General features: G+C 69.8%; 47 protein-coding genes and 1 pseudogene. 12 read left to right on the plus strand and 36 right to left on the minus strand.

The window, feature by feature from the left end; all coding sequences use genetic code 11:
- Positions 1-295: 295 nt before the first annotated feature.
- Positions 296-1,873: a DHA2 family efflux MFS transporter permease subunit gene (locus MSPGM_RS20690; RefSeq protein ID WP_003606640.1), complete on the minus strand. Its 1,578-nt coding sequence runs from the start codon at positions 1,871-1,873 to the stop codon at positions 296-298.
- A gap of 211 nt (positions 1,874-2,084) precedes the next feature.
- A complete protein-coding gene (locus MSPGM_RS20695) occupies positions 2,085-3,290 on the minus strand; it encodes an HlyD family secretion protein (protein ID WP_015857391.1) in 1,206 nt (401 codons plus the stop codon).
- Between the two features lie 140 nt (positions 3,291-3,430).
- Here MSPGM_RS20695 and MSPGM_RS20700 point away from each other — a divergent pair, with 140 nt between their 5' ends.
- Positions 3,431-4,093 carry a TetR/AcrR family transcriptional regulator gene (locus tag MSPGM_RS20700; protein WP_003604649.1) on the plus strand — a complete coding sequence of 221 codons (663 nt, stop codon included), beginning with the start codon at positions 3,431-3,433 and terminating at the stop codon, positions 4,091-4,093.
- A 6-nt stretch (positions 4,094-4,099) separates the two neighbouring features.
- Here MSPGM_RS20700 and MSPGM_RS20705 read toward each other — a convergent pair whose 3' ends face one another.
- Positions 4,100-5,863: an acyl-CoA dehydrogenase gene (locus MSPGM_RS20705; protein ID WP_003604650.1), complete on the minus strand. Its 1,764-nt coding sequence runs from the start codon at positions 5,861-5,863 to the stop codon at positions 4,100-4,102.
- 109 nt (positions 5,864-5,972) lie between these two features.
- Between MSPGM_RS20705 and MSPGM_RS20710 the strand changes: the two genes are divergently transcribed.
- Positions 5,973-6,962, plus strand: a complete 990-nt coding sequence (locus MSPGM_RS20710; protein ID WP_003604651.1) for an L-threonylcarbamoyladenylate synthase — start codon at positions 5,973-5,975, stop codon at positions 6,960-6,962.
- Between the two features lie 169 nt (positions 6,963-7,131).
- Here the strand turns inward: MSPGM_RS20710 and MSPGM_RS20715 are convergent, their stop codons facing one another.
- From MSPGM_RS20715 to kaiC, 4 genes are read right to left on the minus strand one after another with little or no spacing between them, the layout of a single operon-like run.
- Entirely contained in the window at positions 7,132-8,895 is a 1,764-nt protein-coding gene (locus MSPGM_RS20715; RefSeq protein WP_003604652.1) for a PAS domain-containing sensor histidine kinase, read from the minus strand.
- Positions 8,885-9,220, minus strand: a complete 336-nt coding sequence (locus MSPGM_RS20720; RefSeq protein ID WP_003604654.1) for a circadian clock KaiB family protein — start codon at positions 9,218-9,220, stop codon at positions 8,885-8,887. Before MSPGM_RS20720 ends, MSPGM_RS20715 begins: the two co-directional genes overlap by 11 nt.
- Entirely contained in the window at positions 9,217-9,609 is a 393-nt protein-coding gene (locus MSPGM_RS20725) for a circadian clock KaiB family protein (RefSeq protein ID WP_003604656.1), read from the minus strand. Before MSPGM_RS20725 ends, MSPGM_RS20720 begins: the two co-directional genes overlap by 4 nt.
- Complete coding sequence (gene kaiC / locus MSPGM_RS20730) at positions 9,606-11,333, minus strand: circadian clock protein KaiC (protein ID WP_003604658.1); 1,728 nt, start codon at positions 11,331-11,333, stop codon at positions 9,606-9,608. Before kaiC ends, MSPGM_RS20725 begins: the two co-directional genes overlap by 4 nt.
- Before the next feature lie 416 nt (positions 11,334-11,749).
- Between kaiC and MSPGM_RS20735 the strand changes: the two genes are divergently transcribed.
- Positions 11,750-12,136, plus strand: a complete 387-nt coding sequence (locus tag MSPGM_RS20735; RefSeq protein WP_003604661.1) for a response regulator — start codon at positions 11,750-11,752, stop codon at positions 12,134-12,136.
- A gap of 22 nt (positions 12,137-12,158) precedes the next feature.
- Here MSPGM_RS20735 and MSPGM_RS20740 read toward each other — a convergent pair whose 3' ends face one another.
- Genes MSPGM_RS20740 through MSPGM_RS20750 form a run of 3 tightly spaced genes read right to left on the minus strand, consistent with a single transcriptional unit; the run spans position 12,159 to position 14,524 of the window.
- Positions 12,159-13,505 carry a sensor histidine kinase gene (locus tag MSPGM_RS20740; RefSeq protein ID WP_015857393.1) on the minus strand — a complete coding sequence of 449 codons (1,347 nt, stop codon included), beginning with the start codon at positions 13,503-13,505 and terminating at the stop codon, positions 12,159-12,161.
- A complete protein-coding gene (locus MSPGM_RS20745; protein WP_012255257.1) occupies positions 13,502-14,167 on the minus strand; it encodes a response regulator transcription factor in 666 nt (221 codons plus the stop codon). The genes MSPGM_RS20740 and MSPGM_RS20745 overlap by 4 nt, the downstream gene beginning before the upstream one ends.
- 24 nt (positions 14,168-14,191) lie before the next feature.
- Positions 14,192-14,524, minus strand: coding sequence for a PepSY domain-containing protein (locus MSPGM_RS20750; protein WP_012255258.1), 333 nt, complete (start codon positions 14,522-14,524; stop codon positions 14,192-14,194).
- Between the two features lie 166 nt (positions 14,525-14,690).
- Here MSPGM_RS20750 and MSPGM_RS20755 point away from each other — a divergent pair, with 166 nt between their 5' ends.
- On the plus strand, positions 14,691-15,326 hold the full coding sequence (locus tag MSPGM_RS20755; RefSeq protein ID WP_015857394.1) for a thermonuclease family protein: 636 nt from the start codon (positions 14,691-14,693) through the stop codon (positions 15,324-15,326).
- A 15-nt stretch (positions 15,327-15,341) separates the two neighbouring features.
- Here MSPGM_RS20755 and MSPGM_RS20760 read toward each other — a convergent pair whose 3' ends face one another.
- From MSPGM_RS20760 to MSPGM_RS20785, 6 genes are all read right to left on the minus strand, one after another.
- Positions 15,342-15,635 carry a hypothetical protein gene (locus MSPGM_RS20760; protein WP_015824237.1) on the minus strand — a complete coding sequence of 98 codons (294 nt, stop codon included), beginning with the start codon at positions 15,633-15,635 and terminating at the stop codon, positions 15,342-15,344.
- On the minus strand, positions 15,635-15,985 hold the full coding sequence (locus tag MSPGM_RS20765) for a DUF3325 domain-containing protein (RefSeq protein WP_003602354.1): 351 nt from the start codon (positions 15,983-15,985) through the stop codon (positions 15,635-15,637). The genes MSPGM_RS20760 and MSPGM_RS20765 overlap by 1 nt, the downstream gene beginning before the upstream one ends.
- Entirely contained in the window at positions 15,982-17,574 is a 1,593-nt protein-coding gene (locus tag MSPGM_RS20770) for a PepSY-associated TM helix domain-containing protein (protein ID WP_003602351.1), read from the minus strand. Before MSPGM_RS20770 ends, MSPGM_RS20765 begins: the two co-directional genes overlap by 4 nt.
- On the minus strand, positions 17,571-17,885 hold the full coding sequence (locus MSPGM_RS20775; protein WP_003602349.1) for a hypothetical protein: 315 nt from the start codon (positions 17,883-17,885) through the stop codon (positions 17,571-17,573). The genes MSPGM_RS20770 and MSPGM_RS20775 overlap by 4 nt, the downstream gene beginning before the upstream one ends.
- Before the next feature lie 9 nt (positions 17,886-17,894).
- A complete protein-coding gene (locus MSPGM_RS20780; RefSeq protein ID WP_003602346.1) occupies positions 17,895-20,252 on the minus strand; it encodes a TonB-dependent siderophore receptor in 2,358 nt (785 codons plus the stop codon).
- Between the two features lie 241 nt (positions 20,253-20,493).
- Positions 20,494-20,772, minus strand: coding sequence for a hypothetical protein (locus tag MSPGM_RS20785; protein WP_003602343.1), 279 nt, complete (start codon positions 20,770-20,772; stop codon positions 20,494-20,496).
- Positions 20,773-21,418: 646 nt separating this feature from the next.
- On the opposite strand from MSPGM_RS20785, the gene MSPGM_RS20790 reads away from it, so the two are divergent.
- The 5 genes from MSPGM_RS20790 to MSPGM_RS20810 all read left to right on the plus strand — a co-directional run bounded on the left by MSPGM_RS20790 (position 21,419) and on the right by MSPGM_RS20810 (position 32,984).
- Positions 21,419-21,610, plus strand: a complete 192-nt coding sequence (locus MSPGM_RS20790) for a hypothetical protein (protein WP_003602341.1) — start codon at positions 21,419-21,421, stop codon at positions 21,608-21,610.
- Positions 21,611-22,123: 513 nt separating this feature from the next.
- Positions 22,124-27,685, plus strand: coding sequence for a malectin domain-containing carbohydrate-binding protein (locus MSPGM_RS20795; RefSeq protein ID WP_015857395.1), 5,562 nt, complete (start codon positions 22,124-22,126; stop codon positions 27,683-27,685).
- Positions 27,686-27,759: 74 nt separating this feature from the next.
- Positions 27,760-29,283: a phosphomannomutase/phosphoglucomutase gene (locus MSPGM_RS20800; RefSeq protein WP_003602338.1), complete on the plus strand. Its 1,524-nt coding sequence runs from the start codon at positions 27,760-27,762 to the stop codon at positions 29,281-29,283.
- Between the two features lie 410 nt (positions 29,284-29,693).
- Complete coding sequence (locus tag MSPGM_RS20805; RefSeq protein ID WP_015857397.1) at positions 29,694-31,181, plus strand: right-handed parallel beta-helix repeat-containing protein; 1,488 nt, start codon at positions 29,694-29,696, stop codon at positions 31,179-31,181.
- Between the two features lie 375 nt (positions 31,182-31,556).
- Positions 31,557-32,984, plus strand: coding sequence for a right-handed parallel beta-helix repeat-containing protein (locus MSPGM_RS20810; protein ID WP_209688309.1), 1,428 nt, complete (start codon positions 31,557-31,559; stop codon positions 32,982-32,984).
- Between the two features lie 153 nt (positions 32,985-33,137).
- Here the strand turns inward: MSPGM_RS20810 and MSPGM_RS20815 are convergent, their stop codons facing one another.
- From MSPGM_RS20815 to MSPGM_RS20840, 6 genes are all read right to left on the minus strand, one after another.
- A complete protein-coding gene (locus MSPGM_RS20815; protein ID WP_015857399.1) occupies positions 33,138-33,398 on the minus strand; it encodes a hypothetical protein in 261 nt (86 codons plus the stop codon).
- Positions 33,398-35,602 carry a GumC family protein gene (locus MSPGM_RS20820; protein WP_003606910.1) on the minus strand — a complete coding sequence of 735 codons (2,205 nt, stop codon included), beginning with the start codon at positions 35,600-35,602 and terminating at the stop codon, positions 33,398-33,400. Before MSPGM_RS20820 ends, MSPGM_RS20815 begins: the two co-directional genes overlap by 1 nt.
- 70 nt (positions 35,603-35,672) lie before the next feature.
- Positions 35,673-37,196, minus strand: coding sequence for an exopolysaccharide biosynthesis polyprenyl glycosylphosphotransferase (locus MSPGM_RS20825; RefSeq protein ID WP_015857400.1), 1,524 nt, complete (start codon positions 37,194-37,196; stop codon positions 35,673-35,675).
- Between the two features lie 60 nt (positions 37,197-37,256).
- Positions 37,257-38,258, minus strand: coding sequence for an NAD-dependent epimerase/dehydratase family protein (locus MSPGM_RS20830; RefSeq protein WP_003605918.1), 1,002 nt, complete (start codon positions 38,256-38,258; stop codon positions 37,257-37,259).
- Between the two features lie 378 nt (positions 38,259-38,636).
- Positions 38,637-39,416, minus strand: coding sequence for a WecB/TagA/CpsF family glycosyltransferase (locus tag MSPGM_RS20835; protein ID WP_003605919.1), 780 nt, complete (start codon positions 39,414-39,416; stop codon positions 38,637-38,639).
- Positions 39,413-40,414 carry a UDP-glucuronic acid decarboxylase family protein gene (locus tag MSPGM_RS20840; RefSeq protein WP_003605920.1) on the minus strand — a complete coding sequence of 334 codons (1,002 nt, stop codon included), beginning with the start codon at positions 40,412-40,414 and terminating at the stop codon, positions 39,413-39,415. The genes MSPGM_RS20835 and MSPGM_RS20840 overlap by 4 nt, the downstream gene beginning before the upstream one ends.
- 455 nt (positions 40,415-40,869) lie before the next feature.
- On the opposite strand from MSPGM_RS20840, the gene MSPGM_RS20845 reads away from it, so the two are divergent.
- The 3 genes from MSPGM_RS20845 to MSPGM_RS20855 are packed head-to-tail and all read left to right on the plus strand — an operon-like array spanning position 40,870 to position 44,098.
- On the plus strand, positions 40,870-42,237 hold the full coding sequence (locus MSPGM_RS20845; RefSeq protein WP_003605921.1) for a polysaccharide biosynthesis/export family protein: 1,368 nt from the start codon (positions 40,870-40,872) through the stop codon (positions 42,235-42,237).
- A 52-nt stretch (positions 42,238-42,289) separates the two neighbouring features.
- The gene (locus MSPGM_RS20850) at positions 42,290-43,699 is read left to right on the plus strand and encodes a mannose-1-phosphate guanylyltransferase/mannose-6-phosphate isomerase (RefSeq protein WP_003605922.1); all 1,410 of its coding nucleotides are present in this window, start codon (positions 42,290-42,292) and stop codon (positions 43,697-43,699) included.
- A 9-nt stretch (positions 43,700-43,708) separates the two neighbouring features.
- A complete protein-coding gene (locus MSPGM_RS20855; protein ID WP_015824253.1) occupies positions 43,709-44,098 on the plus strand; it encodes a hypothetical protein in 390 nt (129 codons plus the stop codon).
- A 185-nt stretch (positions 44,099-44,283) separates the two neighbouring features.
- On the opposite strand, the gene MSPGM_RS20860 is transcribed toward MSPGM_RS20855, so the two are convergent.
- The 14 genes and pseudogenes from MSPGM_RS20860 to MSPGM_RS20925 all read right to left on the minus strand — a co-directional run bounded on the left by MSPGM_RS20860 (position 44,284) and on the right by MSPGM_RS20925 (position 56,896).
- Positions 44,284-44,961, minus strand: coding sequence for a response regulator transcription factor (locus MSPGM_RS20860; protein WP_003607310.1), 678 nt, complete (start codon positions 44,959-44,961; stop codon positions 44,284-44,286).
- Complete coding sequence (locus tag MSPGM_RS20865) at positions 44,958-45,545, minus strand: hypothetical protein (protein WP_003607309.1); 588 nt, start codon at positions 45,543-45,545, stop codon at positions 44,958-44,960. The genes MSPGM_RS20860 and MSPGM_RS20865 overlap by 4 nt, the downstream gene beginning before the upstream one ends.
- Positions 45,542-46,486, minus strand: coding sequence for a YncE family protein (locus MSPGM_RS20870; RefSeq protein WP_015857401.1), 945 nt, complete (start codon positions 46,484-46,486; stop codon positions 45,542-45,544). The genes MSPGM_RS20865 and MSPGM_RS20870 overlap by 4 nt, the downstream gene beginning before the upstream one ends.
- A 24-nt stretch (positions 46,487-46,510) precedes the next feature.
- On the minus strand, positions 46,511-47,041 hold the full coding sequence (locus tag MSPGM_RS20875; protein ID WP_003607917.1) for an SRPBCC family protein: 531 nt from the start codon (positions 47,039-47,041) through the stop codon (positions 46,511-46,513).
- The gene (locus MSPGM_RS20880) at positions 47,041-48,051 is read right to left on the minus strand and encodes a vWA domain-containing protein (protein WP_015857402.1); all 1,011 of its coding nucleotides are present in this window, start codon (positions 48,049-48,051) and stop codon (positions 47,041-47,043) included. Before MSPGM_RS20880 ends, MSPGM_RS20875 begins: the two co-directional genes overlap by 1 nt.
- Positions 48,048-48,674, minus strand: coding sequence for a hypothetical protein (locus tag MSPGM_RS20885; RefSeq protein WP_003607211.1), 627 nt, complete (start codon positions 48,672-48,674; stop codon positions 48,048-48,050). Before MSPGM_RS20885 ends, MSPGM_RS20880 begins: the two co-directional genes overlap by 4 nt.
- Entirely contained in the window at positions 48,674-49,741 is a 1,068-nt protein-coding gene (locus MSPGM_RS20890) for a vWA domain-containing protein (RefSeq protein WP_003607212.1), read from the minus strand. Before MSPGM_RS20890 ends, MSPGM_RS20885 begins: the two co-directional genes overlap by 1 nt.
- Positions 49,742-49,745: 4 nt before the next feature.
- Positions 49,746-50,668 (minus strand): annotated as a pseudogene (locus MSPGM_RS20895) (nonribosomal peptide synthetase MxaA).
- A 5-nt stretch (positions 50,669-50,673) separates the two neighbouring features.
- A complete protein-coding gene (locus MSPGM_RS20900) occupies positions 50,674-51,543 on the minus strand; it encodes a DUF58 domain-containing protein (RefSeq protein ID WP_015857404.1) in 870 nt (289 codons plus the stop codon).
- Positions 51,540-52,571 (minus strand): AAA family ATPase, encoded by a 1,032-nt coding sequence (locus tag MSPGM_RS20905; RefSeq protein WP_003599122.1) that lies wholly within the window; start codon positions 52,569-52,571, stop codon positions 51,540-51,542. Before MSPGM_RS20905 ends, MSPGM_RS20900 begins: the two co-directional genes overlap by 4 nt.
- A 148-nt stretch (positions 52,572-52,719) precedes the next feature.
- Positions 52,720-53,010, minus strand: coding sequence for a methanol dehydrogenase [cytochrome c] subunit (locus MSPGM_RS20910; protein WP_003599120.1), 291 nt, complete (start codon positions 53,008-53,010; stop codon positions 52,720-52,722).
- A gap of 105 nt (positions 53,011-53,115) precedes the next feature.
- Entirely contained in the window at positions 53,116-53,709 is a 594-nt protein-coding gene (moxG, locus tag MSPGM_RS20915) for a cytochrome c(L), periplasmic (RefSeq protein WP_003599117.1), read from the minus strand.
- A 142-nt stretch (positions 53,710-53,851) separates the two neighbouring features.
- Positions 53,852-54,754 carry a methanol oxidation system protein MoxJ gene (gene moxJ / locus MSPGM_RS20920; protein WP_003599116.1) on the minus strand — a complete coding sequence of 301 codons (903 nt, stop codon included), beginning with the start codon at positions 54,752-54,754 and terminating at the stop codon, positions 53,852-53,854.
- A 261-nt stretch (positions 54,755-55,015) separates the two neighbouring features.
- Positions 55,016-56,896, minus strand: a complete 1,881-nt coding sequence (locus MSPGM_RS20925; RefSeq protein WP_003599114.1) for a methanol/ethanol family PQQ-dependent dehydrogenase — start codon at positions 56,894-56,896, stop codon at positions 55,016-55,018.
- Positions 56,897-57,068 lie beyond the last annotated feature (172 nt).

Genomic DNA, 57,068 nt, shown 5'->3' on the forward strand with positions numbered 1-57,068 from the left:
ACGCTCCGAAAGAGCTTCGCCGTCCGCGGCCCGCTTTGACGGCGTTTCGGACGGCCAATGCACCTCATCTATTCTTCGGGGGTGGCGCGGCAATCAGCAGGCACGAGCGATCGAGAACGATTGTGGATGAAAGAATCGGCCGGAACGTCCCGGATCGCTTCAGTCGAACTCTTTGCTCCTGCGGCCGAAAACGTTTCAGTCCGTGGAGCGGCCACACACGCGCCTTTCGACGTCCTTCCGAATACCCTCCTTCGCACGGCGAACCCGTCCGGGCGCGCCCTCCCGAAGAAATCCCTCAATGCCCCGCGCCGGCCGGCGCCGCCGCGCGCGGACGCCGGATCAGGGGCGTGCCGCAGGCCATGGCCAGGAACAGCACGGTCAGCACGAGGAACACGTCCTCGAAGCTCATCACCAAGCCTTGAATCCGCACGGTGTTGTTGAGCGCCTTCAGCGCCATGCCGTTGGCATCGCCCCCGAACACCTCGAACTGGCGCCGCATGGCGTCGAGCCGTTCCAGCGCGGCGCTGTTGGCCCAGGTGAAGCGCTCGTGCAGGCGCGCGAGGTGGAGGTCCCAGCGGGCGTTGAGCACCGTGTTGATGAGGGCGAGGCCGACCGCGCCGCCGAGGTTGCGCGTGAGGTTGAACAGGCCCGAGGCGTTCTTCATCCGCTCCGGCGGCAGGGTGCCGAGCGCGATGTTGTTGATCGGGATCATGCACAGCATCAGGGAGCAGCCGCGCAGCACCTGCGGCCACAGCAGCTCCCAGAAGTCCCAGTCCTTGGTCAGCCCGGTGACGATCCAGGTGCCGACGGCAAAGCCGGAGAAGCCCATCGCCATCATGACCCGCGGATCGAGCTTGGCGGAGAGCTTTCCCGCGATCGGCGCGGTGGCGAACATGCACAGGCCTGAGACGAACATCGTCTCGCCGATCTGCAGCGCCGAGTACCCGCGCACGCGGGCGAGATAGACCGGGTAGAGGTAGGTCAGGCCGTAGAGGCCGATGCCCATCACGAAGCTGAAGACGCAGCCGGCGGCGAAGTTGCGGTCCGAGAAGGCGCGCAGGTCGACGATCGGCTGGCGCGCCGTGAAGACGCGGGCGAAGAAGGCCAAGCCCGACACGACGCAGACGAGGGCGCAGACGAACACCGCCTCGTCCTGCAGCCAGTCGTGGTTCGGGCCCTCCTCCAGCACGTATTCGAGGCAGCCGAGGAAGCCCGCCATGAAGGCGAGCCCGGCCCAGTCGAAGGACTTGAGCAGGTCGAAGTTCGGCCGGTCGAAATCGATCAGGAGGAAGGTCGAGATCGTGACGAAGATGCCCGGCACGATGTTGATGAGGAACAGCCAGTGCCAGGAGAACAGGTCGGTGAGGTAGCCGCCGATGGTCGGACCGATGGTCGGCGCCAGCGTCGCGACGAGGCCGATCATCGGCGAGACGATGGAGCGCTTGGAGGGTGGAAAGATCGTGAACGCCGCAGCGAACACGGTCGGGATCATGCCGCCGCCGATGAAGCCCTGGAGCGCGCGCCAGACGATCATCTCGCCGATCGACGAGGAGGTGGCGCACATCAGGCTCATCAGCGTGAAGCCGGCCGCCGAGATCGAGAACATCCAGCGCGTCGAGAGCACCCGCGACAGGGTGCCCGAGAGCGGGATCGAGATGACCTCGGCGATGAGGTAGCTCGTCTGCACCCAGGGGATCTCGTCGCCGGAGGCGGAGAGGCCGGCCTGGATCTCGTTGAGCGAGGCCGAGACGATCTGGATGTCGAGGATCGCCATGAACATCCCGAACACCATGCACAGGAACGCCACCATGCGGCGGCGGTCGAGGGGCGGGTCGGCGGCAGGGCTTGCGGCGAGGGTCGCGCTGGCGGCCATGGGGCGCCTCGGTTACGGTTCGGGGGTGAGTTCCACCCGGCGACCTCATCCTGAGGTGCCCGCGAAGCGGGCCTCGAAGGAGGGCTCCAGGGACCGCAGCGCGATCTGAAGGGCTCCTTCGAGGCCTCCGCTTTCGCTCCGGCACCTCAGGATGAGGGCATGGGTGGGGCGAGCGGTTGCGCCGGCCGGCTCTTGCTGACCGGCCCGAGTCTCAGGGCCGGGCGGCGAGCCGCTGGACCGGCGCGTCGGCGCCCTCGCGGGTATCGACCTTCACCACCACGGACAGGCCGGGCCGCAGCAGGCCTTCGCGGGCGACATCCTCAGGCACGTGGACGCGCACGGGCAGGCGCTGCACGATCTTGGTGAAGTTGCCGGTGGCGTTGTCCGGCGGCAGCAGGCTGAAGACCGAGCCGGAGGCGGGCGAGAGCGATTCGACCGTGCCGACGATGTCGCGGTCGGGATAGGCGTCCACGTGGATATGGACCTCCTGGCCGGGCCGCACGCGGGCGAGCTGCGTCTCCTTGAAGTTCGCATCGACCCGCACGCTCTGTAGCGGCACCAGGGCGGCGATGCGCGAGCCCGGCGAGACATAGGCCCCGGCCTCCACCGCCTTGTTGCCGACGACGCCGTCGAAGGGCGCGCGGATCACCGCGAAATCGAGGTCGCGCCGCGCGCGGTCGGCGGCGGTGCGCAGCTCCGCGGCGAGGTTCTGGGCCTCGCGTGTCTGCGCCTTCAGCACTTCGACATTGGCCCGCGCGGCGACGAGTGCGGCCTCGGCCGACTTCACCGCCGCCTCGGTGCGGTCGCGATCGGCCTTGGCCTGATCAAGCCGGGATTTCGCCACGAAATCGGCCTGCATCCCCGTGGCGCGGGCGTAGTCGGCCCCGGCCCGCACGGCGTCGGCCTTCGCGGCATCGATCTGCGCCGCGCTTTGCAGCACTTGCGCCTGAGCCGCCTCGGCCTGCCGGCCGACGCGGGCGATGGTGCTCTCCTGCGTGGCGAGCTTGTCCGCGGCGGCCTTCAGGGCGAGGCGGTAATCGCCGTCGTCGAGCCGGGCGATCACGTCGCCCCGCTTCACCGCCTGCCCGTTCACCACGGGCACCGCCGCCAGATAGCCCGACACCTTGGCCGCGAGCACCGAGATATCCGCCTGCACGTAGGCGTCGTCGGTGCTGACGAAGAAGCGCCCGAGCGTCCACCAGTCCCAGCCGGCATAGGCGCCGCCGCCAAGCGCCGCGCAGAGCACGAGGCCCAGCACCGCGCGCCGCAGCGGCCGGCGCGGCTTGGCGGGGGAGGGCGGCACCGGCTCGGCGACCGGGGCAGGGCGCAGGGCCGGCGCTCGGCCGGCCTCGGCCCGCTCCCCCTCGGCCGTCTCAGGGGCGGCCTCCGACCGGCCGGAATCCTCACGCAGCGACATCGCTGACATCCCAGACATGCATTGACCGAACCGTTCGGTCATTCGAAGGGCCGAGTTGACGCCGCCCTCATTCGAAGGCTAGCTAGCACTGACTGAACGGTTCGGTCAATGCGAGCGAGTTGGGGTAAGCGGGTCAGGCCATGGCGGGTGCGGCGACACAGGAGCGGGGGCCGGCGGCCCCGCAAGCGACCCTATCGGGCGAGAGCGACAAGCGTCGGCAGATCCTGGAGGGCGCGCGTCAAGTATTCATGGCGTCGGGCTTCGACGGGGCCAGCATGGGCGAGATCGCCAAGACCGCGAACGTTTCGAAGGGCACGCTCTACGTCTATTTCGACAGCAAGGAAGCCCTGTTCGAGGCCCTGACCACCGAGGCGAAGGCAGGTTTGGCCGAGAACCTGTTCCGGCTCGACGAGGACGACCCGGATGTCCGCGCCGTGCTGACGCGGCTCGGGACCAGCTACCTCACGATGATGGCGCGGCCGGAGCACGTCTCGATCATCCGCATGGTGATGGGCGCCTGCGAGAAATTCCCCCGGTTCGGGCAGGCCTTCTATGAGGCCGGACCGGCCTGCGGGGTCGGACGGCTGAAAGCCTATATCGACGCCCAGGTCGCCGCCGGGCGCCTGCGCGCCGACGACACCGATCTTGCCGCCAAGCACTTCCTCCAGCTCTGCCAAGCGGGAATGCTGACGCGCCTGCTGTTCAATGTCGGGCAGGCACCCGACGAAGCGGAGATCCGGTACCGGGTCGCGGAGGCGGTCCGGGTGTTTTTCGCGGGGTATGGCCCCGGCGCGGAGCGCTGAGCGGGTTCACCCCGCAAGCGCGAAGGCGGGATCGTCGGCGAAATCGCCGCCTGAGAGAATCGCCTGCTCCAGGCCGCCCGCCGCCGGCAGCAGATTCTCGGCAAAGAAGCGGGCGAGCGCGATGCGCGCGGCGTGGGCCGGATCGGTCTCGCCGGCCTTCACGGCCGCGCTCGAAGCCAACCCCGCCGTCGCGAGGCAGGCCGCGCCCTGCACGAGGCCGAACAGGCGCAGATACGGCGTCGCACCGGGCAAAGCCTCCTGTGGTCGGTTCGAGGCCAGCGCCTTGAGCAGAAAGCTCGTTGCCCGGTCGAGGCTGCCGATGCCCTCGCGCAGGCGCGCCGCCGCGTGGCCGAAGCCGGGGGTGCCGTCCTTGAGCAGCCCCTCCGCCACACGCCGCATCGAAGCGATCTGCGCGCCGACCGTGGCGCCGCCGTTGAGCGGCAGCTTGCGGGTGACGAGGTCGATCGCCTGGATGCCGTTGGTGCCCTCGTAGATACCGAGGATGCGGGCATCGCGCATGAGCTGGGCCGCCCCCGTCTCCTCGACGAAGCCCATGCCGCCATGGACCTGAACGCCGAGCGAGGTCACCTCGTTGGCGATGTCGGTGGAGAAGGCTTTGGCCACCGGCGTCAGCAGCGAGGCGCGGTCATGCGCCGCCTTTCCCTCGGGTCCATCAGCGGCGTCGAGGCCTTGGGCGGTGAGGTAGCAGATGCCGCGGGACGCCGCCGTGTAGGCCTTCATCGTCAGCAGCGTGCGCTGGATGTCGGCATGCGCCACGATCGCGCTGACCGGCTCGGGCGAGCCCGGCGCCCGGCCCTGGCGGCGCTCGCGGGCGTAGTCGAGGGCCTTCTGATACGCGGCTTCCGCCACGCCCACGCCCTGCAGCCCGACATTGAGCCGGGCCGAGTTCATCATCGTGAACATGCAGGCCAGCCCCCGGTTCTCCTCGCCGATCAGCCAGCCGGTCGCGCCGCCCGCGTCACCGAAGGCCATGGAGCAGGTCGGCGAGGCGTGGATGCCGAGCTTGTGCTCGATACCCGAACACCGCAGGTCGTTGCGGCTCCCGTCCGGCAGCACCTTCGGCACGAGGAACAGCGAGATGCCGCGGGTACCGGCCGGCGCGTCCTTGAGGCGGGCGAGCACGAGGTGGCAGATGTTGTCGGCAAGGTCGTGCTCGCCATAGGTGATGTAGATCTTGGCACCCGTAATCCGGTAGCTGCCGTCGCCCTGGGCCTCGGCGCGGGTGCGCAGAGCCGAAAGGTCCGAGCCCGCCTGCGGCTCGGTCAGGTTCATGGTCGCGGTCCACTCGCCCGAGACGAGCTTTTCGAGGTAGCGGCCCTTCAGCTCGTCGGAGCCGTGGGCGGCCAGCGCCTCGACGCCGCCGGCGGTCAGCAGCGGGCACAGGCCGAAGGCGAGGTTGGCCCCGTTCCACATCTCGGTGCAGGCAGCGGCGATCAGATGCGGCAGGCCCTGCCCCCCGTAATCGGGTGCGGCGAGCACGCCGTTCCAGCCGCCCTCGACGAAGGCGCGGTAGGCTGACGCCCAGCCCGGCGCGGTGGTGACGCGGCCGTCCGAGAACGGCGTGCCGTGGCGGTCGCCGACCCGGTTGAGCGGGGCAATGACGTTGCCGGCGAGCCGGCCCGCCTCTTCGAGGATAGCAACCGCATCGTCCGGGCCGATCTCGGCCCCGCTCTGCGCCAGCACGGCGTCGAGCCCTGCGACGTGGCGGAGGGTGAAGGCCATCTCCTCGACGGGCGCGCGATAGCTCATGACCGGTACACCGCTCCTCCCGCCGCGCGTCGAGGGGGCGGCGATCCCGTTTGACGGCTTGCGGCTGAAGGGTCTACGGCCGGCCGTTCTTCCTCGCATCCACTCCGATATGGACGCCGTACCGTCAACCATCCCCACGCTGCGCCTGGCGGCCGACGCGGACGGCCTCGCGCGGGCGGCCGCCCTGCTCCGTGCGGGGCGTCTCGTCGCCCTGCCGACGGAGACGGTCTACGGGCTCGGGGCCGACGCCACCGACCCGGAGGCGGTGGCCGCGATCTACGCCGCCAAGGGCCGCCCGCGCTTCAACCCGCTGATCGCCCATGTCGCGACGCCCGAGGCTGCATTGGCCGAGGGCGTGTTCGACGAAGCCGCCCTCCGCCTCGCGAAAAAATTCTGGCCGGGGCCGCTGACCCTGGTGGTGCCGGCGGCACCCGGCGGCTCGGTCTGCGATCTCGCTCGGGCCGGGCTCGATTCCGTGGCGCTCCGCGTGCCGGCCCACGACATCGCCCGCGCGCTGCTGGAACGGGTCGGGCGGCCGGTGGCGGCGCCCTCGGCCAACCGCTCCGGACGGGTGAGCCCCACCAGCGCCGACCATGTGCTGACCGATCTCGACGGGCGCATCGCGGCGGTGCTCGACGGGGGCGAATGCCCGGTCGGTGTCGAATCCACCGTGGTCGCCTGCCTTGGCGGCCCGCCCCAGCTGCTGCGCCCCGGCGGGGTGACGCGGGAGGCCCTCGCTGCCGTGCTGGGCTTTGCCCCCGAGGCGGCCAGCGATCCGGGCTCGCGGCCCGTGGGTCCCGGTCTGCTCGCCTCGCACTACGCGCCGCGGGCCGGGGTGCGGCTCGAGGCCAGGACCGTCGAGCCGAGTGAGGCGGTTCTGCTGTTCGGCGCCTTCCGCCCCGCTGGGCTGGACCGTGCGGCCGCAGTCGAATCCTTAAGCGAGCGCGGCGATGCGGCGGAAGCCGCCGCCCGGCTGTTCGGGGCCCTGCGCCGGCTCGACGCCTCGGGCGCACCAACCATCGCCGTCGTCCCGGTGCCGGAGGAGGGGCTGGGCGAGGCGATCAACGACCGCCTGCGCCGGGCTGCGGCGCCGCGCTGAAACCGGCACGATTTTTCGTTGAACTTTTTTGCGGAACCAGACGGCCTTCGGCGCATTGTCCGATCACGAAGGCCAGTTCAGCCCCCAATGGCCTTTTCCCTTCAAGGCTCGGAGCAATCCGAGCCTTTTTTCTTGCCCGCCGCGCAAGCCGCCGCGGGCGACGGGAAAATCACCGCGCCCGCGCGGCGCGCCGCTGGATCGCCCGGCGCAGGATGCGCGAGAGATCCTCCACCGAGTAGGGCTTGTGCAGCAGCGGGAAGCCGTGGTGCCCGTCCTCGGCCAGCACGTGGCTGTAGCCGGAGGAGAGCACGATCGGCATGCCGGGCGTCCGCCCCAGGATCGTGCGGGCGAGTTCGACCCCGTTCATGCCGGGCATCACCACGTCGGTGAACACCACGTCGAAGCGCTCCGGCGTCCGGTCGAGTTCGGCCAGCGCCTGCTCCGCATCCATCGCCCAGACGGTGCCGTAGCCGAGTTCGGCCAGCGCTTGCGTCGCGAAGGCGCCGACCTCGCGGTTGTCCTCGACGAGGAGCACGCAGGTGCCGTGGCCGGGGGCTAGCGGCTCGGGCTCGTCGGCGGACTCGACCATCGTTGGGGCGACCTTGGCCCGCGGCAGGAACAGGGTGAAGGTCGTGCCCTGTCCCAGCACGCTCTCCACCGCGATGTCGCCGCCCGATTGCTTGGCGAAGCCGAACACCTGGGAGAGGCCGAGCCCGGTGCCCTGGCCGACGCCCTTCGTCGTGAAGAACGGCTCGAAGATCCGCGACAGGTCGGCGGGCGCGATGCCCGTCCCCGTGTCGGAAATCGCCACCGCCACGAAGTCGCCGGGCACGGCCGGATGGGTGCGCAGGGCCGGAATCTGCCCGGCATGGCCGACGCGGATGGTGAGCGTGCCCTCGCCGTCCATGGCGTCGCGGGCGTTGACGACCATGTTGACGAGCGCCGTGTCGAACTGGCTCGGATCGGCCTCCACGAGGCAGGCGAAGGGCTCGCCCGCGGCGTCGAAACAGGGCTCGATCAGGGTCTTCACCTGGATGCGCGCGCCGGTGAGCGTGCCGACCATGTCGGCCACCGACGCGACGCCGCGGCCGGCATCGAACACCTCGGGCTTCAAGGCTTGGCGCCGGGCGAAGGCGAGGAGCTGGCCGGTCAGCTTGGCCGCGCGTGCCACCGTGTCGGAGATGGCATCGACATAGCGGCGGCGGCGCTCCTCGGCGAGATCGGGACGCTTGAGCAGGTCGGTGGAGGACTTGATGACGGTGAGCAGGTTGTTGAAGTCGTGCGCGACGCCGCCGGTGAGCTGGCCCACCGCCTCCATCTTCTGGCTCTGGCGCAGCGCCTCCTCGATCCGCTCGCGCTCGGCCACCTCGGCGCGCAGGCGCTCGTTGGCCTCGGCGAGTTCGTGCAGGCGCAGCCGCTCCGCCGTGAGGTCGGTGATCACGCCGCAAAGGAGCAGGGTGTCGCCGTCGCCGTCGAGGCGGTTCAGCGACAGGTAGGCCGGGCGCTCGACCCCCGCTTCGTCGCACAGGGCGATCTCGCCGCGGGCCGGCATCCGCGCCGCCTGCGTGATCAGGGCGGCGAGCGCCGCGTCCTGTCCCCCGGCGGCGAAGCGCGCGAAGGGCTGGCCGATCAGGCGCTCCTGCGGGGTGCCCAGGGTCTCGGCGAGCCGGCGGTTGCAGTAGAGCAGCGTCCCGTCCGGCCCGAGGGTGAAGGCCCCCTCCTGAATCTGCTCGATCAGCACCCGGTAGGGCCGATCGGCATTCTCCAGGGTGTAGACCAGCCGCTCGCCGCTCGGACCCTCGACCACGATCGCATCGAAATCGCCCCGGCGGATCGCCGCCAGGGTGTCCTCGACCTCCTCCAGCCGCGCTTCCAGCGCGCGGATGCGCGCCTGCGCTTCGTCCAAAGCCGTGGCGTTGGGCTCAGTGCTCATCGGCGGCCCCGCCGAGTCCAAGCGCGCCGAGTCCAAGCCCGTCGAGGACATGCCGCTCGTCGCTCAGATCGCCGGTGATGCGCCGGGCGGGGAGGGGAGAGAGCCGCACCAGGGTCGGCGCCGCGACCACGCCGTCTTCGCCCGCGAGCGCCGATTGCTGGTAGATGTCGACCACTTCGAGGTCGCACGCGCCCCCGAGCCGATGCTCGCACAGGCGGCGCACGCTCTCGATGCTGCGGGTCGAGCGCGGCGAGGTGCCGGCGACGTAGAGGCGCAGCCGGGTGTGCCCGGTCTCCCCGTGACCCGTGATGTCCCCGCCGCTCAAATGCCGTCCACCTTCGCTGCGGGATTTGTCTCGGCGAGGTTCTGGGGCCGGATATCGAGGCCGACCAGCACCTTCTCGGTGTTGGACAGGTCGCCGATGATGCGCTTGAGCGGCGCGGGCAGGCGCCGCACCAGGGTCGGGATCGCCAGGATCTGGTCACCGGCCGCGAGCTGCGGATTCTTCATCAGGTCGATGACCTCGATGTCGTAATGGCCGGCGAGGTGCTCCTCGCAGAAGCGCTTGAGGTTGGCCATCGCCGTCAGCGACTTGGCGGTCTGCCCGGCGACGTAGAGGCGCAGGTGATAATGGCCCTCGTCCACCGTACCCTCGTTCACTTGGCCGGCGGCTTCGGCGTCGAGCCCGTCCTCGGTTGGTTCGGAGCCGCTCATCGCGTGCCTCCCCGGCGGGTGGAGAGGATGCGCCGCTCGCTCGTCAGCATCGCCTCGCGCATCTCATCCTCGCTCAACAGCACCGCCTCTTCCTCTGCCGCGGCTTCCAGGGTGGCGCGCAGTTCGTCGATCTGGCGCTCCAGCGACTGGCGCCGCCGTTCCGCCTCGCGCCGCCGTCGGCGGCTCTCCTGCTCGCGGCGCAGAACGGCGGCGGCTTCCTCCGCCTCCTGCACGACGCGGGCGGTGCCCGTCAGCACGCCCGCCGGGCCGATATAGGCCTCGACGAGGGCGATGCCGTCGCCCGACATGCTGAACTCGCGCACTTGGTTCGAGTGGCGCATGCCGCGGGCCTTGATGACGTAGAGCGTGCGCGAGCGCTCGCCGTTGGCCTCGATGTTGAGGAGCTTGATCCAGGCATCCATCAGCGAGGAGACGCCGATATTGCTGTCGTGGTCGAGGCTGCCGTCCTCGCGCAGGCTCGTGAACACCGCGGTGATGCCGCGGCTCTTCAGCATGTCGACCATGCGCAGCATCGTCGCCTGAAGCTCGGCCGGCGGGCCGCGCAGGGCCGAGAGCGGATCGACCACCACCACGGTGGGCGCGAAGCGGTCGATGTCCCGGTGCATGCGTGCCAGATGCATCTCCAGGCCGTAGAGGCTCGGACGCGCCGCCTCGAAGCGCAGCAGGCCCGCCTCGACGTGGCGGGCGAGGTCGAGGCCGATCGAGCGGGCGTTGCGGATGATCTGGTCACCGCTCTCCTCGAACACGAAGGACATGCAGCGCTCGCCGCGCGCGCAGGCCGCGGCGATCATGCTCGACGTGATCATGGTCTTACCGGTGCCGGACTCGCCCGACACGAGGATGCTGGTGCCGCGGTGGAAGCCACCGGGTTCGAGCATCGCGTCGAGGCCGGGGATGCCGGTCGAGGCCACGCCCTCGGCGATGGTGTAGTCGAGGTCGGCCGCGGTGACCGGCAGGACGCTGATGCCCTCGGCATCGATCAGGAACGGGTACTCGTTGGTGCCGTGGGCCGAGCCGCGATACTTCACCACGCGCAGGCGCCGCGTCGTGATCTGGTCCTCGACGCGGTTGTCGAGCAGCACCACGCAGTCGGAGACGTATTCCTCCATCCCCTGGCGAGTGAGCTGGCCGTCGCCGCGCTCGCCGGTGATGATCGCGGTCAGCCCCCGGTCCTTGATCCAGCCGAACAGGCGGCGGAGTTCGGCCCGCAGCACCGTCTCGTCGGAAAAGCCCGCGAACAGGGTCTCGATCGTGTCGAGCACGATGCGCTTGGCGCCGATCGAATCCACCGCGAAGCCGAGGCGGATGAACAGGCCTTCGAGGTCGTACTCGCCGGTCTCCTCGATCTCGCTGCGCTCCACCCGGACGTGGTCGATGGCGAGCTTGCCCTGCGCCACCAGCCCGTCGAGGTCGTAGCCAAGGGAGGCGACGTTGGCGACGAGATCCTCGGCGCGCTCCTCGAAGCTCATGAACACCCCGGGCTCGCCGAAGCGGGTCGCGCCGTTGACGAGGAAGGTGGTGGCGAACAGCGTCTTGCCGCAGCCGGCCGCGCCGCAGACCAGCGAGGGCCGCCCTTTCGGCAGGCCGCCGAAGGTGATGGTATCGAAGCCGTCGATGCCGGTGGCGACCTTCGCCAGCGCGGGAGCGCTCTTCGAAGCGTCCTTGGGGGTGCCTTCGGGCGGGCTCGCGGATTCAGACGCCAAGGCAGGTCTCCAGGACGATTACTTCCCCGGCCGTCATCGGGGGCAACCCGTCCGGTCCGCTGTCCAGGCACAGGATCGTCATGGGGGAGCGCTGCGGCCGGGACACGAGGAAGGGGGCGGGCGCCGGCAGCGGCGCCGGTCGCAGGCGCCGACGGGAGGGGGCGGAGGCGTCGTGAGGCAAGGGCGTCGTCATGAAGGTGTCATGGCGGGCCTCGAGCACCCGATTCCCGGCTCCCGTAATGCAAAGGCCAGGGGGTGGCAATACACGGCCCGGCGAGCGCCCGGCCGGCCCGCTAGGCCGTGATTTATGTTCCATATTTCTTCGAATCTTCTGCGGCTCCGCTGAAACCAATCGCCGCGCGGACACTTTGAGGAAAGCCGCTTCCCCTCAACCCGCTACAGCTCGCTTGACCCCCATGTCCTGTCTGTCCGAGCCGACCGATCCGTCCTCCGCCCCCCGCATCCTCGTCGTCGAGGATGAGTGTTTCGTGCGCATGGTGGCCGTCGATATGCTGGAGGAGGCCGGCCTCCCGGTGGCCGAGGCACCGGACGCCGACGCGGCCCTGCAACTCCTGGAGGGGAAGGCCCAGGCCTTCGGCGCCCTGTTCACCGACATCGACATGCCGGGCTCGATGGACGGGCTGACGCTGGCGGCGCGGGTGCGGGCGCGCTGGCCGCATATTCGCCTCGTCGTCACCTCGGGCCGGGTCCGGCCGCGCGCCGACGACCTGCCCGATGCGGGCTTCCTGCCGAAGCCCTATGGCCGCTCCGACCTGCTCGGCGCCCTCGGCCGGGCCGCCTGACGGCATCGCTCCGGCATCGGCCTCAGGCCGCCGGAACCGGCCAGCGCATCTCCACTCGCAGGCCACCGAGTTCGGAGCGGCTGAGGCGCATCCGCGCGCCGACGGCCTCCGCGAGGTCGCGGGCGATGGCGATGCCGAAGCCGGTGCCGGGCCGGGTCTCGTCCCAGCGCCGGCCGCGGGCGATGCCGGCGATCGCCGCCTCGCTCATGCCGGGGCCGTCATCCTCCAGCACCAGACGGTGTTCGCCGCCCTCCGCGCCTCCCGAGACGCGGATGCGGCGGTGGGCCCATTTGCGGGCGTTGTCGAGGAGGTTGCCCAGGATCTCGGTGAGGTCGCCCTCGTCGCCGGGAAAGGCGAGGTTTTCCGGGACTGCGATCTCCCAGCGTAGGGATTCTCCCTCGGGGAGCCGTTTCAGTGCACCGACGATCCGCGCCAGTGCCGGTCCGACCGGGCAGGCGCGCCGCCGCAGGCCCCCCGAGGCGGCCCGCGCCCGGGCGAGCGTGCGCTCGACCTGCCGGCCCATGGCATGCGCCTGCTCGGCGATCTCGGCCGCCAGGACGGGGTCGGCGGCTTCCGTGCGGCGGGCCAGCGCGTCGAGCACCGCGAGCGGGGTCTTGAGGCCGTGGGCCATGTCGCCCGCACCCGTGCGCGCCCGCTCCAGGTCGCGCTCCTGCGCGTCGAGCAGGCGGTTGAGGTCGGCCACCAGCGGGCGCACCTCCTCGGGGAAGGTGTCGGGCAGCCGCGCCTGCGCCCCGGCATGGATCGCGGCGAGATCCGCCCGCAGGGTCCGGAAGGGCGCCAGCGCCCGGCGCACGAACAGCGACATGGCGAGCGTCAGTGCCGCGAACAGGGCGCCGAGCGAGGGCACCAGCAGGCGCAGGAAGGTCGCGCGGCTCTGGGCGAGGTCGCGGCGATCCTCGGCCACCGTGACGGCGAGCGCCACCGTGCCGCCGTTGCCCGGAATCGAGACCCGCCGGGTCACGGCGATGAGCCGGCCGCCATCCGGCCCGGCGAGGTCGCCGACTGCCGGCTCCTCGGACGTGTCGGGCAGCGTGCCGAGGCTCCGGTCCCAGAGCGAGCGCGAGCGCAGGGCGGTGCCGCCGGCGCGCTCGACTTGCCAGTAAAGGCCGCCATAGGGCGTCGAGAAGCGCGAATCCGGCGGCTCGCGCGGCAGGGTCGGAGCCCCGTCCGGCGCCAGGGCGACCTGCCCGGCTATGAGCTTGGCGGTGCGGTCGAGGCCGTCGGCGGTGCGGGCGTCGAGCACCCGGTCGAAGATCAGCGTCAGCCCGATCCCGGCCAGCACCAGCGCCAGGGCGATCAACCCGGCGGCGGCCAGCCCGAGCCGCAGGCGCAGCGAGCCGCTGTTCACGGCGGATCGGACGGCACGAGGTAGCCGTGGCCGCGGCGGGTCTCGATGATGCCGGGGCCGAGCTTGCGCCGCAGCCGGGTCAGCAGGGCCTCCAGCGCGTTGGCCTCGCGGTCGCTGTCGCTGCCGTGGAGATGGTCGAGCAGCTCACCCGCCGCCACGACCTGCCCCTGGCGGTGGAGCAGGAAGGCGAGCAGGCGGTATTCGAGCGCGGTGAGGTCGGTCTCGCGGCCCGCCACCGAGACCGCGCGGGTGCGGGTGTCGAGTTCGACCGCGCCGGCCCGCAGGACGGGGGAGGCGTGGCCGGCGGTGCGGCGCAGGATGGCGCGCAGCCGTGCCACCAGCTCCTCCATCCGGAACGGCTTGACGAGGTAGTCGTCGGCGCCCGCGTCGATCCCCTCGACCCGCTCGCGCCAGCCGTCGCGGGCGGTGAGGATCAGCACCGGGAGCGCCACGTCGGCTCCGCGCAGGCGGCGCAGCACGCCCAGCCCGTCGAGGCGCGGCAGGCCGAGGTCGAGCACCATGGCGTCGTAGGTCTCGGTCTCGGCCCGGAACCACGCCGCCTCGCCGTCGCCGACGATCTCGGCGACGTAGCCGGCCCGCTCCAGACCCTCGCTGATATCGGCCGCGATGCGCGGCTCGTCTTCTACGACGAGGATGCGCATGTCGTCCCCGGAAGCGCGCGGGCCTCAATCATCGTCGTCCACGTCGAGGAGCTTGAGGGAGCTGGCATCGATCTTCACGTCGCGGCGGCGCCCGTCGGTGCCGAGGATGCGCAGCTTGTAGAGCCAGCGCCCGTCGTCGCGCTTGAGGTCGAGCGCTACCACGTCCCCCGGCACGGCGGCGCGGGCGGCGGCGAGCACGGCGTCGAGGGGGCGGATCTCGCCCCGCTCCAACGCCCGCCGCGCCCGCTCGCCGTCGTCGTCGGCCCGCGCCGGCACGGCGCCGAGAGGCACGGCACTCAGAGCCGGGATCAGCGCGACGAGCGCGAGGAGGAGCGGGCGAAGCGGGAAAGGGGACATCGGGGCACGAACCATGGCGCGACGCGGAGATGCCGGAATCCGGCTGACGCGAGGCTGACAGGCGGCGTCAGGCTCGCGCGAAGCGGGGCCTGCGAGAAGGCGGCATCGACGGCGCAGCGGCTCTGAGCGGCGCGCCGAACACCCTCTTCCCGCGAGACCCCTTCCGATGTCGCTCACCGCCACCATTCTGCTGATCTACGCTGCCTGCCTCGCCGGCACCATCGCCAGCCCGGCCCGATCCCAAGATGATCACCCCCAAGATGATCGTGCCTCGGAAGGACCGGGCACCCGGCGCCTGCTGGCCGCGCTCCTCGTTCCTGCGCTGGCGCTGCTCGCCGGATTGCAGGCCCCGCCGGCCCGGGCGGGCGAGGCGGCGCCCCGGATCGTGAGCGGCCCCGCCACGGTGATCGACGGCGCGACCCTCGACCTCGGCGGCCGGCGCCTGCGGCTCTACGGCATGGATGCGCCCGACCTCGACCAGACCTGTTCCGACGGGCACGAGCGCGACTATTCCTGCGGCCGCGCCGCCGCCGCGGCGCTGACGGCGCGGATCGGCGGGGAGAGCGTCACCTGCGAGCTGCGCGAGGCGGATGGCAGCGCGACCGCCCTTTGCCGTCGCGACGGCGAGGACCTCGCCGCCTGGATGGTCGCCAACGGCTACGCCATCGCCGACCGCAGCGCGCCGGCCGCCTACGAGGCTCAGGATCGGCGCGCCTGGGGCCGCCGTGTCGGGTTGTGGTCGGGCGTGTTCGAGATCCCCGCCGACCGGCGCCGGATGCGCCGCGCCAGCGCCTCGCTCTGAGGCGTGATCGCGGCGTCACCCGCGCCGGGCGAGCCCGCCCGCGTAGTCGCGCAGGGCCGCCGCGACCAGGGCGGCGACCTGCGCCTCGGTCTTCGGCGCGCGGATCACGAGGCTCGCCATCACCTCCGGGTGGACCCGTCGCTGCTTCGGCGTGCGGGCATGGTTCGACAGGCGCAGGCGCTCCGGTCCTTCGCCGCGGGCGAGGTAGCGGCTGTCGCCGCGGTCGTTCCGGGCGGTCTCGTGGAAGCCCTGCGCTTCGAGCAGGCGGCTCGCATGGGCGAGCGCCTCGAGCGGCGGGAGCGGGCGCATCAGGTCGCGACGGCGAGGACCGCCAGCGGCAGGGCCGAAGCGGCGAGGGCAGCGAGCGCAGCGGGGGCGACGTAGCGCGGCCGGTAGGACAGGAGCAGCACCAGCGCGAGCGCCGCGCCGGTCAATGCGCCGATCCACTGGACGGGACCGAACGCCCAGCCCTCCCACAGCCCGGCGACGAAGAAGGAGAGGGCGATCGCCCCCCAGCCGAACAGGCGCAGGCGCAAGACCGCTGCCCGCTCCGCCTTGCGGTCGAAGACCTCCGCATGGTGCCGGTTGAGACTCAGGCAGAGGGCGGCGAGCGCGGCAAAGCTCAGGGACAGATTCACGGCGAGGACGAGAGGCGTCATGCGTGGGTCGGCTCAGGGCGCCGCGCGGGCTGGCGGGCGGGGGAGGCGGGAACCGCGGCCGGCTTCGCAGCGCGCTTGGGCGCCTCGTAGCGCAGGATCTTGCGGGCGGCGACGGCGAACAGGCCCGCGAGCAGCAGCATCGCCCCGTCGAACCACACGAAGAGCGGGTCGCTGCCGCCCAGCCGCAGGGGATGGTCGGGGATCGTCAGGATGTCGGCCGCGACCACCGCGACGCAGAGCACCGACACGGCGGCCAGACCCTCGCACCACGCCCGGCGCTGCGGGCGGACGAGCGGCACCAGGGCCGCGACGATCCAGGCGCCGAAGAAGACGCGGATCTCCCAATCCTCGCGCCCGGCGAGACCGACGGGCAGGAGCCGGTTGGCGATGAAGAAGCAGGCGATGGCCGCCGGCAGGCCGGCGATGCTGCCGACATTCAGCGCCTGGACCAGCCGCAGGCCGAAGAAGGGCCGCTCCCCCGGCTTCGGCAGGCGGGCCAGCGACCAGAGCACGACGCCGGTCGCAACCATGGCGCAGCCCATGACCCCGCACAGGAAGAACACCAACCGCAGCAGGGTGCCGGCAAAGTGCGCCTCGTGCAGGCCGGTCATCACCGTGAAGGTCTTGGCCGCGGGCTTGAGGCCGCCGTCGCGGATCTCGAGGATCTCGCCGCTCACCCCGTCGAAGGCGATCTGCGGATGCTCGTGCGAGAGCCCGTGCGGCTCCTCGAACACCGCGACCACGGTGGCGTTGGCGTCGCCCGGATTGACGATCGTGAGCCGCTCCAGCGGCTCCGGCCGGGCCGCGACCGCCCGCTCCACGATCGGCCCGAGCGGGGCGAGCGCGGCAGCCTGCTTCGCGGGCGGGCGCGGCGTCGTGATCCAGTTGGCCTCGGTGAAGAAGGTCTGGGCGTTGCCCTTGTAGGCGGTGTTCACGCCCCAGGGCATGTAGAACGTCGCGAGGGTGACGATCCCGGTATAGGTGATCATCACGTGGAACGGCAGCGCCAGCACGCCGGTGACGTTGTGGGCGTCGAGCCAACTGCGCCGGGGCGCCTTGTCACGGCGGAAGGTGAAGAAGTCGGCAAAGATCCGCTTGTGGGTGACGATGCCGGAGATCAGCGCCACCAGCATGATCATCGCGCAGAGGCCGACGACCCAGCGCCCCCAGAGCGGCGGCATGTGCAGCTCGAAATGGAAGCGGTAGAGGAAGTCGCCCCCTTGCGTGTCGCGCACGGTGGATTCGGTCCCGGTCCGCGGATCGAGCAGGACATGGCCCGGACGCTCGCCCGGCCGGGTGCGCCAGAACAGGTCGAGCACCGGCTTGTCGGGCTGCGGCAGGCCGACGAACCAGGTCCGGGCCTTGGCCGCGTGCTGGCCGAGATAGGCCACCGCATGCTCGGTCGCCGCTCCGAGGGCGGCCGCCTCCACCGGCTCGACGCGCGTGAATTCGGGGCGCATCCAGCGGGAGATGTCCGGCCGGTAGTAGCTCGCGGTGCCGGTGACGAAGATCGCGAACAGCACCCAGCCGACGATCAGGCCGGACCACGTGTGCAGCCACGCCATCGATTGGCGGAAGCTTCCCTTCATGGCGCGGATCCTCCCATCGCCAGCCAGAGGAGGGCGCCGAGCACGAGGGCGGTGCCGGCCACGGTGAGCAGCGCCCGCAGCAGCGTGCGCGTCGCGAAGACGAGCACGACGATCCCCGCCATCACGGCGAAGCTGAGCAGGGTCGCCGTCGCCACCGCCTCGGAGCGCGCCATCGGCAGGGTCAGCGACAGCAGCGCGGTGGCGAGCGCGGCGATCCCGTAGCCGCCGCCCGCCGCCAGAACGACCCGGCCGGCCACGGAGGCCCGCTCGAGCGCCGTCGTCCTGCCTTGCGCACTGCCTTGCGAAGCCATGCCGGCCTCCTACCAGCGATAGCGCAGGGTTGCATAGACGGTCTGCGGCAGGCCGTAATAGCAACTGGTGTAGCCGTTGCAGCCGCTGACGTAGCGCTCGTCGAGGAGGTTGTTGGCGTTCAGCTGCATCGAGAAGCCCTGGAGCGTCGCGTCGAGGTACTTCAGGTCATAGTTGAGGGTGGCGTCGACGAGCACGCTGGCCGGCACCTTGAAGGTATTGGCCGCATCGCCCCAGGACGGCCCGAGGTAGCGCACGCCGCCGCCGACTTCGAGGCCGAGGAGCGGCCCCTCGCTGAAACGGTAGGTCGCCAGCAGCGAGGCGGTGGAATCCGGCACCAGAACCGGGCTGCGGCCCTGGAGCGGCACCGTCTGACCGGGGGTCAGGTCGTTGGCGGTTCGGCCGTCGTCGCGGACGTTGCGGATATCGAGGAGCGAGAAGCCGCCGACCAGGGTGACGCCCTCGGTCAAGTTCACCCGCGCCTCGAACTCCATGCCCTGCACCCCGACCTGTCCGGTCTGGACGACGTAGGTGCTGCCGTTCACCGGGTCTGCAGTCGTGCGGTTCGACTGGCGGATATCGAAGAAGGCGGCGGTGAGCAGGATGTCGGTGCCGGGCGGCTGGTACTTGATGCCGGCCTCGTACTGGTCGCTCGATTGCGGATCGGGCACGCGCCCGACGGTGCCGAAGGCCGGGTCGAACACGCGGCCCGCGACGATCGGCTCGAAGGCCTGGCTGTAGGACACGTACGGCGCCACGCCCGAATCGAACAGGTAGAGCAGGCTCGCCCGGCCTGTGAAGGCGTCGGCCGGTGCGTTCTGGAGCGTCAGGGTGCTCGGTCTGCCGGCGGCGAAGGAGCGGGTCGGCCCGGTCTGGCGCGCGACGTCGTAGCGCCCGCCCAGCGTCAGCACGAGACGGTCGAACTTTGCCTGATCTTGGAAGTACACGCCGGTCTGCTGCGCATCGACCCGCGAGACCGTGTTGAAGGCCGGGACCGCGATATTCATGTTGTAGTTCGGCGCCAGCACGTTCAGGTCCGGCGCGTCCGGGAACGGGGAGCCGCTCGTCCGGGTGCTGAAGGTGCGGTGATCGACGCCGAGCAGCGCGGTGTGGGCGATGAAGCCGGTGTCGAAGTTGGCGACGAAGTTGCTGTCCATCGTGTAGGCTTCCGCCGCCACGTTGGTGCCGATGACCGCGCGCGGGATCAGCGGGCCGCTGGCGAAGGGGCCGTTGCGGGGATTGAAGGCGCTGTAGACGCTGCGGTAGTCGCCCTGCGTGCGCAGGTAGCGCCCGGCCGAGTGGAAGCGCAGGTTCTCGCTGAAGCGGTGATCGAACAGGTACTCGATCGAGGCCTGGGTCCGATCCGAGCGCTCGATGCCGCGGTCGCCGTCGTAGAAGTTCACCGGCAGGCGGCCGATGATGCCGTTGCCGAAGTTGCGCGGGAACACCGTGCCCACCGCCGGGAAGCCGCCGTAGAAGCCCGAGAACGGATCGCGCTGGTAGTTGCCGATGATCGTGAGCTGGGTGTCGGCGGAGGGGCGCCACGACAGGCTCGGGTTGATCAGCGCGCGCTCGACCCGGGTCGTGTCCACGGGGCCGTCGCCGTTCCAGCCGAAGCCGACGATGCGGTAGGCGAACTGGTCGGCGAGCCAGGGCACGTCCGATTGGATCGGGCCGCCGACATCGACGCCGCCGCGCACCTCGCTGAAGCCGCCGCCCTGGACGAAGACCTCGCCGTGGCGGACGAATTGCGGCACCTTCGACACGAGGTTGACGATGCCGCCCGGGCCCGACTGCCCGTAGAGCACCGAGGCCGGGCCCTTGATGACGTCGATGCGTTCCAGCCGGTAGGGCTCGATCGTGGCGTTGGCATCGCGGCCGCCGATCAGCGCCATGCCGTCGAGGAAGACCGGCGCGTTAAAGCCGCGGATCAGGAACTGCTCCAGCCGGGTCGAGCCGGCGCCGCCGCGCTGCTCGGTGGTGACGCTCGGGGTGTAGCGCAGGGCCTGGTTGATGCTGAGCGCGTTCTGGTCCTCGATCTGCTTGCGGCCGATGACGGAGATCGACTGGGCCGTCTCCAGGATCGGCGTGTCGGTCTTGGTTGCGACGGTGCTGCGGCTGGCGACGTAGCCCGGCACGGCGCCCTGGGCGCCGCCGGGGCCGTACAGCGCGCCGCCGAGCGTGGCGCCGCGGCCCTCGCCGGTCACGCTCAACTCGGACAGTTCGACGGCGCCGGCCGCCTCCTGTGCGAGGCCCGGCACGGCGAGGCCGAACAGGGCCGTTCCCGACAGAAAGGTCGAGGCGAGCAGGCGCGCGATTTGGCCCGCACACGGAGCCGGCCGAGCAGAAACGGCGCGATCTTCGAACATCTTTTCCGGTACGCTTTTAACTTAGGTTATAAAAACCTAAGAGGACACAACGAGTTGTGCCTGCGTATGACAAACACCGAATGATGCATGCAAGATCTATGTTTTATAACTGTTATAAATACAAATACTTGAACGCTCGATCCTGTTTGCGCGCAACCATTTTTACTATCTGATATTTTCCTGTGCTGTTGCGGTTCTGCATCGGTCGCATCGGTTCGGATAACGGTCTCGGGACGACGCGCTACAGACCGGTTCGGTCCGCTTCGCCCAGGAGCTGCCGGCGATGGACCGGATCCCAGATCCCCTCGAAGACCGGAGCCGGACCTTTCAGCGCCTCGGGGGCCGGCATCACCGCGGCCGGAGCGATCGGCTGCTCCAGAATGGGAGCGAGGGACAGCGCGGCCGCAAGGGTGCCGATCACGCACAGGGCCGTGATCGCCCAGCGCGGCGCATTCCAGCTATGAAGAAGCACGGATCCGGCCGCGAGCAGCGCGGCGGTTCCGACGAGTTTGGGAAACATCGACGGCTCATTCGATACGACTCGGCCCCCCGGTGCGAGCGGGATGCCAGCGTGCTCTGTGCCAAATCGGGACATAGGCCGGATTTCGTGCCCTGTTCCAGCGGAAGGTCTTCGGCCTGACGAGCGTCGTATCCGACCTGATGGCATCACGCTTGCGTCTCTAAGTCATTGCTTGAGTGCGCTTTTTCTCAGAACTGGAGTCCGCTTCGCCGGAAAGCGCTTCGGGGCACTCGATCACTGCCGAGACGCGATGTCGCGACGGAGCGACGGGCATGGCCCGCAAAGCGGCGCACGAACTGGCGCAATAGTGATCGGTCCCAGCTGTGCCTTGAACCATATTTCATGTTAGGGGCGCGCAACGGTTCCACGATCCTGGGTGATCGGGAGGCGAACCCATTCGGCGAGGGAGGCCGACCCTAATGACGAGCATGCTGACCGTGATCGCTCTTCTTCTTGCCCCCGTAGGGGCTCTTGCGTTCGGCGCCTGGGCGTTCGGGCGTCTTCGTTCCGCGTCCTGACGCACGGCATCGCCGCCCGCTCGAGCGGGCGGCGGCGCTCCGAGGCGACGTCCTGCCGATTTCTGACACAAAACGGCATCACCGATGGGGCATCGTGGCACGCGTGCCGGCGAAGGGAGATCCTGCGCATGACGATTCTGCTTCGGTTCGCGCGTGGCCTTGCATCCGCAGCGCGCCATGTTGCCCGCCTCTCGCCTAAGGTGATTCCGCTCGCGCTCGTCTCGGTGATCGGCCTCTCGGCCGACCGGACGGCGAAGGCCGACCGCGACGGCGATGGCGACGAGACGACTCGCTCCATCGTCTACCGCCACTACATCTGAGCCCATCCCGGCCGCCGGCCGCGCGAAAAAGCGGCCCGCCCTCCTCGCGCGCAAGGCTCGGCCGGCGCTCGGCGATCCCGGCTCGCGCAATCCTCCGCCGTGACGGCTCGGTCCCCCCAGGCGAAAGCCGCGTCGCGCGCCACGGATCGAGCGGGCCGGAACCCCGCGGAATGCCGACAGGGACGACGCGGGCGGCCCCTCGGCAGACGCCGTGAATCCGAGGCTGCACCCGAGAACCCGCACGCATCGTCCGGAGCCCGTTTGGCGAGACGATGCCCAAATGCTCCGCGCCCGGCATGGTGCAATCGAGAACGCCTCTTACTCCTTGTTCCGAGGTCTGCTCTTTCGCTGAACTGGTATCCACTTCGGTGGAGAGCGCCCTAGCCCGGAAGAGCGCCGCGGAATACCGCTGCGCGCATGAAGCCCGGATTCGGCGCGGATACGGTCGGCCCCAAGTCTGATGTTGCTTCTGATGTTGAGCCTGATCTCAAGTCTGGCGCGAGGGGGATGACCATGGCCGACGTCACGTTTTCTCAGTCAACACTTGCCGGTTACTCGGGGCTGGCCTCGGCTCTGCAATGGGGCCCGGACGGACGGCTCTACGTCGCCGAGCGGTTCGGCAGCATCAAGGCCCTGACGGTCGCGCAGCAGGGCAACGGCTACGTCGTCACCAACACGGAATCGATCGACCTCATCCTCAACCTGCCCAACCACAACGACGACGGCACGCTGAACGCGAGCCTGAAGGAGCGGCAGGTCACCGGCATCCTCGTCACCGGCACCGCCGACAACCCCGTCCTCTACGTCACCTCGAGCGACCCGCGCATCGGCGCCGGCAATGGCGGCGAGGACACCAATCTCGACACCAATTCCTCGATCATCTCGCGCCTCACCTTCGATTCCGTGACCGATACGTGGAAGAAGGTCGATCTCGTGCGCGGCCTGCCCCGCTCGGAGGAGAACCACTCCGCCAACGGCATGGCGATCTCGCCCGACGGCAAGACGCTCTACGTGGCGGTGGGCGGCAACACCAATGCCGGCGCGCCCTCCAACAACTTCGCCGGCCTGCCGGAATTCGCCTACGCGGCGGCCGTGCTCAAGGTCGATCTCACGGCGCTCGACGCCATGACGCTGAAGAACCCGAACGGGCTCAACCCCTACCTCTACGACCTGCCGACCCTCGACGACCCCTACCGCCCCAATAACGGGACGGCCGGCAACGAGAACCCGGACGGCTCGGATGTCAGCGGCCCGTTCGGCGGGCGCGACGGGTTCAACATGGCCAAGATCACCGCCGATAGCCCGGTGCAGATCTACTCGCCCGGCTACCGCAACGCCTACGACGTGCTGCTGACCTCCGACGGCAAGATGTTCACCTACGACAACGGCGCCAATAACGGCTGGGGCGGGCGCCCGTCGGATGCCGCCGGCAACGTCGTGACCAACCAGAACCAGATCCCGCTCAACACGCCCGATCAGGACGGCGGCACCAAGCGGCTCAACTACGACCAGCTCCACGAGATCACGGGGGAGGGCTATTACGGCGGCCATCCCAATCTCGTGCGGGCGGTGGGGGGCCAAGCCGGCTGGCTGCTGACGCCGGGGGCGGGCGTGACAGGGGCGACCTTCCTGCCCCACGGCAGCGCCGGCCTGCCCGCCGATTTCGACTCGGTGATCCCAGCCGGCACCGCCGACCCGCGCGAGAGCGTGTTCTTCGAGGGCGGCATCAGCGACGGGGCGCTCGATACCGGCCAGGGCTCGCTCAACGGGCTGGCCGAATACACCGCCTCGACCACCTGGGCGACCGCCGACGGCGGCACCACGAGCATCAAGGGCGCGATCCTCGTCACGGATCTGGCGGGCTATCTCCACATCATCCCGCGCAACGCCTCGGGCGGGGTCGACACCGCTGTCGGCGCCGCGGGCCAGATCGTGGCGGCGGACAAGCAGGTCGTGCCGATGGGCGGCGGTGCCCCGCTCGGCATCGATGCGATCGGCGACGGCAAGCCGTTCGCCGGCACCGTCTGGGTCACGACCCTGGCCGACGGCAACATCAAGGTACTGACGCCGGGGCCGACCAACCCGCAGAACCTCGATCTCGACGGCGACGGGATCAACAACACGCTCGACCCCTTCGCCCTCGACCCCGACAACGGCACCGCGGGCACCGACGTGATCTCCGGCGGCGAAACGGTCGTGTTCAACTTCGAATCCGGCTCGCTTCCCGGCACCTTCGGCGGCAGCGGGCTCACCGGCGCGATGATCAACGGGCTCGACCCGTTCCTCGACGGTGGCCTCTACACCTCGGCCAACATCATCGCGGGCGGCGCGGGCGGCGTCATCCAGTTGAAGAACGTGCAGGAGGGCGACTTCACGGAAGGCAACAACACCCTCAAGGACGCGTTGCAGGCCGGCGTCACCTTCGATGACAGCGTGGCGACCGCCAACGTCACCATGACGATGGCGAACTGGATACCGAACGCCACGAGCAACGGCGGCTTCCCCTCGGCGGGCCTGCAGATCGGCACGGGAGACCAGGACAACTTCATCAAGCTGGTGCTCGGCGGGCGCGGCGAGAGTGCGGGGGGCAAGTATACCAGCGCGATCTTCGAGACCTCGATGGAGAATCTCGGCGTCGCCCAGACCAGCGCCGTCACCAACAACGCGCTCCTGAGCGCGACGAGCGCGAGCTGGGTGCAGCTGCGCCTCGCGGTCAATCTCGAGACCAACACGGTGACGCCGTACTGGCGCTTCGGCACCGGCGCGGTCTCCTCCGCCACCGACGCGAACGCCGCCTTCACCGCCGGCACCAGCCTGAGCGTGCCGAGCGGCAGCGCGCTGCTGAAGGCGATCCAGGGCGACTACACCGTCGGCGGCAAGGCGAGCGGGATGGCGGTGGGCCTGCTCGCCACCTCCAACGACGGCGAGGCCTTCACCGCCGATTTCGATGGGGTCACCATCACCACCACCGCCAAATCGGGCACCACGAACCCGGTCGTCGCGGCGATCAACACCGGCGGCGGGGCGCTGACGCAGGACGGGATCGGCTTCTCGGCCGACCAGTACTTTACCGGCGGCGCCACCTTCATCGACAGCACCGGCGGCAACGGCCTGCAATCGGCCTTCACCAACACCGTCTACCAGACCGAGCGCTACGGCAATTTCAGCTACGCGATCCCCGTGGCCAGCACGAGCCAGGCCTACACGGTCGAGCTGCGCTTCGGCGAGCTGTGGTGGAGCAATCCCGGCCAGCGCGTCTTCGACGTCACGCTCGAAGGCCAGACCATCCTCAACGATCTCGACATCCTGGCCCAGACCGGCAGCTTCAACACGCCCTACACCTACGTCTCCGGCCCGATCACGGCGGGTGCCAACGGCACGCTCGACCTGCAATTCGCCAACGGCATCGACAACGCCAAGCTCAGCGGCATCGTCGTACGCCAAGTGAGCGGGGGCGGCGGCACCGACATGACCAAGCCGACGGTTGGGCCCTTCACGGTCCAGGCGCCCGTGGCGGGGGACGCGAGTGCCAGCGTCACGGTGGTTTATAACGATGCCTCGGGCATCAACCTCGCCAGCATCACCGCGGCCGACATCGCGGTGACGGGCCCCGGCGCGACCGGGGCGATCACGCTGCAATCCAAGACGAGCACCAGCGCGACCTCGGCCACCGCCACCTACATCGTCGCCGCCCCCACCGGGGGCTGGACCAACGGCCAGTACACCGCCACCGTCAAGACCGGCGAGGTGTCCGATGCGAGCCCGGCGGCCAACACCAACCTCGCGGCCTCCCAGCTCTTCTCGGTCCAGACCAGCAGCGCGGGCGGGATCGTCGCGGCGATCAATGCCGGCGGCGCGGCGCTGATCCAGGACGGAATCAGCTTCTCGGCCGACCAATACTTCACCGGCGGCGCCACCTTCATCGACAGCACCGGCGGCAACGGCCTGCAATCGGTCTTCACCAACACCGTCTACCAGACCGAGCGCTACGGCAATTTCAGCTACGCGATCCCCGTGGCCAGCGCGAGCCAGGCCTACACGGTCGAGCTGCGCTTCGGCGAGCTGTGGTGGAGCAACCCGGGCCAGCGCGTCTTCGACGTGTCGCTGGAGGGTCAGACCGTCCTCAACGACCTCGATATCCTGGCCCAGACCGGCAGCTTCAACACGCCCTACAGCTACGTCTCCGGCCCGATCACCGCGGGTGCCAACGGCACGCTTGACCTGCAATTTCTCAACGGCATCGACAACGCCAAGCTCAGCGGCATCATCGTGCGGCAGGCGAACGGCGGCGGGAACGTCGATACGACGGGACCGTCGGTGGCCGGCCCCTTCGTGATCCAGGGGCCATCGACCCCGACCGCGAGTGCCAGCGTCACGGTGATCTACAACGACGCCTCGGGGATCAATCTCGACAGTATCGGGGCGAGCGACATTACGATGACGGGTGCCGGTCCGATCGGGGCGATCACGCTTCAATCGAAGGCGGCCACGAGTGCCACCTCGGCCACCGCCACTTATCTGGTCGCCGCGCCAGCCGGCGGTTGGATCGGTGGGGAGTACATCACCACCGTGAAGGCTGGGGAAATCGCCGATGCGAGTCCCGCCGGGAACACCAACGCCGCCTCCGGCCAAGGCTCGTCGTTCCAGCCGAATGTTCCGGTCGGGATCGTCGCGGCGATCAACGCGGGCGGAGGCGCGGTGAGTCAGGACGGGATCAGCTTCTCGGCGGACCAGTACTTCACCGGCGGCGCCACCTTCGCCGACAGCACGGGTGGCAATGGCCTGCAGACGGCCTTCGGCGGCACCGTTTACCAGACCGAGCGCTACGGCAATTTCAGCTACGCCATCCCCGTCGCCAGCACGACGCAGTCCTACACGGTCGAGCTGCGCTTCGCCGAACTCTGGTGGAGCAATCCCGGCCAGCGGGTGTTCGACGTTACGTTCGAAGGCCAGACCATCCTCAATGACCTCGACATCCTGGCCCAGACCGGCAACTTCAACACGCCCTATACCTTCGTCTCGGGCCCGGTCATCGCGGGCGCCAACGGCACGCTCGACCTGCAGTTCATCAACGGCCTGGACAACGCCAAGCTGAGCGGCATCGTCGTGCGGCAGGTGACCGGCGGCGCCGACGCGACGGCGCCGACCGTCGGCTCCTTCGATGTCGCGGCGCCCGTCTCCGCCGCGGGCCAAGCGAGCGTGACGGTGGTCTACAACGACACCTCGGGAATCGATCTCGCCAGCATCGGGGCGAGCGATCTCGCGGTGACGGGAGCAGGCGCGGTCGGGGCGATCAGCCTGCAATCGAAGGCGACGTTGAGCGCCACCTCGGCCACCGCCACCTACCTCGTCGCTGCGCCGGCGGGCGGCTGGGCCGACGGGTCGTACACCGCCACGGTGAAAGCCGGGGAGGTCGCCGACGCGAGCCCCTCCCTCAACACCAACGCCGCCACCTCGCACGCCTTCACCATCGACGTGACGCCCGGTGCCGACACCCTCGTCATGGCCATCAATTCCGGCGGGGCGGCCCATACCCGTGCGGACGGAACGGTGTTCGAGGCCGACACGGCGGCCGCCCCCCACCGCTTCTACGTTGCCGGCCAGGACGGGAACGCGACCTATTCCGACGGCGATCCGATTGCGGGCACCACCGACGACGCGCTCTACCAGAACCAGCGCTTCGGCTGGGCCAGCGCCTCGACCACGGATGCCGACGACGGACGCTTCGGCTACGCGATCAAGAACGCGGATGGCAGCGCGCTGGCCTCCGGCTCCTACGAGGTGATCCTGCACTTTGCCGAGATCTACAACCAGCCCGACGATCCGGGCGGCCTGAGCGGGGCGGGCCAGCGCCAGTTCAACCTCGGCATCGAGGGCACCACGGTCGCCAACTACGACATCTGGGCGGCGGCAACGGCGGGCGCGACCGCGACGACCCTGACGCGGACGGTCTCGGTCACCGACGGGACGCTCGACCTCGCCTTCTGGCAGGGGGCGGCCGAGAATCCGACCGTGGCGGCGATCGAGGTGTGGAAGGTCAATCCCGCCTCGGTTCAGGACGGCCTGTTGGTCTAAACTCTCAACCGATTTCCAGCTTCTCTTCCGGCGGCGTGCGGCCTCTCGTGCGCCGCCCTCGCGAAAGGTCTGTCATGTCCTTCGATACCTCCAAGGCCTTTCCCACGCCCGTTCCGAAGCTTGAGCCCAACACCTTCGCCTTCGAGCAGTTGCCGATGGTCAAGCCCACCGGCTTTCGCGAGTACGACGCCCGCTGGCTGTTCCCGCAGGAGATCAACCTGATGGGCGTCCAGGCGCTCGGCCTCGGCCTCGGCACGCTGATCCATGAGCGCGGCGTGCGCCCCGACATCGTCACCGGCCACGACTTTCGCGCCTACTCCGCCTCGATCAAGCTCGCGCTGATCGCCGGGATGCAGGCGGCGGGCCTGCGGGTGAAGGATATCGGGCTCGCGCTCTCGCCGATGGCCTATTTCGGCCAGTTCGCCCTCGATTGCCCCTGCGTGGCCATGGTCACGGCCTCGCATAACGACAACGGCTGGACCGGCGTAAAGATGGGCGCCGAGCGCCCCATGACCTTCGGCCCCGACGAGATGGGCCGCCTCAAGGAGATCGTCACCACGGGCGCGTTCCAGTACCGCGACGGCGGCGCCTACGAATTCGTCTCCGACTTCGCTCAGGTCTATCTCGACGACCTCGTGGCGCGCGCCAAACCCGTCTCGCGAAAGCTGAAGGTCGTGGCGGCCTGCGGCAACGGCACGGCTGGCGCCTTCGCCCCTGCGCTCCTGGAGCGGCTCGGCGTCGAGGTGATCCCGCTCGATGTCGAGCCGGATCACTCCTTCCCGCGCTACAACCCCAACCCCGAGGACATGGCGATGCTGCACGCCATCGCCGACAAGGTGCGCGAGACCGGCGCCGATGTCGGCCTCGGCTTCGACGGCGACGGCGACCGCTGCGGCGTGGTCGATGACGAGGGCGAGGAGATCTTCGCCGACAAGATCGGCGTCATGCTGGCCCGCGACCTGTCGAAGCTTCACCCGAACGCGACCTTCGTGGTCGATGTGAAATCGACCGGCCTCTACGCCGCTGACCCCGAGTTGCAGGCCCGCGGCGTGCGCACCGATTACTGGAAGACGGGGCATTCCTACATCAAGCGCCGGGTCAACGAACTCTCGGCGCTCGCCGGCTTCGAGAAGTCGGGCCACTTCTTCTTCAACGCGCCGGTCGGTCGCGGCTACGACGACGGCCTGCTCACGGCGATCGCGGTGATCGAGATGCTCGACCGCAATCCGGGGCAGACCATGGCCGACCTCTACCGGGCGCTGCCGAAGACCTGGGGCTCGCCGACCATGTCGCCGCATTGCGCCGACGAGGTGAAGTACGGCGTGGTCGAGGCCGTGACCGAGCGGTTCCGGGCACTCGAGGCGGCGGGCGAGCCGGTGGGCGGCCATTCGATCACCAGTCTCGTGACGGTCAACGGCGTGCGCGTGACCACCGCCGACGGCACCTGGGGGCTGGTGCGGGCCTCCTCGAACAAGCCGGAGCTCGTCGTGGTGGTCGAGAGCCCGGTCTCCGAAGCGCGGCTTCGCGAGATGTTCGCGGCGGTGGATGGGGTGCTGCGCCAGCACCCGGAGGTGGGCGCCTACAACCAGACGATTTGACCACACCTCTGACCGAAGAGGCGCGTGATAACGGTTCCGGCTGATCACCTCGTTGATGGGTGCGTGTCCCCTCGCCCCGCGTGCGGATAGGGGGGAGCGCCGGCTCGCCGAACCCATCACCCGAAGACCGTAAGAAGGCATGATTCGGGGAGGAGGACCTTTGGCAGCCGGCCTGGCGATACCCAGGCCGGCCGATCAAGCGTGGCCGTTCGGCAACAAACCGTTGTCTGTCAGAAAATTTCTGACAAAGACCCGCGAGAAAACAGCATTAAGCTGAACCGTTTTCGTCGGCCCATACCTCGTGGGGAGTAGTCCTCACGGGGTACGTTGCAGATTTACGCAATCGATCTGCTCGCTAACATTCTTTAGTCCCCCGCTCCGTTGCGATCATCGCATCTCAAGGAGCAATCATGCCTGCGGGCCAAACCTATAGCACCACCCCCATCCGCACGACGTACGACGGACAGGTTATCGAAAATCTGGATCTCTGGGTCTCCGACGGCGACGCCATCCGCGTCGATCACGACAACGTCGTCATCCGCAACGTCACCATCCACCACGCCGACGGCAACGGCATCGTCGTCGAGGACGTCAGCGGCGTCACCGTCCAGAACAGCCTCATCGTCAATTCCGATCCGCCCACGGGCAACGGGGGCGAGACCGATGCGGAGACCACCGGCATCCGGGTCGTCAACGCGTCCGGCTTCACCGCGTCGCACGTGACGCTGCAGGACAGCGGCACCGGCATCTATCTCGGCCAGTCCCCGAACGCGAAGCTCTCCTACATCGAGGGCCACAACTTCCACGGGCCGTTCCCCGGCGGTCAGCTCGTTCAGTTCTACCAGTCGCCGAACGGCAGCCTCTCGGATTTCGCTGTCACCAACGATGCGAGCCACTCGCATGTCGAGGACAACGTTTCGATCATCGACAGCCAGAACGTCTCGATCGCCAACGGCGTGATCGACGGCAACAACTCGCCGAGCGGTGCCGGCGTGATGTTCGAGGGTAATTCGCAGGGTGGCCACGTCCAGAACGTCGACGTGATCCACATGAGCAATGGCGGCTTCTCGTCCTACTCGGACGACGTGTCCTTCGTCGACACCCGCTCCTTCGACAACGATGCCGGAGATCAGGGCCGCGGCGCGTCGCTGTCGAACGGGCTGATCTGGAACGCGACCGGCCACAACGTCACGATCGACGACTCGACCTACACGGACCCAGGGGTCGCCAACAACATCGTCTGGGGAACCTCCTCGGCCGGCGCGGACGTGTCGGCAGCGCCCTCGGCCACGCCGATGACGCCGATCCACAACGTGTTCGACGGGACGGCGACCGACAGCACGCCGGTTGCGGCCCCGGTGCCGACGCCTGCCCCGACTCCTGCGCCGACCCCGGCCCCGACCCCGGCTCCGACTCCGGCGCCGTCCCCGGCGGCCACGGCCCCGACGGCCACGGCCCCGGCCGGGACGGGCATCGACCGCGACGGTACGGCGGCCTCCGAGACGATGACCGGCTCGCGCTTCGCTGATGACCTCGACGGGCGGGGCGGCAACGACACGCTCAACGGGCTCGCCGGCGACGACCGCCTCTACGGCGGGGCCGGCAACGACCGGCTCGACGGCGGCAGCGGCACCGACCACCTCTGGGGCGGCACCGGCGCGGATCACTTCGTGTTCAAGGCCGGCAACGGCACCGACTGGGTCGAGGACTTCCAGCTCAGCGGCACCGCGCAGGACGTCGTTGAAGTGAGCAAGGCGATGTTCGGTTCGTTCAATGCCCTGCTCTCCGCGGCCCATGATGTCGGCTCCGATGTCGCCATCACCTCGGGCGCCGACACGCTGTGGCTCGCCGACGTTCACAAGGCGCAGCTCTCGGCCGGCGACTTCCTGTTCGTCTGAGCATTTCCCGCGAAGCGTCCGGTGCACCGTCGCGTCCGAAGGGACGCGGGCCGGTCGCCGGATGCTGCGCGGGGCAGACTCGAAGCGCCTTTCGGTCGTGGCCGCGGGATCCTCCGCGGCCCCGGCCGGCGGCGGCGCGCCATCGAATCTCTTACCGCCCGATCAAGCGTGGCCACACGGCCACATCGGTTGTGCGCTGCGAAAAATATCGGGCCGCGGTGCCTTGGCTAAAAGCTTTACGGTTAATGACTTCCCAGGCCGAATAGGCCGCATGGCCTAGCGCAGATTAATTACGTTGCAGATTTGCTAGGTCGATCCACTGATTCTATTCATATAGTTATTGATTTTGTTGTAATATTAACAAATGGAGCAAATATGCCCACGGGTTTGACCACAAGCACCACGCCCATCCGTACGACGCATGATGGACAGGTCATCGAAAATCTGGATCTCTGGGTCTCCGACGGCAACGCCATCCGCGTCGAGCACGACAATGTCGTCATCCGCAACGTCACCATTCACCACGCCGACGGCAACGGCATCGTCGTCGAGGATTCCAGCGGCGTCACCGTCGAGAACAGCCTGATCGTCAATTCCGATCCGCCCAACGGCAACGGGGGTCTGGCCGGCGAGGCCACGGGCATCCGGGTCGTCAATGCGCCCGATTTCACCGCTTCGCACGTGACCCTGCAGGACAGCGGCACCGGCATCTATCTCGGCCAGTCGCCCGGCGCGACGCTCTCCCACATCGAGGGCCACGACTTCCACGGGCTCTATCCGTCGGGCCAGTTCGTCCAGTTCTACCAGTCGCCGAACGGCAGCCTCTCGGATTTCGCTGTCACCAACGATCCGAACGGGTCGCATGTCGAGGACAACGTCTCGATCATCGACAGCCAGAACGTCTCGATTACCAACGGCGTGATCGACGGCAACAATTCGCCGAGCGGCGTTGGCGTGATGTTCGAGGGCAATTCGCAGGGTGGCCAGGTCCAGAACGTCGACGTGATCCACATGGGCAATGGCGGCTTCTCGTCCTATTCGGACGACGTGTCCTTCATCGACACCCGCTCCTTCGACAACATCGCCGCCGACCAGGGCCGGGGTGATCCCCTGTCCAACGCCGTCATCTGGAACGCGACCGGCGACGGCGTGTCGATCGTCGACTCGACCTACACGGACCCGGCGGTGGCCAACAACATCGCCTGGGGGCCGTCCTCGGCCGGCGCGGACGTGTCGGCAGCGCCCTCGGCCACGCCGATGACGCCGATCCAAAACGTGTTCGATTGGGTGGCGGGTACGGTCGGGACCGTCGTTGGGGTCGTCACGGGCGACAGCCCGGCACCGCCCCCGGTCGCCGCCTCACCCTCCGGCACCAGCCTCAACCGCGACGGCACCGCCGGGGCCGAGACGATGACCGGATCGAACGCCGCCGACGACCTCGACGGGATGGACGGCAACGACACGCTCAACGGGTTGGCCGGCGACGATGCGCTCTATGGCGGGGCCGGCAACGACCGGCTCGACGGCGGCAGCGGCACCGATCATCTCTGGGGCGGGGCCGGGGCCGACCGGTTCGCGTTCAAGGCCGGCAACGGCACCGATTGGGTCGAGGATTTCGAGACCGGCGGTTCCGCACCCGACGCGATCGAGATCAGCCGGTCGATGTTCGGCTCGTTCGAGGCCGTCCTGGCCGCGGCGCAGGACGTCGGCACCGATGTCGCGATCCGCTCAGGATCGGACACGCTCTGGCTCGCCGACACCCAGAAGGCCGAGTTAAGCGCGGGCCATATCCTGTTCGTCTGACCGCGACGCCTGCGCGCTGAGGCGGAAAACCCATCCCTCCGCCTCATCCTGAGGGGGCCGCGCCAGCGACCCTCGAAGGATCGTCCAGGCTCGAAGGATTGTCCGGGGACCGCACGGGATCCGGAGGATCCTTCGAGGCTGCTGCGCAGCACCTCAGGACGAGGTCGTGGGTGGGAAAGCCTCGACGCCCTGGCCGTGCCCGTGGGAGCGGTGGGTGGCCAGGACCCGCTCGATCCCGGCCCGGAAGGCGGCGAGCGTGCCCAGCGGCCGGGCGCAGCCGCCGCAGGCGATGGCCGCCTCGGCGGTCGGGTCCGCCGGCCAGGTGACGGCGGGGGACCCGCAGGCCGCGCAGGCGAAGGTCCATTCGCTCACGAGGATCGCCACCCCCGGGCTCGCTGCGGATTGCGCGCCCATCACGCGCTGTTCCGGTAGTAGTGCGAGAAGTCGCGGTAGAGCGTGCCGCGGTCCGCGGCACGGCCCTCGTGGCGCTTCAGATCGACCTTGTTCAGGACGAGCCCGGCGACGGTCAGCCCGAGCCGGCGCATATAGGCGAGGCTCGCGGTGACGGCGGCCTTCTGCGTGCCATGCCACGCCACGACGTGGACCACGGCGTCGGCGTGCTGGCGCAGGAGCGCGACGTCGCCCAGCAACAGCACCGGGGGCACCTCGACAAGGATGATGTCGTAGCGCTCGCGCGCCTCCCGCACGAGCATGCCGAAGGTCGGCTCGGCGTAGATGTCGTGCCCGTCCTTGAGGCCGGAGACGCGGCGGATGGTCGAGATGCGGCCCTCCGCCTCCTCGTCGTCGGCCGGCGTCTCGTGTCCGAGATTGCCGTGGCAGCCGTCCTCGATCGCCGCGCGGCGGGGCGAGCCGTCGAGGATCAGAACCCGGCGCCCCATCGCGGCGAGCGAGCGCGCCACCGAGCGGGCGACGACGGACTTGCCCTCGCCAGGCATCGCCGAGGTGACGAGGACGACCTTGAGCGGCTCGCGCACCGCCACGAGTTCGGCCACCGCCGCCCGCACGGCCTCGCGGAAGAGGAGATCCTGTTCCAGGCGCTCGCCCGATTGCGCACCCGCCGGCCGGTTCGGCAGCAGCGCGAGGCAGGGCAGGCCGGTCTCGGCCTCCATCTCGCCCTGGCTGCGATAGCCCCGGTCGCGGCGGTCGAGCCCGAGCGCCAGCACCGAGCCGGCGCCGGCCCCGGCGAACAGGCCGAGGCCGAGCACCAGGCCGAGGCCGGGTCCGGTGGGCAGGGTCGGCACCTTGGCCGGCGCCAGCATCTGCGCCATCACCGGCTTGAGTTCGCTCAGCGCGTTGGCGGTCTGGTAGCCCTCGTCGAGGACGCGCAGGCGGTCGCGGGCGGCGGTCGCGTCGGCCTGGAGTGCGCGGAGCTTCGATTCGAGCGCCTTGCTCTCGATGAGCGAGCGGCGCACGGTCGCGACCCGCGCCTCGGCCGAGGCTTCGAGCCCGCGGGCGGCGCCGAGATCGACCTCGACCAGTTTCAGCACCTCGGCCATGCGGAGCTGAAGCCGCTGCTGGAGCGCGGCGATCGACGCCTTGAGCCGCAGCACGCTGGGGTGGTTGTCGCCGGAGACGGCGGTGAGCTGCTCCAGTTCCTGGCGCAGCTTGCTGTCATCGGCCAGCATCTGCTGGATCACCGGCGAGATCGTCGTGTCGGAGGCGTTGGGCACGCCGCCAAAGCGCATCACGTCCCCGGCGCGCTGCAGCCGGGCCTCCTCCGCCAGCCGCTTGGCCGAGGCGCTGGAGAGTTCGGTGAGGGCGTCACGCAACTGCTGCTCGCGCAGGTCCACGCCCTCGCGCACCGATTCGACGAAGCCCGTGCGCTTGCGGAAGGCGTCGATCTCGCTGTCCAGCCGGGCGAGTTCGCCGCGCGAGACCTGGATCTGCTCGGCGTACCAGCGGCTCGCCCGCTCGGTGGCGAGCGAGGCCGCCTGCATCTTGCGGGCGAGATACTCGGTGGCGAAGGTGTTGGCGGTCTCCGCCGCCCGCTTCGGATCGCGGTCGCGGTAGCCGATGGTGATCAGATAGGCCTTGGCGTCGTTGCCGACGGTGAGCCCGCGCAGGAGCCGCTGGGCCTGGGCGTCCCGCTCGGTCTCCTGCTGCGCGGTTTCTTCCGGACGGGTGCCGGGGAGGGCGGGCAGCGCGGCCTGAACCCGGTTCTCGAGGGCCTGCCTCAGGGAGCCGACCCATCCCGCGGATGCCTCCTTGGCGGCAGGCCCCGCCTGGGCCGCCTGCTTGGCTTGCCCGGCGTCCTCGAGCCGGCCCGCCACGGATTGCGCGATGGCAAACGAGCGGATGATGCGCGCCTCGCTCTCGACGACCGAAGCCGGTTCGAGGGCGATCTGCGGGCCGGACTTGCCCGTCCCGCGCACGTCCTGGGTCTGGCCGAAATCGAACTGGAGCAGCACCTCGGCGGTGTAGCTCGGCGGAAGGGCGAGCGTGGCCGCCCCCGCTGCCAGCGCCGACAGCACGGCGATCGAGGCGATCATGATCCGGCGCCGCCAGAGCACCGCCAGGGCGTGCCCGGTGACCGCCTCGTAATGGGAGGTCAGCGATCGCCCGCCGCCGGGCGGGTCGGCTTCGTGGAACGGATCCATGGGTCACGCCTGCGTCGGGATCGAAAAAGGGAAGCGCGTCGAGGGGAGGAGGGGCCGCCGGGGCTCCTCCTCAGCGGGCGCCCTTGGCGGTGAGCACCGCCGGCACCGTCTCGAGGAGGATGTACAGGTCGGTCCAGATCGACCAGTTGCGGATGTAGAAGCTGTCCTGCTGCTCCTGGACCGCGAGGTCGCCGTCGCTGCGGGCCGAGATCTGCCACAGTCCGGTCAGGCCCGGCGGCACGCTCGCCCGCAGCGCCTGGAAGGCCGGGCCGAACCGCTCGGTGTGATAGGCGGGGAAGGGGCGGGGGCCGACCACGCTCATGTCGCCGCGCAGCACGTTGAGGAGCTGGGGCAGCTCGTCGAGGCTGGTGCGCCGGATGAAGCCGCCGATGCCGGGCAGGACGCGCGGATCGTTGCGCAGCTTGCAGAACCGGTCCCATTCGCGCCGGGCGGCCTCGTCGGCGGCCAGATGCTCGGCGAGCCGCGCCTCCGCGTCGCGGAACATGCTGCGCAGCTTGTACACGCGGATGGTGCGGCCATCCCGCCCGACGCGGGGCTGGACGTAGAAGGCCGGGCCCGGATCGGCGATCTTCACCGCGAGCGCCAGCACACCGATCAGCGGTCCGCAGACGAGAAGGCCCGGCACCGTCACGGCAAGGTCGAGCGCCCGCTTGAGCCGCAGGTTGTGCGGCAGGAAGATCGCCCGGCGCACCACGAGCCCGACCACGGGACCGAGGCAGCGGGTCTTGAGGCGCACGGTCTCCACCTCCGGCGCATGGTGCGCCACGAGCACCTGCCGGAACGGGTGCCGGGTGAGCCAGGCGAAGCGGGTGGGCTCGCGTTCGCCGGGCGTGCAGATGGCGACCTCGGCCGCCTCCAGCAGGCTCGCCATGCGCTCGGCCGCCCGCTCGGTGTCCTCTCCTGGCCCCGGCGACACGACGGTGCGGAAGGGTTCGACCGCTTGATCGGCCGCGCGGACGATGCCGATCGGTCGGAGCCCGAGTTCCGGCCGCGCGGCGAGGCTGCGGGCCAGCTCGGTGGCCCCCTCGCCGTAGACGATGGTCGCCGCCCCCCACACGCCCCGCCGGACGAGACGCGCACGCACAAACCCCTCCGCGTAGTGCCCGAGCGGGATGGAGAGAAGGGCGGCGATCCCGGTGGCGGCCCAGGACCACGGCCAGGACCAGGGCCCGCCGCCGACCAGGATGGCGGCGGCGAACGCGAGGGCGGCGGCCAGACCGCGGCGGCGGAGCCGCTCGATCGGCTCCGCCTCGATCGGTTCGTAGAGGCCGCACAGGGCCAGTGCGCCGATCTGCAGGGCGCACCAGCCGGTCAGCATGGCCGGCGCGAGGCCGGCGGCCGCTCCGGCCGCCGCCATCACGAGAAGGCTTCCCCCGCAGGCGACCAGCACGGCGACGGTGTCGCCCGCGAGCAGGGCGCCGGTGACGATCCGGCGCCGTGCCTCGGCGACCGTCTCGGCGCGCCCGGACCGGACGGGTCCGAGACGCTCCTTGAGACGCTCTCGAAGTCGTCCCTGCCAGCCGGCTCCGCCGGCCGGCAGGAGACTGGTATTTGCGACATCGACGTCCGGCATGGGCTCGCTCGTGCTGCGTGACGGGCGGGAGGGCGGGCGGAAAGCGCGGGATCGCCGCGCTTACTCGGCGGCCTGCCGGGGGGCGGCGTCCGCCTGGGCCGCCTGTGCCTGCTGGATCTGTTCGTTGATCCAGCGGTAGGTCGGCTGCAGCCCCTCGCGCAGGTGGATGAGGGGCTCCCAGCCCAGAACCTCGCGCAGGCGGGTGTTGTCGCTGTTGCGCCCGCGCACGCCCTGCGGCTTGCTCAGGTCGAACGCCTTGTGGATCGTCTTGCCGGAGACTTCGGCCACGAGATCGACGAGGCCGCTGATGCTGACGAGTTCGTCCGTGCCGAGGTTGAGCGGCCCGTGATGGTCCGACTGCATGATGCGGTAGATGCCCTCGACGCAGTCATCGACGTACATGAACGAGCGGGTCTGCTGGCCGTCGCCCCAGATGTCGATCGTGCCGCCGTCGGGCGTGCGCGCGATCTTGCGGCAGATCGCGGCGGGCGCCTTTTCCTTGCCGCCGTCATAGGTGCCGAGCGGCCCGTAGACGTTGTGGAAGCGGACGGAGCGGGTCGGGAAGCCGTAATCCTCGGTGAAGTACTGGCAGAGCTTCTCCGTGTAGAGCTTCTCCAGGCCGTAGCCTTCCTCGGGCGCGGCCGGGAAGGCATCCTCTTCCTTCAGCGGGATCACGCTCGGCACGTCCTGCAGGTGCTGCGGGTAGACGCAGGCCGAGGAGGAGAACAGGAACCGCTCGACCCGTGCGTCGAAGGCGGCCTTCAGCATCTGCGCGCTGATCATCGTGTTGTTGAACGTGATCGAGGCGTGCGCGCCGGAGATGTAGCCGATCCCGCCCATGTCGGCGGCGAGGTTGTAGACTTCGTCAACGCCCTTCACCGCCTCGCGGCATTCCTCGAAGGACCGCAGGTCGGCGAGCATGAACTCGTCCGCGTCGCTGTTCCCGAAATCGGGATATTTAATATCGACGCCGCGGACGTGATAGCCGTGGCGACGCAGGTACGTCACCAGATGTCCACCAATGAAACCGCCGGCCCCGGTAACAACTGCGCTCTTCGACATGGGTGTGACGCCTTTTCTGCTTTGGCGCTTCCATTCTTATTTCGAGGGCCGACTGAGCATATCTTCTCGATGGGCGATCATACTTTCGCGCTACCGTAATCCTTTGGGGCGCTGCGCGGCCAAGAGGGGCCCGGCCCGTCGAAAGAGAGCATGACGGAGCGCGTGCCGGGTGCCCCGCAAGAGCCCCGGCCCCGCGCGATTTCGGCGTCGGGAACGCCTCTGGGCTGAACACGACGGAAGACGTGGCTCGATCGCGTCGGATCGGGCCACGTCTCCAGATCAGGGTCCAAGGCGCCGGTCGCGGGCGGGTCTCCCCGCCCAAAACAAGTGCCAAGCTATTGATGCGAACTGTTTTTCCGAAAAGCCTCGGGATGGCCTTTAGAAGGATCGGCGCGGTCGCGACGGCGCGTTCAGGAGCTGGAACGCGGCGCGCAGCATGAATTCGGGCACAATCCGCCCGTAGCGGCGGGCCAGCCGGCGCGGCTCGGTGCCGAGGCGGAAGGCCCATTCGAGCCCGCGCCGCTGCATCCAGGCCGGCGCCTGCCGCTTGGTTCCGGCGAGGAAGTCGAAGGCCGCGCCGACGCCGACCATGACCGGCACCTCGAGCCGGTCGCGGTGGCGCGCCATCCAGTATTCCTGCTTCGGGGTGCTGAGACCCACCCACAGGATGTCGGGCGCCGCCGCGTTGATGCGCGCGACGATCGCCTCGTCCTCCTCCGGCGTGGTCGGGCGGAAGGGGGGCGAGAAGGTGCCGGCGATGGGCAGGTCCGGGAACTGCTCCGTCAGCCGCGCGGCCAGCCGCTCGGGCAGGCCGGAGCCGCCTCCGAAGTAGTATTGCCGGTAGCCCTTGCGGGCGGACAGGGCCGTCAGCGCGCGCATGAGGTCGGGTCCGTAGACCCGCTGCGTGCGCGGGAAGCCGAGCCGGCGCGCCATGAAGACCAGCGGCATCCCGTCCGGCGTGACGAGGCCGGCGCGCTCGTGGATCGCGCGCAAGCTCCCGTCGGTCTGGCACTCGATGACGCCGTGGGCGCCGGTGATGCAGACGTAGTGGCGCTGGCGGGCGAGGATCCAGTCCTCGACCGCCATCACCGCCTCGTCCAGCGTGATCGCGCTGACCGGCACCCCCAGGATCGGAACGCGGGGGAGGGGTGCGCTCATGAGCCGGTCTTCGCGAGTTCGGGCAGCGCCGGCTCGAACGGCGTCACGCTCGAGCCGGAGGCCGAGAGCAGCGCCTCGAAATAGGCGATCGTCCGCGTCAGCCCCTCGTCGAGCCCGACCTTCGGGGTCCAGTGCAGCATCGCCTTCGCCCGGGTGATGTCGGGGCAGCGCTGGCGCGGGTCGTCCTGCGGCAACGGGCGGTAGACGATCTCCGAGCGCGAGCCGGTGAGCGCGATGATCCGATGGGCGATCTCGGCGATGGTCACCTCGGTCGGGTTGCCGAGATTGACCGCGCCATCGAGCGTGCCCTCGACATTCATCAGGCGCATCAGCCCCTCGACGAGGTCGTCGACGAAGCAGAAGGCGCGGGTCTGGCGGCCGTCGCCGTAGAGGGTGATCGGCTCGCCCCGCAGCGCCTGCACCACGAAGTTCGAGACGACCCGGCCGTCGTCGCGGTTCATCCGCGGCCCGTAGGTGTTGAAGATGCGCGCCACGCGGATCGGCACGTGGTGCCGGCGCTGGTAGTCGAAGAACAGGGTCTCGGCGCAGCGCTTGCCCTCGTCGTAGCAGGCGCGCGGGCCGCTGACGCTGACGAGGCCGCGATAATCCTCCGGCTGCGGGTGCACGTCCGGATCGCCGTAGATCTCGCTGGTGGAGGCCTGGAGGATCGGGATGCCGAGGCGCTTGGCGAGCCCGAGCATGTTGATGGCCCCGATCACGCTCGTCTTCGTGGTCTGCACCGGGTCGCGCTGATAGTGGATCGGGGAGGCGGGGCAGGCGAGATTGTAGATCTCGTCCACCTCGACATAGAGCGGGAAGGTCACGTCGTGGCGCATGACCTCGAAGCGCGGATTGCTCAGGTGCTGGGCGAGATTCGACCGGTCGCCCGTGTAGAAATTATCGACCGCGAGCACGTCGTGTCCCTGCGCCACCAGTCGATCGCACAGATGGCTGCCGACAAAACCGGCCCCACCCGTCACGAGGATACGCTTCTTCATCGCTCGACGTCTCCCATTGTCGGTCGATCCCAGCTTAGGAGACCTTGATCGGGTTCGGCATTGCTGTTTCGAGGAAGACGCGACGTCCTGCGTGCGAAGGCGGTTTACCACGATCGGGAGGTGCGAGCCCTTTCTTGCCGTGGGCCAAGCGGCGCGCGCGGAATCGGTTCCCAACCGCGCCTTCGAGCCGCAACCGGCACCGTCGGACTAACCCGGTCGCGAACCCCGAGGTGACCGAATAGCCAGAGCCAACGGGGAGGGGCTCTGGCATTCAAACAAGGCGTCACGGCAGCCCGGCCGCCTCCCGGTTCTCCCCGGTGCTCCCTCGAGCACAGAGGGCTTCGGGCCGGCATCTCCGGGGTACCGGCTGATCGGGCAGAGCTCCCGAATGGAGCAGTCTCCCGAGCGGCCGCGTCGCCGGCCGGCGCCCGGCAAGCGGCCTGAGAGGCGAAGGCATGCTCGATTTCAGGACATTTCGGTTTTGGAGCGGCGAGGGGCGCCGCGGCGCCACGCTCGGCGCGATGCTCGGCTCGGGACTTATGCTCCTTCTCGCCAGCACCCCTCTCGCCGCCGAGGCGCAGGCTCCGGAGGCCTTGCCGGAGCCCTCGGCCGAGACCGCGCTGCTGCTGTCGAGCGGCGACAAGGTGACGATGGTCGTCTTCGGCCAGACGGACCTGACCGGCGAGTACGTGGTCGATGCGGTGGGCGACCTGAACCTGCCGATGGTCGGGCGCGTCCGGGTCGCCGGGCTGTCGCCCGAGCAGGCCGAGACCCTGGTGCGCACCCGCCTCAACGACGGCTACCTGCGCTCGGCCACCGTCAGCCTGCGGCTTTCCGAGATGAAGCCGGTCTATGTTCTGGGCGAGGTGCGCTCGCCCGGCAGCTACACCTACCGCTACGGCCTCACCGTGCTCGGCGCGGTGGCGCTGGCCGGCGGCGGGCGGGTCGGCGACCGCTCGATCACCGAACTCAAGGGCGAGATGCTGACCGCGCGCGAGCGTCTGCGGAGCCTGGAACTCGCCCGGCTCGCCCAGCGCGCCCGGCAGCTCCGGCTGGAGGCCCAGCGCGACGGACGGACGAGCTTCGTCTCGGACGAACTGATCGGCCCGGAGGCGACGGCGCTGATGCGCGGCGAGCAGGAGATCTTCTCGCTCCAGCGCGAGACGGAGCGCAGCGAGGTCGGCCTGCTGCGCCAGCAGGTCGAGCGGCTGGAGACCGAGCGGACGTCGCTGACCCAGCAGCGGAATCTCATCGAGGAACAGGTCAAGCTGACCGAGGCCCAGGTCCGCAACTACGCGCGGCTGACCGATAACGGCCACGGCCTGCAGACGATCATGGTGGATCGGCAGCGGGAGAACGCCCGGGTCCGGGCGGAACTCGCCCGGATCGACGCGGAACTCGCCCGCAACGGCACCGCCACCGGCGAACTGACCCTGCGCCAGCGCGACACCGAGAACGGCCATCGCCGCCGGGTCGTGGCCGATCTCCAGGCCACCCGCCAGCAATTGCTGGAGACGGAGGCGAGCCTGCCCATCGCCCGCGACCTCTTGGAGAGCCGCGCCCGACGGCTCGCCGCCTCCGATGGCGGCACCGAGTCCACCGGCTGGAACGTCGAGGTGACGCGGACGCAGCGCGACCGGGCAGTGACGTTCCGGGCCAGCCTGACCTCCGTGCTGCTGCCGGGCGACGTCGTGCAGGTCTCACCCGCCAAGGCCGGCACCGGCGAGGCGCCGGCCCCGGCTCCCACACGTGGCGGGGCGGCCGCTCCCGGCCCCGTCTCGCAGGCGGCACCCGCCCTGCGCAGCTCGATCGAAACCCGCTGACCTTTCTTCCAAGTTCCATCTTCCAAGTCCCAGCACAAAAGGACGCCCGTCGATGCCTGCACGGATCCAGCCCGTCATCCTTTGCGGCGGCTCGGGAACGCGGCTCTGGCCCACCTCCCGCACCTCATTGCCGAAGCAGTTCGTGCCTTTGCTCGGGCCGCACTCGACCTTCCAGCAGACCCTGCTGCGGCTCCAGGGCCCGCTCTTCGCCCGGCCGATCGTGGTCGCCAACCGCGATCACCGCTGCCTCGTCGAGAAGCAGGCCGCCGCGATCGATGCGGGCGTCACCCTGCTGCTGGAGCCGGAGCGCCGCGATTCCGGCCCGGCGATCCTGGCCGCCTGCACCCTGGTGGCGCGGGAGGATCCGGAGGCGGTGGTGCTCGTGCTGCCCTCCGACCACATCGTCACCGAACCGCGCGCCTTCCGGCGGGCCGTGGCCTCCGCCCTGCCGGCGGCGCGGGCCGGGCGGCTCGTCACCTTCGGGATCGAGGCCGATCACGCCAGCACCGAATATGGCTGGATCCGGCCCGGCACCCGCGTCGAGGCGCGCTGCCACGCCGTGCACACCTTCGCCGAGAAGCCGGACGCGGCGCGGGCCGCGACCTACCTCTCGGACCGCTGGCTGTGGAACTCCGGCAACTTCCTGATGCGGGCGGACACCCTGTGCGCCGAATACGCCGCGTTCGATCCCGACACGGCCGCCGCCGCCGCCCTGGCGGTCGAGGCCGCTGCCGACGAGGGCGGGGCGCTCGCCCTCGACGCCGAGGGGTTTGCCGGCACCCACAAGACCTCCCTCGACTTCGCGGTGATGGAGAAGACGAGCCGCGCCGCGGTCGCGCGGATGCGCTGCGGCTGGTCGGATGTCGGCAACTGGAACGCGCTCTGGGCGATCAGCGAGCGGGACGATCTCGGCAATGTCAGCCGCGGCGCGGCCGAGCTGTTCGACACCGAGGGCTGCTTCGTCTCCTCGGACGGGATGGTGACCTCGCTCGTCGGCGTGCGGGATCTCGTCGTGGTGGCCGAGAAGGACGCGATCCTGGTGGCCGACCGCAGCCGCTGCGGCGACGTGCGCAAGATGGTCGAGATCCTGCGCAGCAAGGGCCGGCCCCAGGCCGAGTGGCACGCCTCCTCGCACCGCCCCTGGGGCAGCTACCGGGTGCTGGAGGCCTCCGACGGCTTCCAGGTCAAGCGGATCACCGTGGCGCCCGGCGGCCGGCTCTCACTGCAGAAGCACCGCCACCGGGCCGAGCACTGGGTCGTGGTGCGCGGCTGCGCCCGGGTCACCGTGGACGACACGGTCGCCGATTACCGCGAGAGCGAGCACATCTTCATCCCGCTCGGCGCCATCCACCGCCTCGAGAATCCCGGCAACGACGATGTCGAACTGATCGAGGTGCAACTCGGCAGCTACCTCGGCGAGGACGACATCGTCCGCCTCGAGGATGCCTACCACCGCGCCTGACCAGCCGTCATGACAGCCCCCGAGGAGCGGATAACGGAGACCGGACCGGACGCCGCGGCGTCCGAGCCGGCGGAGCACGGCGCCCTGACCCGGCACTGGGACAGCCTGGACGGGGAGGCCGCCGCGCTGCTCGGCGCGGTCGAGCGGAATCTCGACCGCAACGCGGACCGGGATCGCGGGCCGGAGGAGGGCCGGCGTCCGACCCCGCTCGGCGGGGAGGTGCACCGGCCCCGCCTCAACGGTCCGAGCCGTGCCGCGAGCCTGCCCGACCGGCCGAAGCGCTGGATCACCGCCGTGATCGCGGCGGCGGCGCTGACGCTGCCCTTCGCCACGCCGGCGGGCGATGCCAGCCCGCGGGCCCCGTTCGGCGGGCCTGCGCCCGAGCGGGGCGCCAAGTGACGGCCGCGTGACAGTCATCCAACCCGCCCCCTCATCCTGAGGTGCCGGCGCGCAGCGTCGGCCTCGAAGGATCTTCCAGGGATCGCGCGCTTCCTGGAGGATCCTTCGAGGCCCGCTGTCGCGTGCACCTCAGGATGAGGGTGAGGATGGGATGGGTTTAAGCCTGCGGACGCCTTCGAACCGGCTCACAGCAGCGCGTTGCGCCGGTTGACCGCGATCTGGACCAGCCCGGCGCGCGACTCGACGCCGAGCTTCTTGCGCATGCTGGAACTGGCATTGATGATCGTGCGGTAGCTCACCGCCATGGCGCTGGCGATGGCGTCGTAGGATTTGCCCTGGCTCAGCAGCGACAGGATCTGCAATTCGCGCGCGCTCAAGGTGGCCAGCGGGGCGGGGCGGGCGCTGCGGTTCAGCATTGCCACGTCGGTGGCGAGGGCGTGCGGCAGGTAGCCCCGCCCGGCATGGACCGCGTCCAGCGCCTCCAGGAAGGCGTCCGATCCGGCATCCTTGAGCGCGAAGCCGAGCGCGCCGCTTTCCAGGGCGCGGGAGACCAGCACCGGGTCGGCATGCATGCTGAAGACGAGGATGCGCGCGGCCGGGTCGAGCGCCCGGATGCGGCGGATCAGCGACAGGCCGGACAGGCCGTCGTCGCGAAAGCTCAGATCGGCCACCACGAGGGCCGGCCGGTGCCGGTGGAACAGGCGGTAGCCCGAGACGATGTCGGCGGCCTCGTAGACTTTGGCCACGCCCGCGGCTTCCGCCAGCCGGCGCACCCCCTGCATCACGATGGGGTGGTCGTCGATGACGAGCATCGTCTCCGGCCGCGCCGGCAGGGGCCGGGCGGAGGCGCGTCCGTCGCTCACGGTTGCCCTCCCGTCTGTTTTTCCGATTCCCGGGGCGGATCGGGCGGCATCTCCGGCGCGGCGATGTCCGGCCGCTCGCGGGCTTCGAGGCGGGTGAGCGCGGTGGCGTGGTCGGCGCCCTGGGCGCGGGTGTTGTAATAGTGCTGGCACATCTCGCCGTAGAGACTCTTGTTGCGCCCCCGCACCGACGCAATCTGGCCGAGGCCGTCGATCAGGCCGCGATAGGATTCCGTCTTGCCGATCTCGGACAGCATCTGTCCGAGCTGCACCGTGCGGTTGGCGATCATGCGCTTGTCTTCCACGAAGGCGCTGCGCGCCCGGTCGAGGGATTCGCGCAGTTCCCTGACCGCCGCGGCGTCGCCGGGCAAGGGGTGTCCCGCCTCGCGGCCCGCGAGCCAGCGCGCCGGGTCGGTTCCATCGGTGGGCGAGAGCCAGTCGGGCAGGTGGTCTTCCGAGGTCGAGGCGACGATGGCCCCGTCGTCCCCGCGGTCGGACGCCGCGCTCGACGTCTCGCCGGAGGTCTCACCGCGGTCGCAGGCGGAGAGGAGCAGCAGGGCGGCGAGACCGGCCGCGAGCGCTCTCATCGCAGGGCTTCCTTAGCCGGCGCGGCGATCGCGAGGCTGCGCGGGCCCTCGGCGACCGGCACTTGGGTGATCTCCTTCAGCGTGGCGAGATCGATGACGGACACGGTGTCGGAGAACCAGTTCGCCACATAGGCCTTTCCCCCCTCGATCACGATGCCCTCCGGGTAGCGGCCGACGCCGATCGTCGCCGCGTTTGCGAGCGTGCCCGCGTCGAGCACGGTGACCGTGCCGGCATGCTGGTTGGTAACGAAGACCCGCGCCCCGTCGGGGCTCACACTGACGCCGTAGGGCATGGCGCCGGCCGGCACGGTGGCGATGGCTTTGAGCGTCCCCGTGTCGATCACGGTGAGGTCGTTGCTGCGCACGTTGCCGACATAGAGGCGGCGCTCGTCCGGGCTGAGCGCCAGGGCGAAGGGGGCGGTGCCGACGGGAATCGTCGCGAGCCGGGTCATCCGCGCCCCGTCGAACACGCTGACCTGATGGCTCTCCCGATCGGCGACGTAGAGCCGGCCGGCGCGGTCGAGGGCAATGTGTGCCGGGTCGCGACCGGTCTCGGCGGAGGCCTCGACCGTGCCGTCCGCGGCCGAGAGCCGGTCGACGCGGTTGCCCGACCAGTCGGCGACGAACAGGGTCCGGCCGTCCGCCGAGGCGGCGAGGCCGAAGCCCTGGCCCTTGTAGGGGAGGCGGCGCAGCACCGCGCCCGTGGCGGCGTCGGCCACGGTGATCGTGTGCCCGTCCGGATGGCTGAGGAACACGGACCCGCCGCCCGCCGCGACCGTGGCGGGCGCTCCCGCTACGGTCGCGCGGCCCGCGACCGTTCCCGCCTCGAGGCGCGTCACCTGAGCCCCCTGCTGGCTCGCGACGTAGACCGTCGCGGCCCGCACCGGCAGGCCGGCGAGAGCGGGGGCAAGGAACAGTGCGACGAGGGCGGGGCGGATCATGGCGCGTGCCTTAGTGGGACCGGCTCATTTGCCCTTGCCGCCTTCCACGGCCGCCTTCAGGCCCTTCAGCCCTTCCGAGAAATACGTGTTCATCGCCGCCTTGCCGGCCTCATCGCTGAGGTTCTCCGGCGGCTCGTTGCCGGTGTCGCCGCGATAGAAGCGGCCCATCCACTCGACCTTGGAGCCGTCGCCCTCCGGGCTCACGGTGAAGGTCGCCGAGTAGGACGAGACCGGCAGCGCCGTCAGGTTCGGCTCGCCCATCCGGTAGGAATAGGTGCGACCCTCCGGCTTGTACTCGTCGAGGCTCTCTTCGAGTTTTCCGCCGTTCTTGAAGGTCAGCGTGCGGGTGCCGCCATCCTTCGAGCCGCTGCCCTCGGCCTTCCCGATCGCCGGGTGCCACTTTCCGATGCCGGCGAAGTCGCCCGCTACCTTCCACACCGCGTCCGGGCTCGCCTTGATCGTGATCGACTGGGAGACCTTCTGCGGGGTCGGGCCGTGGGCGAGGGCAGCGGTGGCAGCGAGCGCGAGCGGAAGAACGAGAAGGGACAGACGCATTATGACATCCTGCTGGGGGTGAAGGGTGTGAATCGGGCGCGGAGCGCGCCCGCGACGAAGACGGCGAGCACGAGGGCCAGAGCCGCCGCGCCGAGGAAGGGGCGGGGGTCGAGCCGGCTCGGAAGGGGGCGCGGCATGGCGGCCGCGAGCAGGGGCGCGCGCAGGTCCGGCCCGTCGAGATGGGCGTAGGCGAGGCCGGTCTGGGCGGCGAGCGCCTTCAGATGCGGCTCGCGCACGGAGGAGAGATGCTCCTCGCCGCGCGCCGCCGCGCCGCCGAAGGGGGCGTTGCGCGGGTTGTAGCCCTCGCGCGATTCCGCGTCGGCCGGGGGCGGGCCGAAGCGGTTCTCCTGCTGCACGTCGGTCTCGGCATAGAAGCCGGTCTCGCGGCCGCGATCGTTGAATTTCGGGATCGGCGCGAGCGCGTAGCCCCCTGCCCCGACGATCAGGCCGCGCACCGCCCCGGCCTTGCCCTCGAAGGGCGGGATGCCGTTGGCCGGCAGCGGCGGCGTCTCCTGCCCGTCGGTGATGAACAGGAGGTCGGTGTCGAGTTCGCCGGCCATGGTGAGGGCGCGGTGGAGGCCCGAAGCGATGCGGCTGTCGCCCTCCCAGGCCATGCGCCAGTCGAGCGCCGCGATCGCTCCGTCGAGCGGCGCGAAATCGGCGCAGACCTCGATCGGCGCGAACAGCAGGAAGGGGCGCCGCTCGGTGAACAGGGCGAGCGCGAGGCGCGAGCCGCAGGGCAGTTCGGGGATGAGGTCGCGCAGGGCGGCCTTGGCGATGTCGAGCCGGCTCGCCGGGCGCCCGTCGCTGGTATAGTCGCGCACGTTCATGCTGCCGGTGATGTCGACCACCGCCAGCACCGAGACGCCCGAGCGGGTCAGCGGCAGCGGCGGCACGACGATCGCCAGACCTGCGAGCAGCAGGGCGAGGGCGAGCGCCTGGAAGCGGCGGTCGCGCAGGTTTCTCGCGACTGGAAGCGCGGCCCACACCCTCATGGCCCGCGGATTCATGGCCCGCCTCTTGGCTGTCCGGGAATGTCGGTCCAGATCTGCTTGGGCTCGGCCTTCAGCTCGTCGCCGAATGTGCGGTCGAATTCCGGAAAGTCGCGGATCAGGCGCGAGGCGACGTCGAAGTTGAACTTCGCGTCCCAGAAATCGGGCCGGGCCTGGAGCGCCCGGCGGTAATCCTGGCGCGCGAGGGTGACCTGCGGGCCGGCCTTGTCGAGTTCGCTGCGCTCGATCAGCCGGAAGGCTTCGCGGATGCGGGCATTGGCGACGATGTAGCGGGCGCGGGCTGCGGCGTCGGCGGAATGCCGATGGTCAAGGGTTTCCAGCAGCGGCTCGGACTCGCCGAGGCGATCGCGAAACGCCAGGAATTTCGTCCGCGCGACGAGGAGCGCGTCGGGGGCGTCCGGCGAGACGGCGATGTCGCGCCCCGCTTCCAACTCGGCGATGGCCGCGTTGGTGCGCGCGTCCCGCCAAGCCGAGAGCGCAAGGGCGGCGGCGGTTCCGAGCAGCAGGATCGGCAGCAGCACGAGCAGGGTGGGGCGGAGGCTGCGCCAGCCCTGGCCCAAGCCCGCGCCGAGCCGGGTGCGCAGGGACGGGGAGGGCGCGTGGGTGAAGGCGGAGGGCATCAGGCGGCGGCCCTTCTCGGCGCAGCGGCGGGTGCGGGGCCGGCCGCAGCGGCACTCCGCTCACGGACGGGCGCGCGCAAAAAGTCGGTCTCGGCCAGCTTGGCGAGGACGAGGAGAAGCAGGCCGAAGGCGGCGAGGGCGTAGGCCCATCCGGTCAGGTCGCGGCGGGGGCGCTCCTCGGTATAGGGGATCGGATCGCGCTCCAGCGCCTCGATCTGGCGCACGGCGTTGGCCACGGCCTCGGCGCCCTCCGCCTCGAAGGCGCGGTAGGGCACGCCGAGGCTTTTGAAGAACAGGTCGAGATGGCGCTCGGGCGCGGCCTGGGGCGTGTCCTCGCCCGCGGGCTTGTCGGTGATCGAGGGCGAGCCCTTGGTGCGCAGGAACAGCCAGTAGAGGTTCGGCTGCACCTTGGTGAACTCGGCGCGCAACTGCGCCTGGATGCGCGGATCGATCACCGCCGCCCCGTCCGAGACCAGCAGCAGCGCCCGCGACACCCCCGGCGCGCCCGCCCCGAACTGCGACAGCGCCATGCCGAGGCCGCGGGCGACGTTGGTGTAGTCGAGGCCCGGCCGGTCGATGGCGGCGATGGCCGCGCGCACGGCATCGTGCCGGTCGGTCATCGGCACGACCAGCATCGGCGCGGTGGAGAAGGCGGTCACCGCGAACTGATCGTGGGCGCGCTCGCCGACGAAGTCGCGCAGGATGCGACGGGAGGCGGCGGCCTTCGATTCCTCCGCCCCCGAGGGCTGCCGGCCGGCAAAGGTCTCGTTCATGCTGCCCGAACGGTCGATCAGCATCGAGATCTGGGCGCCGATGCCGGTGCGGGTCACCCGCTCGCCGGCGCGGTACGGGCCGGCCAGCGCCAGGACGAGGCCGCCGATGGCCAGCATGCCGGCGGCGGTCAGGACAATCCGGAGACCCGCGGAGAGCGGATCCTCGGGTGCCGCCGCGACCGAGGAGACCGCGCTGCGCCGAGTGACGGACAGGAGCAGCGGCAGAAGCGCTAGGGGCAGGAGCCAGAGCAGCCAGGGCGTGGCCAGGCCGAGGGAGGGGAGGAGCGCCGTCACCGGGTCACGCGCTCCGCTCGACCGCGCCGAGCCGGCGCAGCAGGGCCTCGGCCTCGGGCAGGGGCAGCGTCGTCCCGGCCCCGGCGGTGTCCCGGCCGAAGAAGGCCAGCCGCGAGGCAGAAAAGAATTTTTGGAGGCCCCCGCCTGTCCCCGGAAGGCGGGATGGCGGCCGAGGAAGTCGGGCAGGTCGTCGGCGAGCACCCGGCGTCCGTCGGTGGCGTCGAGGCCGCGATGAAGGGCGAGCAGCGCCTCGCGGTACAGGGCTTCGCCCCGTGATCGCCGCTTCGCCTGACGGAGCGCCTTTTGAGCGAGCGCGAACGGCCGGCCACGGCGGCTGCGAAAAATCCACCACGCCCGGTCGTAGGCGAGCAGCAGCAGCGCCAGAACGGCGAGCGCGAGGAAGCCGGCCGCCGAGGCGAGCGCCGGCTGCGGATCGAGGCGCGGGGCGCGCCCGTCGGGCCGCAGGTACTCGGCCGGGTCGTCGCGCCGCTCGGGCTGCACCTCGCGCAGGGGCGAGACGCCGATCTTCCAGGCGGGCAGCTGCGCCACCGCCGTGGTCGATCCGTTGGCGCCGGCATTCTCGACGGTGACGGGAAAGCCCGGCACGTCGAGGGTCCGGGCATCGAGCGCGACGTAGAAGTCCTGATAGGTCAGGCGCAGCCGGATCACATGGGCGCCGTCCGCGCCCCGGCTCTCCTCCGTGCGCACGTCGCGCAGATCGAGCCAGTAGGTGACCGGACCGGGCTTCGGCAGGGAGGATCGCTGCAGGGTGAAGCCGGGATCGGTGCGGATCTCGGCCTGGACCTGCACGAGGTCGCCCTGGAAATAGCCGAAGGCGCGGGGCGTGCGCAGCTCGACGCCGCGCACCTGGGCGGCGGCCGGCAGCGACACCAGCGCGAGGAGGAGGGCGAGGGGCAGCGCGCGCATCGCTCTCACGTCGTCATCAGGTGGCGGCTCAGCGCCTCGGCGTCGAAGCGGTCGGCGAGCCGAAAGGGCGGACGGGCGAAGGGCGCGCAGATCCGGCGCAAAGCTTCGACGCGCTCCGCTTCGCGGGCGATCCAGCGGCGGCGCAAGGATGGGCGCAGGAAGACGAGGCGGCGCCCGGCGCCCTCCAGATCGTCGAGTTCCACGAGGCCCCAGTTCGGCAGGTCTTCGGCCTCGGCGGAATCGGCGAGCAGCACCGGGGTCACATCGTGCAGCGCCAGCGCCGAGAACACCGCCTCGATCAGCGCCTCCGGCCAGCGGAAATCCGAGACGAGGAAGATCAGCTTCGGGCGCCCGGCAAGGCGGCGCGCCGCCTCCAGCAGCCCCTCGGCGCCGCGTCCGTCGCAGGCCGCCTCGCCGAGGCGCGCGGCGGCGGCCTGGGCGGCGGCCCGGTGGCGGGTCGCGGGGAGGGTGAGGTCGTCGCGCAGAGTGTCGTCGCAGGCGATCAGGCCGAAGCCGTCGCCGATCCGCGTCGCGGAGCGGGCGAGCGTGGTGCAGAACCCGGCCGCCAGTTCGCGCCGGTCGGCCCGGCCGCGGAAGCGCATGGACGCGGAGAGATCGACCAGCGCGTAGGTCTCGACCGGGCTGCGCGCCTCGAAGCGGCGCACGAACACGCCCTCGAACGGGTCGCGCAGCGACGCGCGCACGTCGATGCGCCGCGCATCCGGCAGGCGCAGGAAGCTGACCTGATCGCGAAACGTGCCGAGGCCGCCGGCATCGCGCCCGCGATGGGCGCCGACCCTGTGCCCGCCCGGCCGCCAGCGCGGGAGGTAGATGATGTCGGCCCCGTCGTTGACCCCCTCCTCCGGACCGCTCACGGGGCGGGCACCGTCTCGAACACCGCGCGGATCAGGTCGGGCACGATCTGCGCGCGGCGCATCTCGTAGACGGGTTCGAGGAAGACGCGGTGGGCCATCACCTCGGGGAAGACGGCGCGGATATCCTCCGGCACCAGCCAGTCCCGGCCTTCCAGCCAAGCGCGGACGCGGGCGGCGCGCACGAGGAAGGCGACGCCGCGGGGCGAGGCGCCGCCCTGGACGAGGCGGTCCATGGCGATGCCGGGCAAGCGGATGCCGGCGGGGCCGGGGCGCACCAGCGCCTCCCACAGGCCGACGACGTAGGCCTCGATCGCCGGCTCGGCCGAGATCGCGTGCTGGATCGCGCTGGCGATGGTGCCGATGCGCTCGAAGTCGAGCACGCCGGCCTCGACCTCCTCGGTGAGCCGGTCGGTGTCGTGGAAGCGGGGATCGAACACGAGGTCGCGGCGGGCCCGCGCGTCGCGCGGCGCCTCCATGCCGATCTCCATGAGGAAGCGGTCGCGGGCGGCGGCCGGCAGCTCGAAGGTCTCCTCGCGCTCGACGCGGTTGCGGTCGGCGAAGACCTGGAGGTTGGGGAAGCGGTACTCGCGGTTGAAGGCGCTGACGCTGCGCTCGGCCATGATGCGCAGGAGCAGCGCGTGGACCTGCGGCCGGGCGCGGTTGATCTCGTTGAAGAAGAACACCGACAGATCTTCGGCGCGCCGCAGCACCGGGCCGGGCTCGACCCGCGGGCGGCCATCCTCGCCGAGATAGGTGTGATAGATCAGGTCAGTGGGCATCATGTCGACGGTGCCCTCGACGCGCTCGTAGGCGCCGCCGAGGCCGCGGGCGACCGCGCGCAGCAGCGTGGTCTTGCCGACGCCGACATCGCCTTCGAGCATGACGTGGCCGCGGGCGAAAATCGCGATCGTCAGCAGGCGGATCGCCCGGTCCTGACCGACGACGGCCTTGGCGATCTCGCGCTCGAAACGCGCGGCCGCGTCCCGCCAGTCGGTGAGCATGGCGTCGCCGGGGCGCAAGGTGTTCATTCGGCGGTTGGCCTTTTTCTTGTCGTTGGGAGCGCCCTCACGCGGTGTCCGCCCCTCCCGCTCCGGATCGGGCCTGCCCGATCCGGCAGGTCAGGACGGATCCCGGACAGGTCCGAGATCCGAAGGGGAGAGGCGGAGCCTCAGCGGATCAGTTCGCCGAGATCTTGGCGACGTCGTATTCGAACTTGCCGGTCTTCTTGAAGTTCTCGACACGCTTCTTGTTGCGCTCTTCCATCTGCTTGATGGAATCGGCCTGCTTGTTCAGCTCCTTGGGATCGTGCTTGGGATCGTACTTGGAGCCGGCGATCTTCTCGGGGAAGCCGGGCTTCGGCTCCCAGCAATTGCCCGCGGCCTTGCACTTGGTGCCGTCATAGGCGAGCGCCGGGGCGGCGAGGCCGGACAGGGCGACGATGGCGGCGGCGATGAGAGTGGTCTTCATGGTTTCCTCCACTTTATGGGACTTGCTCTTCTTGGGACTTGTCGCGAGCGGCGATCCCGCCCCCTCGATCGCGCCGGTTCGAGCCCGGCCCGAAACCCCGAAGGATCACTCGTCCAGCGGCTTGCACTGGCCCTTGGCGTCCTTCGGGATGACTTCGCCCTGCTTGTAGGGCGTGTAGGCCTTCTTCTGCTCGTCGTTGAGCCAGACGGCGTCCTGCTTCGGCCCCGTATAGAGGTGGCGAATCCAGGCGATGGTCTGAAGCATCTCGTCGGGCGTCAGATTCTCGTTGTGCGGGCCCATCATGCCGTTGGCGCCGCCGAAGATCGTGGCGAACAGGCCCACATCCGTGGTGTTGGACGGGTAGGTCCAGTAATTGTCGTTCAGGCCCGGCCCGAGCTTGCCCTCGGCGAGGTGGCCGTGGCAGCCCGAGCAGGACGTCGCGAACAGACTCTCGCCATTCCGCAGGCAGGACTTGTCGTCGATGTAGAGGTTCTCGCCGGTCTCGAGGAACTTCTTCACGGCGGGCGTGTCGCGGCCGCCTTCCTTGCCTTGCGACACGTCGAGCGCCTCGCCGGTCACGGTGTTGCGGAACACGACGCCGGTCTGCGGCCCGGATTGCGGCTGGGCGAGCGCGGGCAGGGCAATGCCTGCGAGCGTTAGGCCGAGAAGGGCGGTTCCGATCTTTACGCGGTTCATCATCGTCTTGTTCTTGGTCCTCAGCACACGTTTAGGACGCTTTCCGACGAAGTGGACGCCGGTTCGGCGAAAGAAAGCGTTTTAAAACAAAGGTCTAGAGACGCCGGCCTGATGCCATCAGGTCGGATACGGCTCTCGGTCGGGATCAGTTGGAGACGGGCAGCACGGGCACGCCCTCCTCCTTCAGGATCGCCTCGATCTTCGGCTTGGCCTTCTCCAGGGCGGCGTCGATCTCCGCCTTCAGGGCGGTGTCGTCCTTGCGCACGCCCATCGCCTGGTCGAAGCTCTGCGGCATCTTCCGGCCGTCGCTGGCCTGCGTGTCGTCGGGCACGGGGGTCATGCGCAGCTTGGTCGAGGAGTCACGCACGTAGCGGGCGACGTCGGGCCCGAAGGCCACGCCGACCTCAGCCTTGCCGGTGGCGACCTCGCTCACCATTCGGGCCGGATCGATCTGCGTGTATTGATTTCGCGGCGCGCGAAAGTTCACCAGCGAGTAGAGGTAGGCCATGTCCTCCTCGTAGCGGCCGATATCCTTGAGCATCGCCTCGCCGGGCGTGCCGAAGCCGACCACCATGTGGCTGACTTCCTTCAGGCGCGGATCGGACCAGGACTTGATGTCGAGATCCTTGTCGGCGCGGGTGAGGAAGACGTAGCCCGAGCGGTAATAGGGCTTGCTGGTCAGCACCCGGGGATCGTCGGCATCGAGCCCGATCACCACGTCGCAGGTCTTCTTCTCCAGCCCGTCGCGCACGAGGTAGATCGCGGGCTTTCCGAGCCAGACGAACTGGGCTTTGCGGCCCATGGCCTCGGCCACCGTCGTCGCGATGCGGTTCTCGAGCCCCGAGCCGTCCTTCATCGAGAGCGGCGGCTGCTCGGCGGCGCAGACGCGCAAGGTCCCGGCATCGGGTTTCGCGGCCTCGGCGGCTTTCGAGGTGGCTTTCGTGTCCTGCGCCTGGGCGGGTGCGCACAGGGCGGCCAGGGCGGTCAGGGCAGCGGTCAGAGCGACGACCGATGCGGCTGTACGGCGCCGTCCGTTCACGAGCGACATAGGTTCGTTTCCTCTGGCTTATTCTTATGAAATCTTGGCGCCGGGCTTTTTCGGCTGAGACCTGCCCTTGGCGCATCTCCCCGTGCGGACAATTGCCTGCGCAACGTCGGCGCGCCGGACGAGGGTCTGCCGAGAGAGACATGAGGTGGCGCGGACCGTCACAGGCCGTTCGTGCCCGCGCCATCTCGGCCCCGTCCCTCCCCCGGGTGAGCGGGGGAGGGACGGTTCGCATCTGCCGTCAGGCAGTTCCGGCTTCAGACGTTACTTGGCGGCCGACTTCCACTCGCCGACGTTCGGATCGTCGTAGGGACCCTTGCCGTCGAGCGAGAACACCACCACGCCGCCACCCATCTGGGTGTAGTTGGCGAGTTTCTTGAAGGCGCCCACCGCGCCGAGACCGGCGGTCGGATCGGCGAGGTCGAACACGAGGCCGACACCCGGCCAGCCGCCGACGCCGTAGTAGATGGCGACGTATTGCGTGCCCTTGTGGGTGTAGGTCATCGGGTAGCCGATGGCGCCGGACGGGATCTTGAACTTCCAGAGAAGGTCACCCGTGTCGGAGTCGCGTGCCTTCAGGTAGCCGTCGAGCGTGCCGTAGAAGACGAGGTCGCCCGCGGTGGCCATGGTGCCGCCCCACACGGCGAAGCGCTCCATCTTCTCCCACTTATAGTCGCCGGTGATCGCGTTGTATGCCTTGATCTGGCCGAGACCTTCGTAGTTCTGACGGTCGCCCTTCGGGCCCGGATACATGTTCAGCGTCGCACCGACGAAGAACTGACCCGCACGATAGGGAAGCATGAAGGGCTCCCAATCCATGCAGATGTGGTTGATGCCCATGAAGAACAGTTCACGCTTCGGATCGTACGAGTCGTGACCCTGGTTGTGGTAACCCATCGCCGAGGGGCAGATGTCCTTGGCGAGGTGGTCCATCCGGGTGCCGTATTCGGGATCGCGCACCGGCTGGCCCGTCTTGAGATCCACCGACTTGAACACGTTGACCGTGTCGTCGAGCTTGTTCGCCGAGACGAGCGCGCCGTCGGTCCGGTCGAGCGTGTAGACGATGCCGTTGCGGTCCGGGTGGGTCAGCAGCTTGCGGGCCTTGCCGTCCTTGTCCTTCTGCTCGGAGAGCATCATGACGTTGACGCCGGCATAGTCCCACTCGTCGTGCGGGGTCTTCTGGTAGCCGAACTTGGCTTCACCCGTATCGGCATCGCGGCCGAAGATCGTCATCGTCCACTTGTTGTCGCCCGGACGCATGGTCTCGTTCCACGGCGCCGGGTTGCCGGTGCCGAAGTAGATCAGGTTCGTGCCCGGATCGTAGGCGTACCAGCCCCAGTTGGTGCCGCCGCCGATCTTCCAGGCATCGCCCTCCCAGGTGCCGGTGCCGAGGCCCTTCTGACCGTAATGGGGGTTCTTGATGTTGAAGTCGGAGGCCAGCAGCAGGTCCTTGTCCGGACCCGTGGCGTAGGCGCGCCACACCTGCTCGCCGGTCTTCACGTCGTAGGCGGTCAGGTAGCCGCGCACGCCGAGCTCGGCGCCCGAGGAGCCGATGATGACCTTGTCCTTCACGACGTAGGGGGCGATCGTGAGCGTCGAGCCGACCTTGATGTCGGAGTTCTCGACCTTCCACACCGTCTCGCCGGTCTCGGCGTTGAGGGCGGCCACGTTGCCGTCGAGCTGGGTCTTGAGGATCAGCGCGGGGGTCTTGCCGTCGCCGGGCCAGTAGGCGAGGCCGCGGTTGACGAGGTCACAGCAGGCGACGGCGCGGGCGGCCGGATTCTGCTTCGGCTTGTCCTGCCACAGGATCGTGCCCGGATCGTCAAGGCCGAGAGCGAAGGTGTTGTTCGGGAACGAGGTGTGGATGTACATCTTGCCGTCGACGACGAGCGGCGCACCCTCGTGGCCGTTCAGCAGGCCGGTCGAGAACGTCCAAGCCGGCCGAAGCTGCTTCACGTTGCCCTTGTTGATCTGCTTCAGATCGCTGAAGTTGTTCGAATCGTAGTTCTTTCCGGGCATCACCCAGTTGTCGTCGCTCTTCGACAGCTCGACCAGCTTATCGTTGGCGTAGGCCCCGCTCGACAGCGCGGCCGGCGCGAGCGCCAGCATCGCCAAGGCCGAGACTGATGTCACAAACCTGCTCATCCTGCGTCTCCTCGCTGAACCGCCTCGCCTTTCGGCCTCGCGGTATCTCTCAGACGTTTTTCTGAGGTTCCAGGCTCGCTCGGAAGTCATCCGAAGTGCCGCATCGTGAATCTAAGGATATTCTTAGATTTGCGCGGTCTTATGAAAGACTTATTAGCGTCCCTTCGCCTAT

The sequence above is a fragment of the Methylorubrum sp. GM97 genome (genome assembly GCF_024347855.1).
Taxonomy (GTDB): domain Bacteria; phylum Pseudomonadota; class Alphaproteobacteria; order Rhizobiales; family Beijerinckiaceae; genus Methylobacterium; species Methylobacterium extorquens.

Excerpts from the sequence above, each read along its gene's own strand:
- MSPGM_RS20725 (WP_003604656.1), bottom strand. The coding sequence starts at position 9,609 with ATGAGCGGCTCCGAACCAACCGAGGACGGGCTCGACGCCGAAGCCGCC.
- MSPGM_RS20885 (WP_003607211.1), bottom strand. The coding sequence starts at position 48,674 with ATGCCCTCCGCCTTCACCCACGCGCCCTCCCCGTCCCTGCGCACCCGG.
- moxG (WP_003599117.1), bottom strand. The coding sequence starts at position 53,709 with ATGATGAACCGCGTAAAGATCGGAACCGCCCTTCTCGGCCTAACGCTC.
- MSPGM_RS20715 (WP_003604652.1), bottom strand. The coding sequence starts at position 8,895 with ATGAGCACTGAGCCCAACGCCACGGCTTTGGACGAAGCGCAGGCGCGC.
- MSPGM_RS20765 (WP_003602354.1), bottom strand. The coding sequence starts at position 15,985 with ATGACGCCTCTCGTCCTCGCCGTGAATCTGTCCCTGAGCTTTGCCGCG.
- MSPGM_RS20790 (WP_003602341.1), top strand. The coding sequence starts at position 21,419 with ATGACGATTCTGCTTCGGTTCGCGCGTGGCCTTGCATCCGCAGCGCGC.
- MSPGM_RS20760 (WP_015824237.1), bottom strand. The coding sequence starts at position 15,635 with ATGCGCCCGCTCCCGCCGCTCGAGGCGCTCGCCCATGCGAGCCGCCTG.
- MSPGM_RS20925 (WP_003599114.1), bottom strand. The coding sequence starts at position 56,896 with ATGAGCAGGTTTGTGACATCAGTCTCGGCCTTGGCGATGCTGGCGCTC.
- MSPGM_RS20700 (WP_003604649.1), top strand. The coding sequence starts at position 3,431 with ATGGCGGGTGCGGCGACACAGGAGCGGGGGCCGGCGGCCCCGCAAGCG.
- MSPGM_RS20835 (WP_003605919.1), bottom strand. The coding sequence starts at position 39,416 with ATGAGCGCACCCCTCCCCCGCGTTCCGATCCTGGGGGTGCCGGTCAGC.
- MSPGM_RS20880 (WP_015857402.1), bottom strand. The coding sequence starts at position 48,051 with ATGAATCCGCGGGCCATGAGGGTGTGGGCCGCGCTTCCAGTCGCGAGA.
- MSPGM_RS20815 (WP_015857399.1), bottom strand. The coding sequence starts at position 33,398 with ATGGGCGCGCAATCCGCAGCGAGCCCGGGGGTGGCGATCCTCGTGAGC.
- MSPGM_RS20705 (WP_003604650.1), bottom strand. The coding sequence starts at position 5,863 with ATGAGCTATCGCGCGCCCGTCGAGGAGATGGCCTTCACCCTCCGCCAC.
- MSPGM_RS20785 (WP_003602343.1), bottom strand. The coding sequence starts at position 20,772 with ATGTTTCCCAAACTCGTCGGAACCGCCGCGCTGCTCGCGGCCGGATCC.
- MSPGM_RS20845 (WP_003605921.1), top strand. The coding sequence starts at position 40,870 with ATGCTCGATTTCAGGACATTTCGGTTTTGGAGCGGCGAGGGGCGCCGC.
- MSPGM_RS20755 (WP_015857394.1), top strand. The coding sequence starts at position 14,691 with ATGTCGCTCACCGCCACCATTCTGCTGATCTACGCTGCCTGCCTCGCC.
- MSPGM_RS20735 (WP_003604661.1), top strand. The coding sequence starts at position 11,750 with ATGTCCTGTCTGTCCGAGCCGACCGATCCGTCCTCCGCCCCCCGCATC.
- MSPGM_RS20875 (WP_003607917.1), bottom strand. The coding sequence starts at position 47,041 with ATGCGTCTGTCCCTTCTCGTTCTTCCGCTCGCGCTCGCTGCCACCGCT.
- MSPGM_RS20745 (WP_012255257.1), bottom strand. The coding sequence starts at position 14,167 with ATGCGCATCCTCGTCGTAGAAGACGAGCCGCGCATCGCGGCCGATATC.
- MSPGM_RS20695 (WP_015857391.1), bottom strand. The coding sequence starts at position 3,290 with ATGTCGCTGCGTGAGGATTCCGGCCGGTCGGAGGCCGCCCCTGAGACG.
- MSPGM_RS20710 (WP_003604651.1), top strand. The coding sequence starts at position 5,973 with ATGGACGCCGTACCGTCAACCATCCCCACGCTGCGCCTGGCGGCCGAC.
- MSPGM_RS20830 (WP_003605918.1), bottom strand. The coding sequence starts at position 38,258 with ATGTCGAAGAGCGCAGTTGTTACCGGGGCCGGCGGTTTCATTGGTGGA.
- MSPGM_RS20800 (WP_003602338.1), top strand. The coding sequence starts at position 27,760 with ATGTCCTTCGATACCTCCAAGGCCTTTCCCACGCCCGTTCCGAAGCTT.
- MSPGM_RS20690 (WP_003606640.1), bottom strand. The coding sequence starts at position 1,873 with ATGGCCGCCAGCGCGACCCTCGCCGCAAGCCCTGCCGCCGACCCGCCC.
- MSPGM_RS20840 (WP_003605920.1), bottom strand. The coding sequence starts at position 40,414 with ATGAAGAAGCGTATCCTCGTGACGGGTGGGGCCGGTTTTGTCGGCAGC.
- MSPGM_RS20865 (WP_003607309.1), bottom strand. The coding sequence starts at position 45,545 with ATGAGAGCGCTCGCGGCCGGTCTCGCCGCCCTGCTGCTCCTCTCCGCC.
- moxJ (WP_003599116.1), bottom strand. The coding sequence starts at position 54,754 with ATGTCGCTCGTGAACGGACGGCGCCGTACAGCCGCATCGGTCGTCGCT.
- MSPGM_RS20805 (WP_015857397.1), top strand. The coding sequence starts at position 29,694 with ATGCCTGCGGGCCAAACCTATAGCACCACCCCCATCCGCACGACGTAC.
- MSPGM_RS20750 (WP_012255258.1), bottom strand. The coding sequence starts at position 14,524 with ATGTCCCCTTTCCCGCTTCGCCCGCTCCTCCTCGCGCTCGTCGCGCTG.
- MSPGM_RS20855 (WP_015824253.1), top strand. The coding sequence starts at position 43,709 with ATGACAGCCCCCGAGGAGCGGATAACGGAGACCGGACCGGACGCCGCG.
- MSPGM_RS20870 (WP_015857401.1), bottom strand. The coding sequence starts at position 46,486 with ATGATCCGCCCCGCCCTCGTCGCACTGTTCCTTGCCCCCGCTCTCGCC.
- MSPGM_RS20905 (WP_003599122.1), bottom strand. The coding sequence starts at position 52,571 with ATGAACACCTTGCGCCCCGGCGACGCCATGCTCACCGACTGGCGGGAC.
- MSPGM_RS20850 (WP_003605922.1), top strand. The coding sequence starts at position 42,290 with ATGCCTGCACGGATCCAGCCCGTCATCCTTTGCGGCGGCTCGGGAACG.
- MSPGM_RS20780 (WP_003602346.1), bottom strand. The coding sequence starts at position 20,252 with ATGTTCGAAGATCGCGCCGTTTCTGCTCGGCCGGCTCCGTGTGCGGGC.
- MSPGM_RS20825 (WP_015857400.1), bottom strand. The coding sequence starts at position 37,196 with ATGCCGGACGTCGATGTCGCAAATACCAGTCTCCTGCCGGCCGGCGGA.
- MSPGM_RS20795 (WP_015857395.1), top strand. The coding sequence starts at position 22,124 with ATGGCCGACGTCACGTTTTCTCAGTCAACACTTGCCGGTTACTCGGGG.
- MSPGM_RS20910 (WP_003599120.1), bottom strand. The coding sequence starts at position 53,010 with ATGAAGACCACTCTCATCGCCGCCGCCATCGTCGCCCTGTCCGGCCTC.
- MSPGM_RS20810 (WP_209688309.1), top strand. The coding sequence starts at position 31,557 with ATGCCCACGGGTTTGACCACAAGCACCACGCCCATCCGTACGACGCAT.
- MSPGM_RS20770 (WP_003602351.1), bottom strand. The coding sequence starts at position 17,574 with ATGAAGGGAAGCTTCCGCCAATCGATGGCGTGGCTGCACACGTGGTCC.
- MSPGM_RS20775 (WP_003602349.1), bottom strand. The coding sequence starts at position 17,885 with ATGGCTTCGCAAGGCAGTGCGCAAGGCAGGACGACGGCGCTCGAGCGG.
- MSPGM_RS20820 (WP_003606910.1), bottom strand. The coding sequence starts at position 35,602 with ATGGATCCGTTCCACGAAGCCGACCCGCCCGGCGGCGGGCGATCGCTG.